This is a genomic window from Shewanella vesiculosa, from assembly GCF_009994065.1.
Classification (GTDB): domain Bacteria; phylum Pseudomonadota; class Gammaproteobacteria; order Enterobacterales; family Shewanellaceae; genus Shewanella; species Shewanella vesiculosa.
The window spans coordinates 1-57,671 of the sequence record NZ_JAACSD010000020.1 but is presented as its reverse complement, the minus strand read 5'-3'; the positions used below and the strand labels follow the sequence as shown (position 1 = coordinate 57,671).

The following is a 57,671-nucleotide window of genomic DNA, read 5'->3' as shown; positions in this document are numbered from 1 at the left end:
CGGCATTGTCACTGCACTGGTAAACGCCGAAAGCGCCGGTAAAATTGCCAGGTTTGATGTTAATGAAGGTAAGATTAATGCACAAATATCTGGTATTGGCTCCTTGAAAAGCGCTATGTCGGAGTTTAATACTAAATTAACCGCACTAACTGAATCTGCTACTTTTGGTAGCCAGAAAGTGGCAGTTTCTACGAAAGATTATTTATCTGCTACCGTTGATAAAACGGCTGTTTCTGGTAGCTACCAAGTAAAGGTTGAGCAACTAGCCCAAAGTCAAAAAGTCGGTTCTGCAATTGTGGCAGATAATGCCACTGCAATTGGTACTGGTTCTCTATCAATTGCCGTAGGCACAGGTGACAGCTTTAGTGTTGATGTTGAAGCGACCGATACGTTAACTGAAATCATGAATAAAATTAATGATTCAGATGATAACAGTGACGTTACCGCAACGATTATTAACGGTGAATTAGGGCCGCAGTTAGTCCTTAGTGCTAAAAATACAGGTTTAGATAATACCATTAGCGTTACCGCTATTGATACTGATGGTAATACTGGCTTGGCAGATACCTTTACCATGACAGAGGTGACGCCCGCTAAAAATGCCATTGCCTATATTGATGGCGTTAAAGTGGTGTCGCAAAAAAACAGTATTAGTGAAGCGATTACCGGTGTGTCGTTAACACTAACCGCGGCAGATGTTGATAAAACCACCACCTTAACCGTCAGCAAAGATACTGCAAAAACCAAAGCTGCGATTGAAGGGTTTGTTGAAGCCTACAATACTGTGATGACAACCATAAAAGATTTAACGAGTTATGATGCTGATACCGAAAAAGCGGGTATTTTACAAGGTGATGCTCTGCCTCGTAGCATTCAAAGCCAAATGCGCAATATGTTATCGAGTCAATTTGGCACATCTGATGGCGATAAAATGTTGGCTAACTTGGGGGTGACGACAACTCGCGAAGGGTTACTTGAGATTGACTCCACTAAATTAACTGACGTTATCAGTAACGATAAAGGTACTATTGCTGAGATGTTTAGCGCTGAAAATACTGGTCTAGCAAGTAAAATGTCATCTCTATTAGATAGTTACATTAAAACTGGCGGTGTAATGGATGGCCGTGACTCTTCTTTAGATGAACAACTCATTCGTATAGCTGATAGTCGTGAGCAACTTAATACCCGTATGGCTGCATACAGTGACCGTTTATATAAGCAATATAATGCGATGGATTTAGTTGTCGCTAATTTAAACAGTAGCGCTAGTGATTTACAGTCCCGCTTAGATTCCTTACCTGGTGTTGTTAGGAATAATAATTAATTATTAAGTAAGTTATAAATATAGAACAAGCAGTTTTTTTGACTCTCATGGTCTTGCTACAGATATGTTAAGTTTTACATAAGAGGTTTAGTTTGGATTACTCCCTGACTGAAATTAATGGTATCAATAGTAAGTTAATGTTTATTATTGATAAAATAGAAAAATCTAAACCTGAAGACGAAATTGTTTCAGATTTGGTATCAGAATTGCATTTACTTACTGAGACGCGTCAAAAGTTATTGCATGCCTTAGTGTCTGATACAAATTTTACTGATAGAGAAATACTGGAACAGCAGTTTGATTTGACTCAGACATTGATAAAGCAAAGTCGAAAAATAATGGATTCTAGACAATCGTTGTTACAGGCTGGCAATACCACAAAACGCCAAATTAATATGTATAAAGCAATTGATTCAAATAGGTAGGTGTAAATATGCGCAGTTCAATGCAATCATATCGTAAGGTGTCAGTAGACAGTAATATGGCAGTGGCGACACCACACCGTATTATCCAAATGTTATTAGCGGGTGCACTAGAACGCTTAGCTCAAGCTAAATTAGCTATAGGGAACGGTGACATAGCCAACAGAGGCGTATTAATTGGCAAAGCTATCGGGATTGTTAATGGTTTAAATGGCAGCTTGAATATGGATGCAGGTGCTGATGTTGCCGCTAATTTGACTCAGTTATACGACTACATGTTGCGTAGAATGTCTGAAGCCAATATTAATAACGACCCACAAGCGATTGACGACGTGGTGTCGATTTTAAAAACCATTAAAGAAGGCTGGGATGCTATTCCACAGGATATGCACGAGCTAACCTCTGAAGTGAGTTAATCCTTACAGTGTTCTGTATTTCAACTAAAAAGACGCTTCGCGTCTTTTTTTCTTTCTATTAGTCTTCAATTCATTACATGAAATTCATATATCTAATTCATCATTTTTCATCTATTTATTGCTGTGAGATGATGCTATGGCGAGTCTATATTTAACCTCTCAGTTCAAACGAAACTTGGTTCATTAGATTTTTCGAATAAAAAAACAGCATATTGCTATTAAAATGTGGCTCAATGTAGATAAAATGTAACTGGTGCTTGCTTATGGTGAGCTGATAATACAATATTTATCCCTAAGTTCGTTTTTCTACCCAGAATTTTGCGGATTTACGATCATGTTTTAGGAATAATGCTAGAATACTGTCAGTGTTGTCAGCTGTTATGGCTGCAATGTACTTTGGTTTTTGTTGCTGTGTGCGACGCAACCATTCCGAATAAATACCTATAACAAGAGCTTTTGGCCTTCTGAATGATGCAAATAGAACAACGAATTTTAATTGTCGGTACCCCATCAGAGCGCGTAACCCGTTTGTGCTGTATTTTAGAATTCTTAGGCGAGCAATGTGACATTGTTTCTAATGAATCTTTAGCAGCCTTAGTCGAGCTTTCTCGGTACCGAGCAGTTGTCATTGTGAATGAAAATATCGATGTCGATAGTATTAAAAATATTATCGCTGCAGCTCCTTGGCAACCCATACTCTTGCTGGGTGATATTGAGATTCATCTATCAAATGTGCTTGGGCTGATCGAAGAACCGATAAATTATCCGCAACTTACTGAGTTATTGCATTTTTGCCAAGTGTTTGGTCAAGCGAAACGCGAGCATACCTTAACAAACGGTAATCAGACCAAGTTGTTCAGAAGCCTAGTGGGGCGCAGTGAAGGTATTGCTAACGTTAGACACTTGATTAGTCAAGTATCTAGTTCTGATGCAACGGTATTAGTGTTGGGGCAATCTGGCACTGGTAAAGAAGTGGTTGCACGTAATATTCATTATTTGTCTGAACGACGTGATGGCCCATTTATTCCTGTTAACTGTGGTGCGATTCCTGCTGAGTTACTTGAAAGTGAGTTATTTGGCCATGAGAAGGGCTCTTTTACCGGGGCAATATCTGCACGTAAAGGTCGTTTTGAAATGGCTGAAGGCGGTACGCTATTTCTCGATGAGATTGGTGACATGCCATTGCAGATGCAAGTTAAGTTGTTGCGTGTATTGCAAGAAAAGGTTTTTGAGCGTGTTGGTGGCAGTAAAACGATTGCCACAGATGTACGTATTGTGGCGGCTACGCATCGCGACCTTGAAACCATGATTGTAGATAATGAATTTCGTGAAGATTTGTTTTATCGATTAAATGTGTTTCCAATCGAAATGCCGGCGTTGAGTGAGCGACGTGATGATGTGCCGTTACTGCTGCACGAACTCGTTAACCGAGTATTTAATGAAGGCCGTGGTAAGGTTCGCTTTACTCAACGAGCCATTGAATCATTAAAAGAGCATCCTTGGTCCGGTAATGTGCGTGAATTATCAAACTTAATTGAGCGCTTAACGATTTTGTACCCAGGCGGACTGGTTGATGTCAACGATTTACCGCATAAGTATCGTTATATTGATGTGCCAGAATATTGTATTGAAGTCAGTGAAGAACAGCTAGAACGTGATGCGTTAGCGTCGATATTCAGTGATGAAGAGCCTGTTGAAATACCCGAAACTCGCTTTCCAAGTGAATTACCACCGGAAGGGGTTAATTTAAAAGACTTACTGGCCGAATTAGAAATCGATATGATCCGTCAGGCGCTCGAACAGCAAGATAATGTTGTCGCAAGAGCGGCTGAAATGCTAGGTATTCGCCGTACCACATTAGTCGAAAAAATGCGTAAATATGGTTTAAGTAAAGAATAATTAAACTGTAATTAATTGATATTGTAATGAAAACACACTAAGAGTGTGTTTTTTCGTTTGCGTAGCTTGCTGAGGAACCGTGCACCGATGTTTCAGCTACGACAAAATAATTGCTTGGCACGGTAAATGCATTGGGTTAGTCAAATGTTATTCTTTTGACGGAGCGACCATGTATTCAGCACGAGCGTTAACCCAGACAGACGATTCATACTTTGAATTATCTGCGTCAGCTTCGTCTTTCGCTATCACTGATGCGGAAACACCAACGTCTGCAATTGACGTGAATTCAAATGTACAAAGCCATACCAATCAGGGACGTGTTCACTCAAGCTCATTCATTGCCACTGGCATAGCAACGTCTCTCGTCAGTTCATATTCCAGTAAGGCCGCCAATATGTCGAATCAAATGGCGCATATTCTTCAAGCTATGCCATCTGGCGTGGTGATCATTGATGGTGATGGTGTTGTGACGTTAGCTAATCCGGTTGCAACAGAGCTATTAGGCCGACCTCTACAAGGATTACGTTGGTTTGATATTATTCATCGTGCTTTTGCACCTCAAGATGATGATGGACACGAAGTGTCGCTAAAAAATGGCCGACGGGTAAAGTTGGCTATTACACCGTTAGCCCCTGAACCTGGGCAGTTAATTGTGTTAACTGATCTTACCGAAACCCGTTTACTGCAGAAAAACCTATCTCATTTACAACGATTATCGGCGTTAGGGAAGATGGTGGCCACGTTAGCACATCAGGTACGCACCCCATTATCTGCAGCACTTCTGTACGCTTCTAATCTTGCTAGTCCTAAATTAACCGATTCTGCACGGTCTAAGTTTCAATCTAAGTTGGTTGACCGACTCAATGAACTCGAGCGTCAAGTAAATGACATGTTACTTATGGCTAGAGGACGCCAAGATGGAATGGCTGAATCTGTTTCAATGGATGAGATAATCAGTCAAGTGATGGCCAGTTGCGAACCGATTGCAGATAAAAAACATTGTCAGCTGGTAGTTGAAGATACTTCACATTCATTGATGCTTGCCAATGCGAATGCGCTCAGTTCTGCGGTAAATAATTTAGTGATGAACAGTATTGAAGCTGGGGCCACAAAAATAAAAGTCAGCGCCAGTGAAACGCCTGATGGCCTATTATTGGATGTTATTGACAATGGCAAAGGGCTTGAACCGTCAATGCAGCAACAAATACTTGAGCCGTTTTTTACAACAAAGAGTCAAGGTACAGGTTTAGGCTTAGCGGTTGTGCAGTCGGTAGTACGAAACCATGGAGGACAGATACAGTTGTCGTGTAAACCCGGTATGGGTTGCCATATTCGTTTGAGCTTTCCGCACATTAACAAAATGAGTGTTCAGGAGGTGGCGCGTGGCTGAAGCAAATATTCTATTAGTTGAAGATGATGCTGATTTACGTGAAGCATTGCTTGATACACTGATGCTTGCCCATTACGACTGTGTTGATGTTGGCAGTGCTGAAGAGGCTATATTGGCCTTAAAAGTAAACCACTTTGATATGGTGATTAGCGATGTGCAGATGGATGGCATCGGTGGTATGGGCTTGCTGAGTTATTTACAACAACATCAACCTAAAGTGCCGGTGTTATTAATGACCGCATATGCCACGATTAACAGTGCTGTTAGTGCGATGAAATTAGGCGCAGTAGATTATCTTGCTAAGCCTTTTGCACCAGAAGTGTTATTAAATCAGGTATCACGCTATTTGCCTTTAAAACAAAATCACGACAATCCCGTGGTTGCCGATGAGAAAAGTTTAGCATTGTTGGCGCTGGCTCAGCGCGTTGCGGTGTCAGATGCTTCGGTCATGATCATGGGCCCGAGTGGTTCAGGTAAAGAAGTGTTGGCACGCTATATTCACCAGCATAGCCAACGTAATGAGCAGCCATTTATTGCGATTAATTGTGCGGCAATACCAGAAAACATGTTAGAAGCCACCTTATTTGGTTATGAAAAAGGTGCATTTACTGGTGCTTATCAAGCTTGTCCAGGCAAGTTCGAACAAGCTCAGGGCGGCACCATATTGCTTGACGAGATTTCTGAGATGGAACTTGGCTTACAAGCAAAGTTATTGCGGGTATTACAAGAGCGCGAAGTAGAGCGTTTAGGTGGCCGTAAAACCATAAAATTAGATGTGAGAGTTCTCGCAACGTCAAACCGCGATTTGAAATCGTTGGCGACGTCTGGCGAATTCAGAGAAGATTTATATTACCGCATTAACGTATTTCCACTGACGTGGCCAGCACTAAACCAACGTCCTGCGGATATTCTTCCGTTAGCACGTCATTTATTGGCGAAGCATGCTAAAGCATTGAATATGACGTCGGTGCCTAAACTTGATGATGCGGCAACTCGACGGTTACTGACTCATCGCTGGCCGGGTAATGTGCGAGAGTTAGACAATGTTATTCAACGCGCCTTGATATTACGAGTAAATGATGACATTGGTGTCAATGATATTATTATCGACTCTGCTGATGTGAAGTTAGTTGCCACAGAATATGCAGAGATAGATCAGTCTATTGAAGTAGATGGTTTAGGTGACGAATTAAAGGCCCAAGAACATGTGATTATTTTAGAAACCTTGAATCAGTGTCAGGGGAGTCGAAAAAAGGTCGCTGAAAAACTCGGTATAAGTGCTCGAACATTACGTTATAAGATGGCCAAAATGCGTGATATGGGCATTCAACTTCCTGCTTAGCGTTATCAGTAATTGCTTAATTAACCTTATGATTTATAGTCTAATTAACTTTGCTTATTTATTGCTAACATCTGTCAAGATGCAAAAAGTAACCTGTCCTATCTAATGGTACGGTTACTTTTGCTCTGTTTCCCGCCATTTTATCTACTCATATTATATTTCTTCTAATATTGGCATCTAAATTGCTTTAACTCTTTATTAGTTATTATTGTCGTCAAAAAGTCGACGAAAGGGAGTTACATCATGCAGATTAGCGCAAATCCATTAATGCAAGAAATGCAGTCACTTCGTGGCGAAATAGCCCCTTCGATTGGCTCATCTATTCGACCTAATCTTACTCAGCAAGTGAATAACACCACAGGCGTCGATTTCAGTCAGTTATTGTCTCAGGCTGTCGGCACTGTCAATGAGTTACAACAAAACTCGTCCAATTTAGCCACTCGTTTAGACATGGGCGATACGACGGTTACTCTTTCTGATACGGTTATTGCGCGTGAGAAAGCCGGTGTTGCCTTTGAAGCAACGGTGCAGGTACGTAATAAACTCGTTGAAGCATATAAAGAAATTATGAGTATGCCTGTTTAGCTGCAGATAGCGTTAAGCACTAAATAATATAACAACATTAGATATAGCAGGTACGTATTGTGAGCACAGACATGATGGTAGGTTCAGATTCAACAGTTGATGGCGGCGTCCAGCAAGAGAATAAATCTGGGCTGCTTGGCGGCATCGGTGGTGCAGATATGATGCGCCAAGTGATCATGATTTTGGCACTAGCGATATGCCTAGCGCTCGCTGTGTTTGTGATGATGTGGGCACAAGAGCCAGATTATCGACCACTTGGTAAAATGGAAACAGCTGAGATGATCCAAGTCTTAGATGTGCTTGATAAAAACCAAATCGAGTATCAAATCAACGTCGATGTGGTGAAAGTACCTGAAGATAAATATCAAGAAGTAAAATTACTGCTTAGCCGTGCGGGGATTCAAAGTAGCACTCAAGCTAACGATTATTTAAGCCAAGACAGTGGTTTTGGTGTTAGCCAACGTATGGAACAAGCGCGCTTAAAACAAAGCCAAGAACAAAACCTAGCCAGAGCTATTGAAGAACTAAAAAGTATTAGCCGTGCTAAAGTCATTTTAGCGTTACCCAAAGAAAATGTTTTTGCCCGCAATGCTTCTAAGCCAAGTGCTACAGTAGTGGTGAGTGTGCGCCGTGGTGGTTTAGGCCAAGAAGAGATTGATGCGATTGTTGATATTGTTGGTTCGGCTGTTCAAGGGTTAGAGCCTTCTCGTGTAACGGTAACTGATTCAAATGGGCGTTTGCTGAATTCAGGTAGCCAAGATGGTACCTCAGCAAGAGCACGTCGTGAGCAAGAGCTCGTGCAGCAACAAGAAGCTGAATACCGTAAAAAAATTGACTCAATCCTAATGCCAATCTTAGGCCCAGAGAACTTTACTTCTCAGGTTGATGTTAATATGAACTTTACTGCAGTAGAGCAAACCGCAAAACGTTTTTCACCAGATTTACCGGCTATTAGAAGTGAAATGACCATTGAACGTAACTCAACGGGTGGAAGTTCTGGTGGTATTCCTGGTGCGCTAAGTAACCAACCGCCGATGGAGTCGGATATTCCGCAAGTTGCAGGTGAAGCGACCGCTTCAACTGTATCAGGCGATTCCTCAAAAGAAGCGACTCGTAATTATGAATTAGATACAACTATCAGCCATACTCGTCAGCAAATTGGTGTGGTACGCCGTGTGAGTGTGTCAGTAGCGATTAACTTTAAACCAGGGCAAGTAGACGAAAATGGCCAGGTCACTCGTGTAGCGAGAACTGAGCAAGAGTTAACTAATATTCGTCGTTTACTCGAGGGTGCTGTTGGGTTTAGTACCCAGCGTGGTGATGCTCTTGAAGTGGTAACCGTTCCCTTTATGGATCAGCTAATTGAAGAGTTACCTGAACCTGATATGTGGGAACAACCATGGTTTTGGCGTGCAATTAAGCTAGCATTAGGTGCGATTGTTATTTTAGTGCTTATCTTGGCTGTGGTTCGTCCTATGCTTAAGAAGCTAACCAATCCTAATGGGATCAACATGCCAGATGATGTTCGTCCTGGACATGAGTTAGCAGAAATTGAAGATCAGTATGCAGCAGATACCTTAGGTATGCTCAATACTAAAGAGGCGGAATACAGTTATGCTGATGATGGCTCAATTCATATACCTAATTTGCATAAAGATGATGATATGATTAAAGCAATTAGAGCGTTAGTGGCTAACGAGCCTGAACTTTCCACTCAAGTAGTTAAAAACTGGTTACAAGACAATGGCTAAAGATAAAGTAGAAAAAACAGAGAAATCAACGGCATTTGACCCGGATTTAGTTACAGGTGTTGAGAAAACAGCCATTTTGTTGCTCAGTTTGAGTGAAGCGGATGCTGCGTCAATTTTGAAACACTTAGAGCCTAAGCAGGTACAAAAAGTGGGTATGGCGATGGCGGCGATGGATGACTTTGGTCAAGAAAAAGTCATTGGGGTTCACAAGCTATTTTTAGATGATATTCAAAAATTCTCTTCAATTGGTTTTAACAGTGAAGAATTCGTCCGTAAAGCGTTAACCGCGGCATTGGGTGCAGATAAAGCTGGTAACTTAATTGAACAAATTATTATGGGCAGCGGCGCTAAGGGGCTTGATTCATTAAAGTGGATGGATGCCCGCCAAGTGGCGACCATTATTCAAAATGAACATCCTCAAATTCAAACCATTGTGTTGTCTTACTTAGAACCGGATCAAGCGGCTGAAATTTTTAGTCAGTTCCCTGAAAATACTCGTTTAGATTTAATGATGCGTATTGCCAATCTTGAAGAAGTTCAGCCAGCAGCATTGCAAGAACTAAACGACATTATGGAAAAACAATTTGCGGGTCAAGGTGGTGCGCAAGCAGCCAAAATGGGCGGCTTAAAAGCTGCAGCCAATATTATGAACTACCTCGATACTGGTATTGAAAGCCAAATAATGGAAACTATGCGTGAGTCTGACGAAGAGATGGCGCAACAAATACAAGACATGATGTTTGTATTTGAAAACCTCATTGACGTTGATGACCGTGGTATTCAGGCATTGTTACGTGAAGTACAGCAAGATATCTTGATGAAGGCACTTAAAGGTGCTGATGAAGCTTTAAAAGAGAAAATTCTGGGGAACATGTCCAAGCGTGCTGCAGAATTACTGCGTGATGACTTAGAAGCCATGGGGCCTATTCGTATCAGTGAAGTTGAAGTCGCACAAAAAGAAATTCTGTCTATTGCACGTCGACTCAGTGACAGTGGTGAAATTATGCTAGGCGGCGGTGGCGGTGACGAGTTCTTGTAATCTTACGATGAGGTATGTCTGAAAGATATACCTAACTTACTTGCCTAATTCGTTTGTTGTCCGTAAAGCTAATACATTGTACTCCTGTTATTATTTTGCTTTGAGCCAATGTTTTCAATAACACAAGTGACCAATTATGTCTGAATCAAAAATGCCTAAAGATGTCACCAATGCCGATAATGAGCATGAGTTTAGCCATTGGCAATTACCTGATATTACCAAAGACAGCAGTCACGATCCTTCAAATTTATTTGGTCAATTTTCTGAAGCTCATCGGCCAAACCCCGTTTCTGGCCCCGAGAAGTCTATGGCGCCGCCTACGATGGCACAAATCGAAGATATTCGAGCCGCGGCAGAGCAAGAGGGGTTTGAGCAAGGTCAACAAGAAGGTCATCAACAAGGGCTGGAACAAGGGCGTTTAGAAGGATTAGAGCAAGGTCATCAGCAAGGTTTTGCTCAAGGCGAACAACAAGGTTATGAGGCTGGTCAAACTAAAGTTAATCAGTTAGTTGAGCAACTTAATCACATTATGACTCAATTTGAGTTGCCATTATCAATAGTTGATAACGAAATTGAAGCCGAGTTGCTCGCCATGACAATCAGCTTAGCAAAGTCGGTAATTGGTCACGAACTAAAAACGCATCCAGAGCATATATTATCAGCGTTACGCCAAGGTGTTGACGCCCTACCATTAAAAGAACAACTGGTTAAATTACGCTTAAATCAAGCCGATGCTGAAATCGTCAGCCAATGCTATAGTGCTGAACAATTACAAAAAAATAACTGGCAAATTGATATCGATCCTACTTTATCAAATGGCGACTGTATTATTGAAAGTGTACGCTCCTCCGTTGATTTACGCGTCGAGCAACGTATCAATCAAGTATTTAGTGAATTGGATGCGCAGTCGAATCAGATAGCTAAAAATGTACAACAACAAAAGTCTACTCATCCACAATATCAAACAACATCAGTCGAAAATTTGACAGAGTATCAACAAGCCTCTGAGTCTGCTAATGGGATTGAGGCAGTCAACGATCAAGCCGCTTCAGATACTGCTCCCGACCAAGATAATCAGCTCGAGACTGGACAAACAGATGTTGCTCAGAAGACCAATGCGACTGAATCTGTCGCTGAAAATGTTCTAGATGGCTCAGCTGCATCACTCAATGTTGAGCATGATAAAAATGCCACTGTCGATAACGATATAACGCTCAATACAAGTGCACCAGCGGGTAGTGGCGCAGGCGATGACGATCAGCAACAGAACAAAGGGCTATCTCAAGGAAATATCGATGACCACCCGTCAACATAAACTCCTCAATAAACTGTCGGTGCATCATAAACACGTGCTACCGCTTAGACCCGTCGCTAGCGGCCAGTTAGTTAGGGTTGTTGGTTTAACCTTAGAAGCGACAGGATGTCGTGCGCCTGTGGGCAGTTTATGCTCCATTGAAACCATGGTTGGTGAGTTAGTTGCTGAGGTGGTTGGCTTTGATGACAAACTGTTGTATTTAATGCCTATTGAAGAGCTGCGAGGTGTCTTGCCTGGCGCACGGGTTCAACCCTTGGGTGAGCAATCTGGATTAAATGTCGGATTAGCATTGTTAGGTAGAGTATTAGACGGTAGCGGCATGCCGTTAGATGGTTTGGGGCCACTGAATACGGATCAATACGCAGCCCGTCATGGTCCTTACATTAATCCATTGTCTCGACGTGCCATTACCGAACCATTAGATGTCGGTGTTCGTGCCATTAATTCGATGTTAACCGTAGGTAAAGGTCAGCGAATGGGGCTGTTTGCTGGCTCTGGGGTAGGTAAAAGTGTGCTCCTAGGCATGATGACTCGAGGTTCTAAAGCCGACATTATTGTGGTGGGATTAGTCGGCGAGCGTGGCCGCGAAGTTAAAGAATTTATTGAAGAAATTTTAGGTAAAGAAGGTCGTGCCCGCTCGGTTGTAGTGGCTGCACCGGCAGATACTTCGCCATTAATGCGTTTACGTGCCTGTGAAACATCGACTCGTATAGCCGAATATTTTCGTGATTTAGGCTACGATGTTTTATTGTTAATGGACAGCTTGACACGTTATGCCCAAGCGCAACGTGAAGTGGCGCTTGCGGTAGGAGAACCGCCAGCAACCAAAGGCTATCCACCTTCTGTGTTTGCTAAGTTACCCCGTTTAGTTGAGCGCGCCGGTAATGGCGGCGCTGGACAAGGTTCTATTACGGCTTTTTATACTGTGTTGACCGAAGGTGATGATCAACAAGATCCGATTGCAGATGCTTCTCGAGCGATTTTAGACGGCCATATTGTGCTATCTCGTCAACTTGCCGATTCGGGTCATTATCCCGCGATTGATGTGGAAGCATCAATTAGCCGCGTTGCGCCAATGGTGATAAGTGGAGAACACTTAGAGGCGATGCGTAAAGTCAAACAGATGTATTCTTTGTATCAGCAAAATCGTGACCTGATTTCAATTGGCGCGTACTCACAAGGCAGTGATCCTCGGATTGATAATGCGATACGTTTACAACCTGCAATGAATGCTTTTTTACGTCAAGGGTTTAAAGAACCTGTCTCATTTGAAGAAAGCCGAGTGATGTTGACTCAAATTGCCGCTCAATGTCAGGGATAACCTAGATGACTCGCACAGACCCATTATTAACGGTATTGAAGCTAGCGACTGCTGCCGAGGAACAAGCGGCATTACAGCTCAAGTCGGCTCAATTTGAAAAACAAAAACGCCAAGGGCAGCTCGATGCGCTAAACAATTACCGTTTAGATTACATGAAGCAGATGGAAGGGCACACGGGCACGACATTACGTGCTAATCAGTACCATCAGTTTCATCAGTTTATTCGTCAAGTTGATAGTGCTATTACCCAACAAGTTGCAGCGGTTAAAGATGCCGAAAAACAAGTGGGTTATCGTCAAGTTCACTGGCAAGAAAAACAACAAAAACGCAAAGCGGTAGAAATGTTACTCGCTCAGAAAGCCAAAAAGGCTATGGTCGTAGAAGCAAAACGTGAACAAAAAATGTCAGATGAGTTTGCTATGCAACAATATTACCGTCAAAAATCAATTAAGTCATAGCCTCCAAATCTAACATTCGTTTTACCGCAATCCCTTTTGATTGGTTCGTGTTCAAACTCTATTTATTATCTAAACTTTATCAACTAATATTTATTGGCACTTAAATTGCTTAATATAAATTTAAGTTTACATTGGAATAGAAATCGTCAGCGAAGCGACAGTGGAAACCTTATGATGAGGTTTGTAATGACTCTATTGATATTACCTAATATCGACATATGATTCATCGAGGTAATTTGATAGCTGTTTGTTAGACGATAATGACCTAACTTTGTTTGATTGAGTGGAGCTGATTATGCAGCAGATGAGCAATATCTTACTTGGAAATAGCAGTAAATCTGCTGATCTTAGTACAAAAGGAAACATGCAAGGTGTTGAAAATACATCATTCTTGTCTGCTTTTAATCAAGCGAGTGAATCCGAACTTGCTTCGCGGCCTAACGCCAATAGTGCACCTGTATCGTTAGACGCTGAAGTGGATCAAGTCGATGCTGCCAATGACCTTGATTTAGCTACTGAAGAAAATGCTGATATTGAATTGATTTTTGCTCAGCTTAATATGGCTGATGCATTAAATAAACGTCATTCCTCTGGCGGAAATGAATTGCCGCATGTGGATACATTAGATATTGGTTTTGACGCGATATCTTTGATCGACCCTGACAGCAGTATTATTGATGAGCTGAATAGCGATAGTCAGTCAGAGATGGGGGCGTTATTCACTGATGCTATTGATTTACCCGCTGACTCTCTTTCTACCAAAGAAGCTCTTTCTCAGCTTAGCCCTGAAGATATATCCAGCTTAATGGCATTTGCCAATTTATCTGAAAATGATTTACAAGCACTAGACATTAAGGGCTTAAGCGAGTTAATTAGTGACTTTAATTTACAAGCGCCTGTTGTTGATGAATCCATTTTAGCGATGGTGTCTGCAGATATGGACAGTAGTGACGATTCCCCAAAAAGTATCCTTAGCTCTGAAGAACAAAACCAAATTGATAAATCAATTGCCGCCAGTACCACCGTTCCAGGTCAAGCCGGCTCTCCGGGTCTTAATTCTGCGGTTGTTAAATTAGACCGCACCGATTTTTTGGAGGCTAGCGCCACTCTTGCATCTTCTTCAGCGATATCTGCCGACCCTAAGACGATTTTAGGTGATAGCACTCGTATTGATGGCAATATTCAATCAGATACTGATAATGCCAAAATGCTGGCGAAAGCTGATTTTTCTGTGGTCCTAGATTCCCTAGCGACCAAGCGTGCATCAGGAGAACTGTCAGCCAATATAAATTCAGCTAACTTGGGTTTAGACGCAGTGAATGATATCGGTGATACCGACACTAAGGCTTTACAAAATCAGAGTAGTTTTACTCCGATACATAAAAGTGATGTACCACAATTTCAGTTATCGTTGAAACCGCAAGGCGATCATGGTGCGCAAATGCAAGAGATGATCCAGCGCTTTTCTCCGGTCATGAAGCAGCAGTTAATTACTATGGTCAGTAATGGTATTCAGCAAGCTGAAATTCGTTTAGATCCGCCGGAACTTGGGCATTTAACCGTTAAAATTCAAATTCATGGTGATCAAACCCAAGTACAGTTTCATGTTGCTCAGTCGCAAACCCGTGATATTGTTGAGCAAGCAATGCCTCGATTACGCGATATGCTTGCCCAAGAAGGATTACAACTAACAGACAGTCAGGTTTCTCAAGGCGATGGCGGGCGTGATCAGCAAGGACAATCTGGTGATCATGCTGCTGGAGATACGCAATTGGATGAAATTTCAGCACAAGAGCCTAGCTTGATGACAAATCCATCAAGGAGTTTACATTCTGCTATAGATTATTATGCTTAAGCAGGTAACCTATAGCATTAATATATCTTTTCAAGAATAACGAGTTATTCAGTTAAGTTATAATGTTAATCACAATGTTGATTAGGAACCATAATGCCTGAACAAGAATTAGAGTTAAACGAAACCCCTAACGCCGGTAAAAAAAGCAAGAAACTATTCATCTTTGGTGGCATTGGTTTAGTATTAGTTTTGCTTATTGGCGGCGGATTGTGGTTTTTTATGGGCTCGGACGAGCCTGCCGCTACCGACGTCATTGGTGATGAATCTGCCGATCCCGCTGCGCCGATAGTCAGTTCTGAAGCAGAGTATGTCGGTATGCCAAGACCTTTTTTATTTAATTTACCAGGCGCTGACCGTGCTCGTTTAGTTGAAATAAAAGTCCAATTAATGGTGCGTGGTGAAAGTAATAGTGTATTGACCCAAAAACATATTCCTTTAATTGAAGATGCGTTATTAACGACCTTTAGTGCTGCTGATGTGCAAAAGCTTAGTACCCAAGCCGGTAAAGACGAGCTGCGCCAGTTAGCCTTACTCAATGTTCAGAATACGCTGCAACCAATAACAGGAAATAAAGTGGTAGAGAAAGTCCTGTTTACTGGTTTTGTCATGCAATAACTAAAAGCGTTAACTGCTAAGGCGATGATGTGAGTGATTTATTAAGCCAAGATGAGATTGATGCGCTATTACATGGTGTCGATGACGATGATGATGATGACATTGTAGAAGATAGTGCTGATGCACGATCGTATGATTTCTCATCTCAAGATCGTATTGTGCGCGGTCGTATGCCAACGCTTGAAATCGTCAATGAGCGATTTGCTCGGCATTTACGCATCAGTATGTTTAACATGATGCGTCGCGCTGCAGAAGTGTCAATTAATGGCGTACAAATGCTTAAGTTTGGTGAGTATGTACATACGCTATTTGTTCCAACGAGTTTAAATATGGTGCGTTTTAGTCCACTAAAAGGCACAGCGTTAATTACCATGGAAGCAAGACTAGTCTTTATTCTCGTCGACAACTTCTTTGGTGGTGATGGCCGTTTTCATGCCAAAATTGAAGGTCGTGAATTTACTCCAACAGAACGCCGAATAGTCCAGTTACTGCTTAAAATTATTTTTGAAGATTACAAAGAAGCATGGGCGCCGGTAATGGACGTGGAGTTTGAATACCTCGATTCTGAAGTGAACCCTGCCATGGCTAACATTGTCAGTCCAACAGAAGTGGTGGTGATTAACTCATTCCACATCGAAGTCGACGGTGGGGGGGGAGACTTCCACATCACTATGCCGTATTCAATGATTGAACCAATACGTGAATTACTCGATGCCGGTGTTCAAAGTGATAAACAAGATACCGATATGCGCTGGTCGCAAGCATTACGTGATGAGATCATGGACGTGCAAGTTGGTTTTGATGTCAATGTGGTTGAGCATGAAGTGACTTTACGTGATGTGATGGGATTTAAAGCGGGTGATATTATTCCGATTGATTTGCCTGAACATATTATGATGCGAATAGAGGGCTTACCAACTTACCGCTGTAAAATGGGTAAATCACGCGATAACTTAGCATTAAAAATCAGTGAGAAAATCCCGCGGCCAGAAACGGTTAAAACAGAGCTGCAATTAGTGACTCGCAAAGGCAAGTCGCGTGATATTTCAGACTTATAAGGTGAAGTAAATGAGTACAGAAGATACTGGCGATGACTGGGCTGCAGCAATGGCTGAACAGGCTTTAGAAGAAGCGGAACATGTCGAATTAGATGAGTTAGTCGACGAGTCCAAGCCTATTTCTAAAGAAGAAGCGGCAAAATTGGATGGTATCCTAGATATTCCTGTGACCATTTCTATGGAAGTTGGAAGAAGTTTTATTAGCATTCGAAATTTACTCCAGTTGAACCAAGGCTCTGTTGTTGAGCTTGATCGCGTCGCAGGTGAGCCTCTGGATGTTATGGTTAATGGCACCTTGATTGCCCATGGGGAAGTGGTGGTCGTTAATGACAAATTTGGTATTCGTTTAACTGATGTTATTAGCCAGACTGAACGTATTAAAAAGTTAAAATAACCATTTACACTAACGAAGCAGAGATCAGTATTCATTGAGTCTTTGCTTGGTGGGTTAACTATCACAAGGAATCACAGTGGCTAATATGATACCAATGCTCGGCATCATGAGTGAGGCATTAAGCGCCCCTGCAATGTCTAGCACTTTAGCTAGTAACACCTTAGTTCGGCCCGCCGAAACCTCTAATGTTGCAACCTTAGCGAATATGGTTGGGGGATTAATTGTCGTTTTAGCGTTGATTTTCTTGTTAGCGTACATTGTGAAACGTCTTAAGTTAGTCCCATCAAATGGTGGAATCATTAAAACGATTGCTGTGACGCCCATTGGACAGCGTGAAAAGGTGGTATTGGTGGAGGTCAATGGTCAGCAATATTTACTTGGCGTGACTTCGCAACAGATTAATCTTATCGATAAGTTATCTACCCCTGTCGACGTTCCACTTTCCTCGTTTGCCAGTCGCCTAAAACAAGCCAAGGAACAGCAATAATGAATAAGTACATAACAGTATTGGTGTTGGCGATACTGACGTTAGTGGCCGTTGTTCTATCACCCTCTGCACTGGCTCAAGACGGAGTGTTACCTGCGTTGACGGTTACAACTGGTGCTGATGGAACCACTGAATATTCGGTAACCATGCAGATTTTATTGCTGATGACGGCAATGAGCTTTATTCCTGCCATGGTGATTATGCTCACCTCTTTTACCCGTATTATTGTGGTGTTATCGATATTAAGACAAGCTTTGGGGTTACAACAAACACCGTCGAATCAGGTATTGATTGGGATTAGCTTGTTTATGACTTTTTTTATTATGGCGCCCGTGTTTGACAAGATTTATGCTGAAGCGGTAGAGCCTTATATCAATGAAACCATGACCTTAACCCAAGCTTATGACGTTGGCAAAGAGCCAATTAAAACATTCATGCTGTCGCAAGTTCGCACCACAGACTTACAAACTTTTATTGAAATATCAGGCTATAAAGACATTCAATCTCCTGAACAAACGCCAATGAGCGTTGTTATTCCTGCATTTATTACTAGTGAGCTTAAAACGGCATTCCAAATTGGCTTTATGCTGTTTGTGCCTTTTTTGGTCTTAGACTTAGTGGTTGCCAGTATTTTAATGGCGATGGGGATGATGATGTTGTCACCAATGATTGTGTCGTTACCCTTTAAAATCATGCTGTTTGTACTGGTTGATGGTTGGGGTCTTGTGATGGGCACATTAGCGAATAGTTTCGGAATATAAGGCCTCGTATTTATGTCTCCAGAATCGCTCATTGATATCTTTCGAGAAGCACTGTCAATTATTGTATTGATAGTGTCAGCGATTATTTTGCCTGGCTTATTTATTGGTTTAATTGTGGCGGTCTTTCAAGCTGCAACTTCAATTAACGAGCAAACCTTAAGTTTTTTACCACGTTTACTCGTGACCTTATTTGCATTGATGTTTTTAGGCCACTGGCTAGTGCAAACTATGATGGATTTCTTCTATGAGATGGTCAACCTCATCCCACAGGTTATAGGTTAAGTTGTGGATATTTTGTTTGATGAAATCAGTCAAACAATTGCGGCCTATCTTTTGCCTTTTTTTCGTATTTCATCCATGTTGATGGTAATGGCTGTGTTTGGCGCAAATACTACACCCGCTCGAGTTCGGCTGATGTTATCTGTTGCGATAACTATGGCCGTTGCGCCTATGCTGCCTCCTATTGAAAATATCGAGCTAATGGCATTAGGTTCCGTTTTTGTGATTGCTCAGCAAATTTTGATCGGGGTCACTATGGGTTTTGTCACCTTAATGGTGATGCAAACTTTTGTGTTAACGGGGCAAATTATTGGTATGCAAACCAGTTTAGGTTTTGCCTCTATGGTCGATCCAGGATCCGGTGAGCAAACACCCGTAGTCAGTAACTTTTTTTTATTACTCGCCACATTAATTTTTTTAGCCGTAGATGGACATTTATTGATGTTGCGGATGTTGGTAGCCAGTTTTGAAACGATTCCAATTTCAAATCAAGGCATATCAATTGCTAATTACCGTGCCCTTGCTGATTGGGGCAGTTTCATGTTCGGCTCAGCCTTAACTATGTCGATTTCTGCGATTATTGCCTTGTTGCTAATCAATTTATCCTTTGGTGTGATGACTCGTGCATCGCCGCAATTAAATATTTTTTCGATTGGTTTTCCGGTCACTATGGTTAGCGGTTTATTGATTTTATGGTTAACGTTAGCCCCGATCATGGCGCATTTTGATGAGGTGTGGTTAGCTGCACAGCTGCTCATGTGTGATCTACTGCTACTTCAATGTCAAATTGATGGCTCAGTGGTTTTTTAGGGGGCATAGATGGCAGAAAATGATAGCAGTCAAGAACGCACCGAGGAACCTACAGGTAGGCGACTTGATCAAGCGCGTGAAAAAGGTCAAGTCGCCCGCTCTAAAGAGTTAGGTACTGCAGCTGTATTGCTTGCTGCATCGATAGGGTTTTCGATGACAGGACCTGCTATCGCCAAAAGTCTCTATACCATTATGAAGCAAGTTTTTTCAATGGAACGCGATCAAATTTTTGATACTAATTCCATGTTTCGGGTTTGGGGCGTTGTTGGCAATGAGCTTGCTTGGCCGTTGATCAGCTTTATTGCTTTATTGGCATTCGTGTCTTTTCTGGGGAATATTGCCTTAGGCGGCATGTCTTTTTCAGTCAAAGCCTTTATGCCAAAAGGCAGTAAAATGAACCCAATGAGCGGCTTTAAACGCATGTTTGGTACTCAAGCCTTAGTTGAACTTACAAAGGGTATCGCTAAATTTTCTGTGGTAGCGTTATCTGCATATTTCCTTCTTAGTTTTTATTTCTATGATATTTTGACTCTGTCTAGCGATCATCTTCCTGGTAATGTTTATCACGCCTTAGATTTGTTGATTTGGATGTTTATTTTACTGTGTAGCTCTATGCTATTGATTGTTGTTATTGATGTGCCATTTCAAATTTGGAATCATAACAAACAGTTAAAAATGACCAAGCAAGAAGTTAAAGATGAATATAAAGACACTGAAGGTAAGCCTGAAGTTAAAGGCCGCATAAGACAAATGCAGCAAGAGCTGGCGCAACGACGCATGATGACCGAGGTACCTAATGCTGATGTTATCGTGGTCAACCCTGAACACTATGCTGTGGCGGTTAAATACGATGTAAGTCGTTCTTCTGCCCCCTTTTTAATCGCTAAAGGGGTCGACGATGTTGCTTTTAAAATACGTGAAATTGCTCGTGAACATAATGTTGCTATTGTTTCTGCCCCACCACTTGCCCGTGCTATTTACCACACAACTAAAATAGACCAGCAAGTTCCAGAAGGCCTATTTACTGCAGTAGCACAAATACTCGCGTATGTTTTTCAGCTAAGACAATATCAAAAAGGCAAAGGTCGTCGGCCTAAACCCATTCCTATTAATCAACCTATTCCTGATGATTTAAAACATTAATCAACCCTATATCAGTCAAATCGCGACGTTATGAATGATGCTATAACTAATAGTGGCTTAGTTTTTGCTTTGTAGATTTATTAGCGTCAAATAAAAACATAGTATTTCGCAATAGACTATACAAAGGGTTCCCCTCTATGGATGCAAAAGCAGCTTTCGGGCAGTTTAAACAAATAAGACCATCGACATTTAAAGGTATCGGTACACCTTTATTGGTACTTGCTGCGCTTGGGATGGTAGTTTTACCCATTCCTGCATTTTTACTCGATATCCTATTTTCATTCAATATCGCGTTAGCATTAGTTGTGTTACTTGTTGCTATTTATTCAGACAGACCCCTTGATTTTGCTGCATTTCCGACTGTCTTACTGGTTGCTACTTTATTAAGACTCGCGCTTAACGTTGCCTCCACCCGTATTGTATTGCTCGAAGGTCATAATGGTGGTGATGCTGCGGGTAAAGTGATTGAAGCCTTTGGTTCTGTGGTTATTGGCGGCAACTATGCGGTTGGTTTAGTGGTGTTCATTATTCTTATTATCATTAACTTTGCTGTGGTAACTAAAGGTGCGGGGCGTATTGCTGAGGTGAGTGCTCGATTTACCTTGGATGCTATGCCGGGTAAGCAAATGGCCATTGATGCTGATTTAAATGCTGGCACCTTAACCCAAGACCAGGCGCGTATTCGCCGTGCTGAAGTGACTCGTGAAGCCGACTTTTATGGTGCGATGGACGGTGCTTCAAAGTTCGTTAAAGGTGATGCTATCGCCGGTATTATGATTCTTGTCATCAATATACTCGGTGGCTTTGTGATTGGTATCGTTCAGCATGATCTGGATTTTTCTAGTGCAGTAGAAATTTATACTTTGCTGACCATCGGTGATGGCTTGGTTGCGCAAATTCCCGGTTTATTATTATCAATTGCAGCCGCGTTAATGGTAACGCGTCAAAATGAATCTGGTGATATGGGCCAAATGATGTTTAGTCAGATGTTTGACAGTCACAAATCATTAGCCATTGCTGCTGGGTTACTGTTTATCATGGGGGTTGTCCCTGGAATGCCTCATGTGGCATTTTTGACCTTCGCATTTATTACTGCTGGTGCAGCGTATTTTGTCTACAAGCGTAATGTTGACAAAAAACAAGCGGCACTGACACTGGCGACCAAAGGGCCAGTAGAAGCTAGAGATAAAGAACCTAAAGAGTTAAGTTGGGATGATGTGCGCCATGTTGATACTATCGGTCTGGAAGTGGGATATCGGTTAATTCCATTGGTTGATAAGTCTCAGGGTGGTGAGTTATTAGGCCGAATTAAAGGTGTGCGTAAAAAATTGTCACAAGAATTAGGTTTTTTAGTGCCAGCGGTGCATATTCGTGACAATCTAGACTTATCGCCAAATGCATATCGTATTTCCTTAATGGGTGTGGTGGTAGGTGAGGCTGAAGTTAGACATGATTGTGAGCTAGCGATCAATCCTGGTCAGGTTTACGGTAAGCTTGACGGTATTGACACCCGTGACCCCGCTTTTGGTTTAGAGGCGGTGTGGATCACACCAGAGCAACGTGAACATGCACAAACATTAGGTTATACCGTCGTTGATACCGCAACGGTTGTGGCAACGCATATTAGTCAGTTATTGAGTAATAATGCAGCCAAACTATTAGGTTATGAAGAAGTGCAGCAGTTAATGGATATGCTTAGCAAGAACTCGCCTAAATTAGTCGATGGTTTTGTACCCGATATTATGCCGTTGGGTTCGGTTGTTAAAGTCATGCAAAACTTACTTAACGAAGGTGTCTCGGTTCGTGATTTACGCACCATAGTGCAGACATTATTAGAGTACGGCACCAAGAGTAATGATACCGAAGTCTTAACTGCAGCAGTGCGTATAGCGCTAAAACGCATGATAGTACAAGAAATCTCTGGGCCTGAACTTGAAATACCTGTCATTACATTGGCGCCAGAGTTGGAACAGATGTTGCATAAGTCTATGCAGGCGACTGGCGGTGAAGGACCGAATATTGAACCCGGCCTTGCAGAACGCATGCAGCAGTCATTATTAGATGCTGCACAGAAGCAAGAAATGGTAGGGCAACCAGCCATTTTATTGACCTCTGGTATGTTGAGGTCAACGCTGTCCAGATTTGTTAAATACACTATTCCAAATTTACGAGTGATTTCTTATCAAGAAATACCCGATGAGAAACAAATTAGAATTGTTTCTGCTGTTGGCCAATAGTGATAACGTCAGTTTATTGAGGTGCATAAGTGAAAATTAAACGATTTTTTGCCAAAGATATGCGCGAAGCATTGGCTCAAGTAAAAGAGACCTTAGGCTCTGACGCTGTCATTATGTCAAACAAAAAAGTAGCAGGCGGAATCGAAATTGTCGCCGCAGTCGATTATGATGAACCTAAGGCCTCTATTGCATCGCAAGCGCCGACGACTAGCTTTATGGATGTCAGTGAGGATCGCGTCTCAATAGGCGCTAAGCCTGTAATGAAAGCTCAATCTAAGGTAAATCCGCCACCGGAAGCAGATTCTCTTCAAGCATTGCTTGAAAAACAGCATAATCGCATGAAACAACAAATGTCTGTTCGCCAAGATGAACCTGAATTACCTGAGTGGGCGCGTCAATTACAAGGGGCAAAGTCAGCTAAGCCTACATCAACGTTAAAAGCGCAAGCCGCGCCTGAACATGCTAAAAAAACCAATAGAAATCAATCTGATGATATGGACGCGTTACGTGAAGAAATGGCTTCATTACGTAACTTATTGACTCATCAAGTGTCATCGTTAATGAAAGACCAAAAAAAGCGTACCGATCCAGTTGGTGCTATGCTTGAAAGTAAATTGATTGCCGCAGAGTTTTCTCCTGCAGTTGCTGCTAAACTAGCAGGATTGAGTCAACATTATACGCCAGCCGACTTAGTAAGAGCGCTACCGCAAAGCTTAGCTAACTTACTCGACAACCAAGGTGATGATATTGTCAAACGTGGGGGGGTGGTCGCTTTTGTTGGCCCAACAGGTGTAGGTAAGACGACTTCTTTAGCTAAAATAGCAGCTCGATTTGCTGCCCATCATGGCCCCGAGCAGGTGGCATTGATTACCACAGATCATTATCGTATTGGTGCCTATGAGCAATTAGCAACTTATGGCAAAATAATGGGCTGTCCGGTGAAACAAGCACATGATTTAGCCGAATTAGAACAAATTCTTTATCAATTTAGGAATCGTAAGTTAGTATTAATCGATACCGCCGGTATGGGGCAGCGAGATATGCGCTTATATCAGCAACTTGATAATTTGACGGCAAATAGTAGGATCCCCATTCGGAGTTACTTAGTCTTGTCCGCGACAGGCCAGCGCCGTGTCTTACAAGATGCTGTAGAACATTTTAAACGTATTCCATTAGCGGGTGCGATTTTAACAAAATTAGATGAATCAATATCAATTGCAGGTGCATTGAGCGTATTGATTCAAAATGAGTTACCATTAAGCTATGTTACTGACGGTCAACGTGTTCCTGAGGACATGAAAGTCGCAGATACACTAGAGCTAGCCAAGAAAGCTCTCGCGGCGTTAAATGAAACTGAACAACAATTATCACAAGACACAGTGTGGTCTAATGACACAGCCTATGCATTTGAGTAAAGATATGACTCGGGATCAAGCAAGTGGTTTACGTATGATGAATCAACCAAATAACGATAAAGTTAAAGTAATTGCCGTATCCGGTGGTAAAGGCGGAGTTGGTAAAACAAGTGTGTCAATTAATACTGCGGTAGCATTAGCCGAAAAGGGCAAACGTGTATTAGTACTTGATGCCGATTTAGGTTTAGCCAATGTCGATGTGATGCTCGGGATACGTGCTGAGAAAAATTTATCTCATGTTTTGTCAGGTGATGCCGAATTAGATGACATCATTGTTCGCGGACCCAAAGGTATCGGCATTGTTCCTGCTACATCAGGTTCACAAGCGATGGTTGAATTGACACCAGCACAACATGCCGGCTTGATCCGTGCATTTAGTGAAATGCGGACTCAGTTTGATATTTTAATTGTTGATACTGCTGCCGGTATATCAGATATGGTGCTGAGTTTTTCTCGTGCATCACAAGATGTATTAATTGTGGTTTGTGACGAACCAACATCGATTACTGATGCTTATGCGTTAATTAAGATACTAAGTCGTGAACATGGTGTGTTCCACTTCAAAATTGTGGCAAATATGGTACGTAGTTTACGAGAAGGTATGGAATTATTTGCTAAACTCAGTAAAGTGACTGATAGATTTCTAGATGTTGCATTGGAGTTGGTGGCAACCATTCCCTTTGATGAGAATTTACGTAAAGCAGTTCGTAAACAAAAACTAGTCGTTGAAGCGTATCCTAAATCACCTTCAGCCATTGCTTACCACGGATTAGCCAATAAAATTATGACTTGGCCTGTGCCACAGCAACCCGGTGGTCATTTAGAATTTTTTGTTGAACGTCTTGTACAACGTAAGCCGATACAAGAAGGAAGAACGGGTGAATAAAGCCGCAGCGTATACTCAGTTCGATAACAAAACGTCTATCATTGAACAGTATGCACCGTTGGTAAAAAGAATTGCTCATCATATGCTGGCAAGATTACCAGCATCGGTGCAACTTGATGACCTGTTACAAGCTGGAATGATGGGGTTGCTTGAGGCCTCATCAAAATTTGATAACAGCAAAGGTGCTAAGTTTGAAACTTTTGCTGGCATTAGAATTCGTGGAGCGATGATCGATGAAATTCGTCGTGGTGACTGGGTTCCACGCTCAGTTCACCGTAATAATCGTCGAGTTGCACAAGTAATTGATGAATTAGAGCAACAGCTTGGTCGTGATGCTTATGATACTGAAATTGCTGAAAAGCTTGAAATGTCGCTCGATGAGTACCATCATATCTTAAATGATGTTTCTGTTGGTAAAATCATAGGCATAGAAGATCTTGGTGTTTCACAAGATGTGTTAATCACAGATAATGAATCGCCAGATGAGGCCTTTGACTCGCTTGCTGAAATTCAATTCCAATCTGCATTGGTTGAAGCAATTAAGACATTGCCAGAAAGAGATGCGTTAGTGTTGTCGTTATATTACAACGAAGCATTAAATTTAAAAGAAATCGGTGCCATCCTTGATGTTAGTGAATCGCGTGTAAGCCAGATATTAAGTCAGGCAATGCTCAGATTAAAAGCTAAACTCAAGCATTGGACACAAGAATAATAACTTATTTAGAGCAAACGAGTGTCAGCTCACCGGAGGAAACCTTGGACAAGAATATGAAGATTCTTATTGTTGACGATTTTTCAACAATGAGGCGTATCATTAAGAACTTGTTGCGAGATTTGGGATTTAATAATACCCAAGAAGCAGATGATGGCTCAACAGCCCTACCTATGTTACAAAAAGGCGATTTTGATTTTGTAGTAACAGACTGGAACATGCCTGGAATGCAAGGTATTGATTTACTTAGAGCAATCCGTGCAGATGATTCGTTAAAGCATTTACCCGTATTGATGGTAACCGCAGAAGCCAAGCGTGAACAAATTATTGCTGCAGCGCAAGCTGGGGTAAATGGTTATGTGGTAAAGCCTTTCACCGCCGCAACGTTAAAAGAAAAGTTAGATAAAATCTTTGAACGACTCGCATAAGCAAGGATAAGTCATGCAGGCATCAATATCGGGGTTAATCACTCTCGAACAGGCCCAAGAACTTGTTGAATTGCTTACCTTAGGTCAGCAAGATAAAGCTGATGACGTCATCAGGGAGCTTGCTACACCATTGCAGCGTGAGCTTTTTGAAGAAGTGGGTAAGTTAACTCGACAACTTCATAGTGCATTAAAAGATTTCCAAATTGATAACCGTTTATCTGAATTAGCCAATACCGAAATTCCGGACGCTAAAGAAAGATTAAACTACGTTATCGATATGACAGAGCAAGCTGCTAACAAAACCATGGATGCAGTTGAAGAATGTCTACCTTTGGCCGATACCATTATCAGTAATATTCAATCAGTAACGCCAATGTGGGATAAATTGATGCGTCGTGACATCGAGTTGGGTGAGTTTAAATCACTTTGCCATGATGTTCAGCAGTTTATGTTACACAGTGAAAATGATTGTAATCGTCTTCGTGAGCTATTAAATCAAATTTTAATGGCGCAAGACTTCCAAGACTTAACTGGCCAAATGATCCGTCGAGTGATTGATTTAGTTCGTGAAGTAGAAAGTAATTTAGTTTCAATGCTAACGGTGTTTGGTGATCATATTACTGAGTCATCGCCAACGATAAACGATAATAAAATAGAAGCAGAAGGCCCCATCATGAATGCAGAACTGCGTGAAGATGTGGTGACAGGTCAGGATGAAGTAGACGATCTGCTATCAAGTCTGGGTTTCTAATTAGGAGTCAATTTAATGTCCTTTGATGTTGATGAAGAGATACTCCAGGACTTTTTAATTGAAGCTGGTGAGATTTTAGAGCTTCTACAAGAGCAGCTAGTTGCTCTTGAAAATAATCCTGATGACAGTGATTTACTTAATGCTATTTTCCGTGGATTTCATACTGTCAAAGGCGGAGCTGGTTTTTTAAGCTTAAAGCCGATGGTTGACGTGTGTCATGAAGCTGAAAATACGTTCGATTTATTGCGCACCGGAAAACGTGGCGTAAATGCAGAATTAATGGATATTATTTTGCAAGCGGTCGACGCCATTAATACTATGTTTGCTCAAACTCAACAGGGACAAGAACAAGACCCTGCAGATCCTATGCTACTTGCGAAACTCAAATTATTAAGCTCAGGTGCGCCATTACCCTCAGAGATGTCGGCTGCAGAACTTGAACCTATCGAAAATGTTGTTGAGGTTAACGAGCCTGAAGTCATTGAGGATGTGAGTTCTTTTACGGCAGAAACGTCTGATTCTGGCAGCATCGATGAAATTGATGAGTTAGAATTTGAAGCCTTGCTTGATGCCTTACACGGTTCAGGTAACAGTCCTGTTGCATCTAAATCTTCTGCAGTAAAGCAAGACAATATTGACTCAAAACCAGCACCAGCAAAAAGCAGTGACGAAATTACCGATGACGAATTTGAAGCACTCTTAGACGAGTTACACGGCTCAGGTTCATTTAAAGCCAAAGACGAACCTGTGGTTGCCGCTAAGCCTGCAAGTACACCAGTTGCTCAACCCGCAGTAGACTCAGATGAAATCACCGACGATGAGTTTGAACGTCTTTTAGATGAATTACACGGTAAAGGCACTGCCCCAGTAGCGAAAGTGCAATCAACTCCGGTTGCTGCAGAATCTGCTAAAGCGGTTACTCCTCCACAGGCAGCAAAACCCGCTCCGACTCCAGTTGCTAAGCCAGTTATGCCATCGACTCCAGCCGTTGTGCCAAAAGTTGAACCCTTAGCAGATAAAGCCCCAGTCAAAGCGTCGTCTGTGCCACAAGGTGAAACCACAGTTCGCGTTGATACCGCTCGTTTAGATCAAATCATGAATATGGTTGGTGAATTGGTATTAGTCCGTAATCGACTGGTGAGCTTAGGCATTAATCGTGAAGACGAGGAAATGTCAAAAGCACTTACTAACCTTGATTTGGTGACAGCTGATTTACAAGGTGCGGTGATGAAGACGCGCATGCAACCTATCAAGAAAGTATTTGGTCGTTTCCCACGGGTTGTTCGAGATTTAGCGCGTACATTAAATAAAGAAATTGATTTAGTGATGATTGGTGAAGACACCGATCTTGATAAAAATTTAGTTGAAGCTTTAGCAGATCCTTTGGTCCACTTAGTGAGAAACTCAGTCGACCACGGTATTGAAATGCCGGTGACTCGTGAAGCAAATGGTAAATCCCGAACCGGTACTATTACCTTATCGGCTAGCCAAGAAGGTGATCACATCCTGCTGAAAATTGAGGATGATGGCGCTGGCATGGATCCTGAAAAGCTAAAACAAATTGCGATAAGTCGTGGTGTGCTCGATGAAGATGCCGCCTCGAGAATGACTGATAACGAAGCGTATAATCTGATTTTCGCTCCAGGGTTTTCAACTAAAGTTGAAATCTCAGACATTTCAGGCCGTGGTGTGGGTATGGATGTGGTGAAAACCCGCATAAATCAACTCAATGGTACTGTCTACATTGATTCGATGAAAGGTAAGGGCACCACACTTGAAATTAAAGTGCCGTTAACCTTGGCTATCATGCCAACCTTGATGGTTGATGTGTCTAATCAAGTTTTCGCTCTGCCATTATCGAGTGTTAATGAGATATTTAATTTAGATTTAACCAAAACCAATATTGTAGATGGTCAATTAACGGTTATTTTCCGTAATAAAGCCGTGCCATTATTTTATCTAGAACATTGGTTGCACAGTAAGAAATCGACATTTAAGCATGGTGATAAGAAGCATGGCCATGTTGTGATTGTTCAACTTGGTACGATGCAAATCGGTTTCGTTGTTGATGCATTAATTGGGCAAGAAGAAGTTGTCATCAAACCACTTGGCAGTATGTTACAAGGTACGCCAGGAATGGCGGGGGCAACAATTACATCAGATGGTGGTATTGCACTTATTTTAGATGTGCCAGGACTACTGAAACATTACGCCAAAAGCAAAAAATAAAAAAGTTCCATTATTTAAGGAATTCAATGGCCATAAAAGTATTAGTTGTAGATGATTCTAGCTTTTTTCGACGTCGAGTCAGTGAGATTGTTAATAAAGATCCTGATCTCGAAGTCGTTGCTGTTGCTGTTAACGGTAAAGAAGCTGTTGAAATGGCTGCAAAGTTAAAGCCTCAAGTCATTACCATGGACATTGAAATGCCAGTGATGGATGGTATTACTGCTGTGCGTGAAATCATGGCTACTAACCCCACTCCAATTTTAATGTTTTCATCATTAACTCATGATGGTGCCAAAGCGACACTTGATGCGTTAGAAGCCGGCGCATTAGATTTTTTACCAAAACGCTTTGAAGATATTGCGACCAATAAAGACGATGCAATACTGTTACTGCAGCAGCGAATTAAAGCTTTGGGGCGACGCAGAGTATATCGCCCAAGTTCAGCATCAAGTTCATTATCGACTTCATCATCACCTGAACCTCGTAAAACATCGGTTTCCGCTTCGGATACCTATTCATCTCGTCGTCCATTTAGCAGCGGTTTAACTCCAACGCCTGCGGCAACCTACTCTAGTGCATCTCCCGATCGCCATACTCCCAATAACACGAGTTCATCAATATCGTCTATTCGGGCTAGTGGTAAACAATACAAAGTATTACTTATCGGGACTTCAACTGGTGGACCAGTGGCTTTGCAGAAAGTATTAACCGCTTTTCCTGCGAATTATCCTCATCCAATTGTATTGATCCAGCACATGCCTGCAGCATTTACTCCTGCATTTGCAGCACGTTTAAATACATTGTGTCAAATTGATGTAAAAGAGGCTGAAAATGGGGATGTTATGCGCCCTGGATGCGCTTATTTAGCGCCCGGTGGTATGCAGCTTATGGTTGAGCGAAATGGTATTACAGGCAGACTTAAAGTTGTTCCTGGTACCCCTGAAATGAATTATAAGCCAAGTGTAGATATTACTTTTGCGTCTGCATCTAAAGCTTTTGGTGGAGATGTTTTGGCTGTAGTGTTGACTGGGATGGGGGCCGACGGTAGAGAAGGGGCTAGAATGTTAAAGTCTGTTGGTGCAACCATTTGGGCACAAGATGAAGCGAGTTGTGTTGTCTATGGTATGCCACAAGCTGTAGCATCTGCTGGTATCTCGACTCACTCTATTTCGTTGGATAATATTGCTGAAGCTATTTTAAAAGAGTCTAGTCGTGGCTAAGTCGAGTTATTCCTTACAGACTAAGCAAATGCTGGGTTTTTTTCTGTGTTTTATTGCCATCTTAGTACTAGCGGGTTTGTATGTTGATGCGAATAAAAAGATAACACTATTAAAGCAAGATGTAGCTCGTTTAACCGACTCTCAAGTACTTTTGATGGTTCCTGAGGAGCAAGCTGCTAATATTGCTAATTGGTTAACTCAGCATCCTGAACAAACTCAAGCAATTGTTGCGTCCGCAGGACAAGAGCAAGCTAAAAGTGTGTTGTTTGGACCTGGCGCTTTAGATGATGATCAGCCCACTAAACTTAAGCATCCCGAAGTTGTTAGTGAAGGCAATAATCAAGAAATCATAGTGTCAGAAGATGCTCAAGGGGTTAAGGTGATCCGTTTACCTAACGGCGGGATCCGTGTAACAACCCGTGATGATACACAACACAAGCAGTAGTCAATATTCCATAACAGCATCATTATAATGAGTTGAGAGGCTTTTTTTGAAAGTATGGACGGTAGCGAATCAAAAAGGTGGTGTCGGTAAAACAACCACAGTAGCCAGTTTAGCCGGAGCATTGGTTAAGCGTGGTCAACGAGTGCTGATGATTGATACTGATCCTCATGCTTCATTGGGTTATTACTTAGGTATTGATTCAGATGAAGTGCCATGTTCGCTTTATGATGTCTTTTTGAATCACCAGACACTGACTCAAGAGTTTATATTACAAAATGTCATCCCTACTCAAATAGAGGGACTGGATATTATTGCTGCTAATATGGCGTTAGCAACACTGGATAGATCTTTAGGTCATCAGGAAGGTATGGGCTTGGTGTTGCGCAATTTATTGGCGCTACTTGAAGATAAATATGATGTGGCTATCATTGATTGCCCACCTGTTTTAGGGGTGCTAATGGTCAATGCATTAGCTGCAAGTCATCACATTATTATACCGGTTCAGACTGAGTTTTTAGCCATAAAAGGCCTTGAACGTATGGTGAAAACCATGGAAATCATGGGGCGCTCCAAGAAAACACGATATAGCTTCACAGTATTACCGACTATGTATGACAAGCGAACTAAAGCCTCACCTATCGCACTACAATTTTTGCAGGATAAATATGGTTCATCACTTTGGCCAAGTGATGTGATTCCTGTGGACACTAAATTTAGAGATGCAAGCTTGGCTCATTTACCAGCATCACATTATTCAGCCAGTAGCCGAGGTGTAAAAGCTTACAATCGTCTGCTGGATTTTTTATTTTCTCAGGAGTTTAACCATGTCAAAATCGGTTGATGAAACTGTTTTTGATTATTTCAGTCTTTTACTACAGGAATCGTCAGAGTCGATTCCTGTGAATCCTGCTAATAATATTACTACTAAATCGCTAAATATTATCGAGGACAAGCTGGCTGATACCACCACAATAGCCGCATCTTCATCAGCTCATTATTCACCGCCAACTTTGTCTAAGATTTCATCTGTTGTTGCGAGCCAGTGGGATTATGCCCAGCCGACAACCAGTGTAGATAAACTGGCGCTTGAAAAATTATTATCAGCAGTATCTACACCTAGTGCTGAAACAGATTTATCGCAACAGATCAAAAACAGCGCAGAACGTGTTCGTCAGGCAATTAGTGATATTGAGCCTAAAGCAGTCGTTAATAATACAAAAACACAAGAAATAGAGCTAACGGATAAAGAAATCAAGCCGTTAGTCGATATAAATAATAACGAAAGTTCACATGCTGTTATAAAAGACGCTATTATTAAGCATGAAGAGTTGGTGATGAATTCGGCGGAGCAAGTGCAAACGCCACCACAAACTCAGGTTGGGCATCAACCACCGAGTATCACCCATGATTTACAAGAAGTACTTGATGATGAGTTTCAGGTGCTATTCTTTAATGTTGCAGGGTTAACGTTAGCGGTACCACTAGTGAGCTTGGGGGGGATTATTAAAATTGACAAGATAAACCATCTTATTGGTAGGCCCTCTTGGTTTAAAGGGGTGCAAACCCACCGAGATACTAAAATTAATGTGGTTGATACATGTGCATGGGTAATGCCTGAAAAATATTCTCCAGCATTAGCACAAACGGTAAATTATCAATATCTTGTTATGCTAGAAGATAGTCAGTGGGGACTAACGTGCGAATCGTTAGTTAACGCCGTTAAAATAGATAAATCCCACGTCAATTGGCGTGAAAAACCGGGTAAGCGTCCTTGGCTTGCTGGGGTAGTAAAACAACAAATGTGTGGCATTTTACATGTTCAAGCATTAATCAAAATGCTTGATGCAGGTTTAGGTTGTCAGGATTCGATTGACCGAGGTTAACTATGAGCGATTCTAGAAGTGTAGCAGCGGTTGCTGCAAGTAAAGACGATGCAGTATTACAATGGGTAACATTTAAATTAGATAATGAAACCTATGGTATTAACGTAATGCAAGTTCAGGAAGTATTACGTTATACCGAAATAGCTCCTGTGCCAGGTGCTCCTGATTATGTGTTAGGGATTATTAACCTTCGCGGAAACGTAGTTACCGTTATCGATACTCGTTCACGTTTTGGCTTACAATCAGCAGAATTAGACGACTCGACTCGTATCGTGATTATTGAAGCAGAAAAACAAGTTATTGGTATCTTAGTTGATAGCGTGGCTGAAGTCGTATACTTGCGCCGTTCTGAAATCGATAACGCTCCTAATGTCGGCACGGAAGAAAGTGCTAAATTTATTCAAGGGGTGAGTAATCGCGACAACGAGTTATTAATCTTGGTTGATTTAGATAAACTATTATCTGACGATGAGTGGGTTGAATTAACTCAAATCTAGTCGTGTTGTATCCGAAAAGCCAACCGAATCACTGTTGGCTTTTTTGTTTGGCTTAGTGCTTTTGAGTAATAGCAACATAGGTATGTTAATGGGTGATGAATTTCTAATTGCAGCTTTAGTGTGTGCGATTGCATGTCTTGTTTTAGTACTTTACTTGCAAAAACAGTCGAGTAAATTAAAAACTAAAGTGGATGCCCTGACTGTGTTGGTTAAAGAAAGCGACCGTCAGCGTGAAGCTGTTAAGCGTGAGTTACACGAATTACGCAGTGGTACTATTGGTGTCGGTAGGCGAGTTGTCGAACTAGAAAAAAAACTGTCTAAACAGTCTGATATGCTTGAAGAAGCTAGTCAGCAAGACCCACAAGCTAAATTATACTCGCGTGCGCTTAAAATGGTCGGCCTTGGGGCTGGTATTGAAGAGTTAATGCAAGAGTGTGAATTGCCAAAAGCAGAAGCGGAATTAATACTGCGGCTGCACAGAAAATAGCTCAATAGTGGTTGTCTGTGAACCATAATATAAAAGCCATCGAAAGATGGCTTTTTAGTGGAGCATTATTTGGCGTTAGTGTTTGAGTCAGCGTGCTATTTACGACGCATCTTAGCAACAAACATCCCATCACTATCGGCTTGTTGAGGCCAAATCGTTAACATATCAAATTGCTCACCAGTAAAAGGATGTATGACTGGTTCAAGTTCAAACTCAGACGTTACTGATAAAAAGTCTTTCACAATCTGTTCATTTTCACTTGGTGATAAAGAGCAGGTGGCATAAACCAACTTACCGCCCGATTTTACTGCAGCAGCGCTTCGACGTAAAATTGCTAATTGAAGCATAGGCTTGTCTGTAATCGCGCTAGCATCATCAAGCCAGCGCATATCAGGATTTCGACGCCAAGTGCCGGTGCAGCTGCAGGGTGCATCAACTAATACACCGTCAAAAGCATTAGCATCGACAGGCAATACCTCTCCTTTCCATGGCGCGACACTGATATGCTCAAAACCCGCACGTTTAGCTCTTTTACGCAGTTCTTCTAAAGGTTTATGGCGAATATCTGATGCCGTAATGCTACCGCTGAATTCCGTGCTTTGCTGTGACATTAATGAATGCAATTGCAGGGATTTACCGCCAGCACCACTGCACGCATCCCACCATTTCTCATGATTGTTCGGCTGGCAAATTTGGCCAATAACTTGTGAGGCTAAATCCTGAATTTCAAGATGACCTTGTTTATAAACCTCTATCTCATTTAGATTAATACTTTTATGCCCTAGACTAATGGCATCGGCAAAGTAGCCGCTGGTTTTAGCTTCAACACCCGCTTGTTTAAGTGACGCAATTAATTTGGCTGTTGATAATGTTTGTGCCCGAGCCCAAATGGGGGGGCGAGTCGTCATTGCGTTAACAAGCGCATATTGCTCTGTGCTATCTACTGGACAAAGTTGCCAAAACCATTGGGGTAATAACTGAGTGATTTGACAACTTTCTATCGCGCTTAAAGCAATATAAGCGGCTAATTTATCTTTTAATGTGGCTTGATTATCTAGGGTAGTTTGATCTGCGCGGGTTTGAGGCCAATCAGCAAAATCATTCCAAGCACCAGTGACATCATGCCATGGGTGTTGTTCTAACATTGCACAAGCACTTAATTGTTGGAACCATGTAGTGTGTTTTTGATTGGTCTCTAACTGGCTTAACCAACCCCACCAGCGAAATAAACCAAACAAACTTTCACGGATCACTCGTCTATCTTTAGAGCCATGTTTTTTATGCTCGCGAAAATATTGGCCAATGATTCTATCGGCTGGCATGCCGGTGTTCATCACTTGATTGAAGAGTGATTCAATCGTTGTCGAGTAACTTAAGGCACGTTTTTGTGCTGGCGTGATCGCAGCGATTTCGGACGCAGATGTCTCAATTGATGGTGTTGTGTTAGACATGGCGGAAATATTATGGCTCATGAATTGACCTGGTAATAGGTGCAGCAACTAACAGAGTGCTGCACCGGAAACTATTTTTTGCTAGTTTAACACGGCTTACCTAAATAATGAGCTAAAACTATAACAGCGTAAAAATGAGTTAATATTTTCAACAACACCATGATTAACTTGTCGTTATGGTGCTTAAAGACTAAAAATCTAGCTCTAGGGCAAAGCATAAGTAAGCCATTAATGCGCGAGTATGCTGATATTCTTGCGCACAAAACTCGACAAAATCAGCCTGGCATACTTGCTCAGGACTAATGGATTTTATGGCGATAAAGTCTTTACGCTTTAGCTCGTCAATCATGGGATGATGTTTATCAAATCCGCGTGGCGGTCTGGATAAGCTATCGCCTGTTAATTCAAATCCAGCCTGCCTCAATTGCGCTAATGCTTTTTGGTACGCGTTAGGGTTTTCATCAATACAATGGCGAATTGCATTGAGCGTTTTTGATTCAGGATGCCAAATTCCAGCCGCAATAAAGCATTCATCATTGGCAATATGGACATAAAATCCAGGCGCATGCACATCTTTTGCCTGAAAGTGTCTAAACTGGATACCCACATTGGTCTTATAAGGCGTTTTATTTTTACTAAAGCGACTGTCGCGTTGTGGGCGCATTAGGCTACCCCCGACTTTTTTAGCCACAGCAACAAATCGTGGTGATAAGCCTAAAATGGGTCCTTGCATGGCTTGTATAAATTGTAATGCAGGGCTTCTAACCTGATCTTCATATTGTTGCTGGTTGGCTTTAAACCATTCTCTATCATTATTGGCTGCTAGAGTGTTTAAAAAATCGAAACTAAGTTGACTGAACATGACGATACCTTTTTACAATAGCGATGCAGATTATAATGTTATAATTTTACTAGTATGTTAAACAATGTCTGTAGTAAGTGACATAGCTAGGATTTATTTAAACTATTAAGATTGAATACCTTATGTTGACATCTCTATATTAATGCGGTGTTTTTTGGTATTTTATCTAGAGTAAACATAATATTTTGATGCTTTTTAAATTTCCGTATATCCATTGTAACTTACTGACATAGAAATTTTTTTTCATTATTTTTTAAATGTTAATTTGATATAAATAAAGTGTTGGTGTTAAAATCGCTTCAAAGGCTAGTTTATTGATGTAAACCTTGTGGTTCATCTTTAATCAACAACATATATTGGTTGGCTAGTGCAAGACGTTAAACCGATTTTGCTATCTATTCAAACACTAATTCATTTAAAGATTACACTTTGGAATGAATAATTCCTCTACAAGAAAGGATTGACCATGACTGAACATTCCCTCGGTATTGTGGGTTGGCGTGAGTGGGGCACTTTTCCTGATATTGGCAACGAAAGAGTCAAAATCAAAGTGGATACTGGCGCAAAAACATCTTGTTTGCATGCGTTCAAAATAAAACCGTTTCAAAAAAATAACCAAAAATGGGTTCGAGTCTGGCTGCATCCTGACCAGGATTCTGACCGAGAAGTCGTGTGTGAGTTTCATGTGTTTGATCGCCGAGATGTCAGTGATTCCGGCGGCCATGTAACCAAACGTTACGTGATAAAAACCCCCATTCTTATCGGTACACAACTTTTTGACATCGAACTGACATTGACCAATAGAGATCACATGAAATTTAGGATGTTATTAGGTCGTCGCGCGTTAGAAGGGCGATTTTTGGTTAATTCAGCAGAATCATTTTTAGCAGGAGAATAACAAATGCATATTGCAATAATGTCGAGAAATAAGAATTTATACTCGACCAGTCGCTTAAGAGAAGCTGCTGAAGCTCGCGGTCATACCATCAAAATTGTCGATCCATTAAAGTGTTACATGAACATCAACATGAATGCACCTAGTATTCATGTCCGCGGTGAAGAGCTGCCAAAATTCGATGCCGTTATTCCGCGAATTGGTGCGTCAGTGACCTTTTATGGCACAGCGGTATTACGCCAGTTCGAAATGATGGGCACTCACCCATTAAACGAGTCTGTCGCCATTACACGTTCTCGGGACAAATTACGTTCATTGCAACTGTTATCTCGCAAGAATATTGGTTTGCCGGTGACCGGTTTTGCCAGTAAGCCTGCTGATATTCCCGATTTGTTGGACATGGTCGGTGGTGCTCCTTGTGTGATTAAGTTACTTGAAGGCACTCAAGGTATTGGTGTGGTATTAGCTGAAACCCGTAAAGCTGCTGAATCGGTTATTGAAGCCTTCATGGGGTTAAAAGCCAACATCATGGTGCAAGAGTATATTGCCGAAGCTGGTGGCGCTGATATTCGTTGTTTCGTGATTGGTGACAAAGTGATTGCGGCGATGAAACGCCAAGCATTACCAGGTGAGTTTCGTTCTAATTTACACCGCGGTGGTTCTGCTAGCATTGTTAAGCTCACTCCAGAAGAACGTTCAACGGCATTACGTGCTGCTAAAACGATGGGGCTAAACGTTGCGGGCGTAGATATTTTACGTTCTAAGCACGGTCCATTAGTGATGGAAGTTAACTCATCTCCGGGCCTTGAAGGCATCGAAAAAGCCACTGGTATTGATGTTGCGGAAAAGATCATTCAGTTTATTGAAAAAAATGTTAAATCTACTAGCTCGAAAACGAAAGGAGTTGGTTAATGGCAAGAAAGCACGAACCGTTTGTTATCGGTGATGTTAGCGTACCGGCAGGCACGCAGCAAAGTGTTAAATTGCCCGCAGCAAAACTGTATAACGATACACCGATGGATCTGCACGTTGAAGTGTTTCATGGCACTAAAGCGGGACCTGTTTTATTGGTTTGTGCAGCGATCCACGGTGATGAGTTAAATGGCATTGAAATATGTCGACGCTTGCTCGGTCGTGTGAATGCTAAAACCTTAACCGGGACCTTACTCATTGTCCCTATCGTTAACGTATTTGGTTTTATTCAACAATCTCGCTATTTACCCGATCGTCGTGACTTAAATCGTTGTTTTCCGGGCTCAGCTAAAGGTGCGCTTGCCAGCCGTTTAGCGCATTTATTTAGCAGTATTTTAGTTAAACGTGCAACCCATATTATTGATTTACATACTGGCGCAATTCATCGCGATAACTTACCGCAGATCCGCTGTGATACCGACGATACAATGATGCTCGATATGGCTAATGCTTTTGGAGCACCAGTCATAATGTCTTCTAAAGCACGTGAAGGTTCAATGCGCGGTTATGCTAACAGCCTTAATATTCCTTGTATTTTATATGAGGCTGGTGAAGCACTGCGCTTTAGCGATATGTCGATTAAGTCTGGTGTAAATGGCGTTATCAATGTGATGCGTTGTTTAGGTATGACCAAAGGTAAAATTAACACTAAAACCACCAGTGTTAATGCAAGTCGCAGTTACTGGGTACGCAGTGAATCTGATGGGCTGGTGAATATTAAATTTAAACTGGGTGAGCGAGTATCTAAAGGCCAAGTGTTAGCCAATATTGTTAACCCTCTGGGCGGCGAGCCGATACCATTAAAGGCCCCAACAGATGGGATTATTATTGGCAACAGCAATATTCCGGTCACCAATGAAGGTGAGGGCTTGTTTCACATTGCACAATTTAGTGGTGATGAAATAGAAGTTATTAACGATAATCTTGATGATTTTATGCAAGAGTACGCTGAATAACGTTCTTGAATAGAAACCCTTTGAGAGTTTAATTGGATTGTTAGTCAAGCTGTATAAAGCGATTATTAGCACTATGTTATTAGATAACTTAACCCTTGGTGATGACGAAGCTCGGGTTAAGTTTATAGATAGAGATGTGTTTTAAACTCGCAACAGGATGATTAACCTAATGTTGGATTTACTGTTTTAGGCTAAGTATCCTGAATTCAGCTCATTTTCAACTCGCTTCACGATAAGCCAATCAAGGTTAAGTTTAAAACGACGAGAGTAATGCTTGGTAATAAATCGACCAAAATTATTTTACAGATAGTTAATTAATTAATTGACAATTTTCAGATACATACCAAACTTATAATGACTTATCAAAATAAGTTTATATCTCGTTAAGTACAGTGATGTTATCAATCAACAAGCTCATTAAACGAAATTGTTATCTTTGCACCTTGGTGTCAAAGATAATCTTAATGGATGCTTATTTTCCATACATTTAAAAGGATTTAGTGTTCATGCGCAATAATCAACCCGTTACCCTAAAGCAATATTACTTCGACGATGAAGTTCGTTTAATTTCAGGAACTGATCTACGCGGCCACATCACTTATTGTAATGATGCTTTTGTTGAGGTCAGCGGCTTTGAAAAAAGCGAGTTAATCGGAAAACCCCATAATCTCGTTCGCCATCCCGATATGCCAAGTGAAGTGTTCAAAGAGATGTGGGCCTGTATTTCAGCTGGTAAAGTATGGATGGGGTTGGTTAAGAATCGTCGAAAAAATGGCGATTACTATTGGGTTAGCGCATTTGTCACCCCAGTGTTTGAAAATAATAAAGTAGCAGGATATGAGTCCGTCAGGATAACGGCATTACCTGCAGAAATTGCTCGAGCAGAGGCTGCTTATGCCAGGATCAAGGCCAATAAATCCCCAAGGCCACTGCACGCTAAAATAAAACATCAAGTACTTAAGTTGTTACCCGTTTGGTTACCTATGTTTGTTTTGTCAATGGTACTCTTTGAGTTCTGGGGGCTGTTCCCTGGCTTGATATGTTTAATCACACTCACTCTATCAGCTGCATGGTTAGGCTATAAACAACAGCAAGACTGGTTAGAAGTCGTCACACTCAATCCTAATTCGTTTACCGATCGCACTGTCGCAGAAACCTACTTTGCTGATTTTGGCGCCAAAGCACAGGCTAAATTAGCTCTTGGTTGTGAAATTGCTCGATGTCGTACCGCTATGACAAGGATCGAGGATGCAGCAGGATCTTTAGATGGTATTGTTGAGCATACCCAAGTTGAAGCAGAGTCAACCGCTAAAGCTGTCGGTCTTCAAAGCGCATCAATACAACAAATTGCTTCAGCCATTACAGAGATGTCTACAGCGATACAAGAGGTCTCTGCTAATGTCGAGCGTAATGCTGATAGTGCTAAAGATGCATTAGACAATGTGAGTGCAGGGGCTCTACTTGCAAATCAAGCCAAACAGTCTATTGATGAATTAAATCTCTCGGTTGCTGATATTGCGACTACCGTTCGCGAGTTATCGGAATCCACCAATGAGATTGGTCAAGCCGCCAGTATTATCTCCAGTATTGCCGATCAAACTAATCTACTAGCGTTAAATGCGGCCATTGAGGCAGCAAGGGCAGGTGAGCAAGGAAGAGGATTTAGTGTTGTTGCTGATGAGGTCCGCTCTCTGGCATTTAAAACTCGCGAATCAACCGATAAAATTCACAGTATTGTCAGTGTATTAACCAAACGTGCCAGTAACGCTGTCCAAGTGTCACTTAGGGGCGAGCAAGCGGCAAGTAAAGGTGTTCAAATTGTCGATGAAACTCGTAATGCATTAGCGTCGATTAATCAATCAGTCGAGCAAATTACCCAACTTACCCTAGATATGTCAGCCGCTGTAGAAGAGCAAGGCGCTGTCGCTGAACACATTAACCAACAAATTATTGATATTGCTGATTCAGCAGAGATAACTAAAATATCATCAGAAAAATCCTTACATAATAGTAGTGAGTTAGGTGAATCCGTAATGATGGTTAGATCAATTATCAGACGTTTTGCCGTTGGTGCCATAGGCAAGAAATAAATTAAACAGCAGATGTCAAAAAGGCCAGAAACTTGAATGTTTCTGGCCTTTTTATTCGCTTAATCATGATGGTATAAAACGTTCCATTGTACTGGAGCATGAAGTCAGTGGATCAGCTCATGGATCTAGCTGATAGTTTATTGAGTTATTGATACCGCCCCTCTGGCTTTTCCTCAGGTTTTTATTCGCTTCATTATAGTATAAAACGTTCCACTGCACTGATACATGAAGTCAGTGGATCAGCTCATGGATCTAGCTGATAGTTTATTGAGTTATTGATACTGTCCCTCTGGCTTTTCCTCAGGTTTTTATTCGCTTAATGGTTATAGTTTAAAGCGTTCTACTGAGGTCGTCAGTGAATGAGCTAATTGGTTTAGTTGCTGGCTTCTTTCTGTCATTGATGCCGATTCTTGGGCATTTTGTTGCGCTGAGTCTGCAGTCTGAGTCATTGTTTGTTCTATTTGTTGACTGTAATTAACCTGTTCATTGGCCGCGTGAGTAATATTTTGGCTCATGCCACTAATGGTATTTAATGCGGTTTCTATATTTTCAATCGCATCATGTAAAGATTGGCTTTGTTCTACACATTCACTGGCTTGGTTTTGTCCTTGGGTGATCGCCTTAACGGCGTTTGTGGTTTCTTGCTGCAATGCATCTATCATGGTTTGAATTTCGGCTGTTGATAATTGAGTTCTAGAGGCTAATGAACGTACCTCGTCAGCAACGACAGCAAAGCCGCGACCATGCTCACCCGCTCTGGCTGCTTCAATGGCTGCATTCAACGCAAGTAAATTGGTTTGGTCTGCAATAGCACTAATCGTTGTTAAAATCCCGCCAATATTGTTGCTATGCTGACTAAGCGTTGTCATGATCTTAACTGAGTCGTGCAAGCTACTTGATAAGGTCTCAATACGGATACGATTATCATCGGCAATGGTTTTTATTTGTCCTCCTTGGACAGAGGCGGATTTGATATATTGCTCTGATTCAGAAGCTTGTTGATTAACCTGAGTTGAACTGTGATGTATTTGTTCGGCAAGCTGTTTGGCTTGGCTAATATTATCAATCTGTTGTGAGGCTGAATGAGATATTTTTTCGCTTTGTACTTGTGAGCGAATAGCGGATTCATCTAATTGATGGGCATCACTATTAATCGCTTGTAATAACTGGGTCAAATCATCAGATAACTTATTAGTGTTGTCTATCAATTCGCCAAATTCATCATTATTTCGTTTGCTTAATCGTTGCGATAAATCGCCACCCGCAATTCGCGATAATGCGATGTTTATTGCTTGTAGAGGGCCTAACATGGCTTTTGAGGTAAAGTAATAAATAAAAATCGCCATCGATACAAATATCACTGCCATTAAAATGGCTAATGTTTGTGCTGTCGTCACTTCATCAACGGCCACCATCTGCAATAGGTGGAACCGTTCGTTAGCGAGTGTGACTAATTGATCTAACTGCTGATTAGTCGTATCAAAAAAGGTGTTAGCTTGCAGGTGACTTTGCTCTGCCAAGAGTTGCTTATTGATGACATTTTGTTGCGCGATGTACAAGTTACCAGGCTCATCTGTAAATTGTTTAATTGCTTGCAAGTGAGTGTTAAATTCTGCAAATAGCGCCGTAGCACCTAAGGGTTCAGCTTGTTGAGTTAAGTAGCTGCCATTGACGCTAATATTACCTAATAACATGGCAACATCTTGTTTGTGGATGTCCACGGCATCGGTAGAGGTTAATCGACCGAGTTCTGTCATGGTATTACCCAGAGTAAATAGCATGTCATCGATACGTACTCCACCACCAACCACTTCTTCTAATAATGAGGCCTCATTTTCTGGCGCTTCGATAAGCTCTAAATCAATCATGTTATTACTGGCGCTGATGCGCGCATCGTCGAACTGTTGTTTTAAAGTGGTGAAAGTGGCGCGGGTTTGCTCTATTTCGAGTTTTGCGTTGAACATAGTGCGAGATTGCTTAATGTACTGCTCATAAGCATTTTGGGCTTTGGTTAACGCCTGTTGCATCGTCGGCTGGTCGGCGACTTTGACTAATAGTGTGCTTAATACGTTATCGAATTCTTGCTGTAATTGATTAAATTGTGTAAAGCTGAGATTAATATTGTCATTACCTGTTTGTGAATAAGCTAGGCTATCTGTTTTTGCCATTTTTAATAAGGTAATTTGCAACCCGTTCGATTGATTTTGTACCGGGACGGCTAAGGTTTCAATATTATTATTTGCTGTTTGAATTTGATTTAGGGAACCATAGAAAAAACTACTTCCAACAAGCAGTAATAAGCCTATTGAGGAAAAACCTAGCGCTATTTTTTGTTTAATAGTGAATTCGAACATGGCCATTTGGTCTCTCTTATTGTTATTTACCTGACGTCATTCATACTATATTTATATGTGCTATTGCTTGTTTATTGTCTGTTCAAGACTGACTCTAGACTAGAACGTTGTAAAAAAAATGTAAATGCACTTATGCAAAAAATAGAAATATATCTTTGTTTTTATAGTAGTATTTCATTGTTTATAAGTAAGCAATACCTAGCTTGTAATCAAGATGTGTATATTCTTGTTAAGTTTATATGGCTACTGTTCAACATCTATATCGTCAGTTAGCAGCAAGATTGATAGGCTATCTTTATGTTCACTAGATACCCAATAGTATTTTGCTTTAAGTCTAAAAAGTGTAGTTGTTTATATCGCTAAATCGATATTTTTTATCATTATTTTGAAACCATTCGAGGTTAATGTGAGTCAACAATCGGTAACGCTAATACAAGCCAGTGGCCAACAGAAAAATATTACGCCGTCGAAAGTGATATGTATTGGGCGAAATTATGCTGAGCATATTGATGAATTAGGCAATGAAGTACCCGATGATATGGTGGTATTTCTTAAGCCTAATTCAGCGATTACTGAGATCTTATTAAGCTATAAGGACGAAGTGTTGCATTATGAAGCGGAGTTATGTTTTATGGTGGCAGATGGTCAGTTTGGTGCAGTTGGCCTTGGGTTAGATATGACTAAACGCGAGCTCCAAGGTAAATTAAAAAAACAAGGCTTACCGTGGGAGAGAGCAAAAGCCTTTGATAGCTCAGCCCTGTTTAGTCAATTTATTCCAATCACTCCGGGCATGGATAATTGGTGTTTTCAGTTAACCATTGATAACGTCGTGACCCAACTTGGGCATCAGCAATTAATGATGTATCAGCCTCGAGCCATTTTTAATGCGCTTAGTGAGTTTATGACTTTAAATGATGGTGATATTGTTATGACGGGAACCCCAAAAGGTGTGGGAGCTGTCACTGCTGATACGCAATTTACGATCAGTTTATGGCCTAATGTGCCATTTAGTCAGTTTGAGACTGCACTCTCGGGTGCTCATTCGCTTGAACAGCTTTGTGGTAAGCCAATGATCCTCAAGCAGTGGCTTGCTCAATAATCTTAGTACTGGACATGGCGATAGTGCTGCATGTAAATAGATAAAGCGCGAAAAAAAATGACCATCTTGTTAAAGGTGGTCATTTTTTATTGGTCATTGCTGGCGAGTACTTACGCATTTATCTTTTCAATGAGTACTGCTTTTCTGCGTACTATTTCATTAACGCTACCGCTTCCATGTCTAGCTCGATATCGGTGCAACCTTTAGCACAATAAATCCCAGGGGCTTTAGCTGCAGGTTTGGCCTGTTTAGTGTTAGGCGGCAATTGCAGTGTTAGCGGTTTATTGCAATCACTGCAAGTGGCATTATTACCTTTAAGCATGCGCTTAATCAGATTCTTTTGTTGATTAAATGACGCCAATGTAGGGGCATTAATCGCTGAGAAATCGAGTTTCTGGGTATCGCTCATCTTAGTTCCTATCTTTGTAGCTGATCTCGCGATGAACCGAGATCCACTTGAACAACTATTTTATTTGATCAATTGGGCGCCAACGCTGTAATGCTACTGGAAGGCTAACGCCTTGCGCCGTCAATAAATTCACTCGGGCCAAATAAGCTGCCCCATGCATTAAATGTTTCGCTAAGTCTACTGCATGACGTTGGCTGTAGTCATCTAAATAACTATTTTTAGCCCAAGCGTTAAATGCGCCTAATGCTGGGCCTGCCCAAATTTGATAATCCATTTCACGGCCGACTTCACCAGAGTTTGACCAGCGGCTTGATAAGCCAAGATACCAACGGAAAATCAAGGCCATTTTACGTTTTGGATTGTCTTTAGCACGTTCAATTTGCTTTGGGTCGCGCTCATTAAAATGCGCGACAGTACCAGCCCAAATATCATCTAGGCTTGAGCGGAATACTTGTTTTTCAAGTTTTTCGCGTTCGTCACTTGGAATAGCTTCTATTGAGTCATAACGGCTGTAAATTTCATACAACTTGTTGGCTCGCATCGGGAATAATGTGCCACGCTTGACCACTTGTAATTTGACCCCCATTTCGAACATATCAGCAGCGGGTGCCATAGTCACATCGGCCATTTCGGTCGTTGCCAGTAATTTGCGCGTATGCTCGCTAGCCCCCGCCTCCACGCAGGCTTGGTTAATTGATCCGGTAACAATATAGGCTGCGCCCATATGAAACGTAGCCAGCGCGGCATCGGGTGTACCCACACCGCCACCCGCGCCAACACGGATAGGTGTTTTGTATTTGTATTGCGCTTGCACTTCATCTTTTAACGCCAAAATAGTGGGCAGTAACGTCACTAATGGACGGTTGTCGGTATGACCACCAGAGTCGGCTTCAGCGGTAATATCATCCGCCATTGGTACAAGTTGTGCCAGTTCCATTTGCTCTGCGCTAATGAGGCCATCATCAACAAGTTGTTGCAGCATTTTAACGGGTGCTGGTTGCATAAACTTAATCGCGACTTCGGTGCGGCTAATTTTAGCAATCACTTTATTGTCGATTTGAATATCACCATGAGCATCGCGGCTTAAGCCTGCTGCGCGGTAATAGACTATTTGCGGGGTTAAGCCTAAAAAGGCTGAGGCCTCAACCGTGCGCACTTTATATTTTAAAAATAGCTCAACACTGCCACGCTCAAGCGCTGGCTCACTTGGGCTGTGGATTAAGTTAAACGCATATGGCCCATTGGGCAGCGCGGCTTGGATGCAGTTTATCGCTTGTTCAACTCGGGATGGAATTAACCCAGCTGCGCCAAACGAACATAAAATACCCGCTTGGCCTAAGGCGATAACCAATTCTTCCGAGGAAATGCCATTAGCCATCGCGCCAGCATAATAGGCATATTTTACCCCATGCACGCGGCGAAAATTACTGTCGCCTAAACTTTGGGTACCCAGTGCAGGTCCAAAAGCGCTTACAGGTAAAGTGTTAGGTGCATTAACTGCGTCGGTCACCACTTGAGCTTGTTGCGCCACGCCTAAGCCTTGTTGCGTGTCGTTAACCAAATAACACGCTTGTGATAAATCTTTGAGCTTTTTGTTCATCCCAGTTTGATCAAAGCTAACGTGTTGCTGGCTAACTTGCCATGGCCAAGGAGAAAGCTTTTCGTTGTGCACTTGTGTTGTCATTATTATTATTCCTTTTGGGCCTAAGCTTCTTCAATACAGATTGCGATGTCTTTGACTTCATAAATGCGTAGACCATCTTTACTGAGGTTTGCATCGCCTATTATGATGCGCTTACCGCCTTCATCTTTTACTGCACTGATATGCACATCAAGTGACATTTGTTTGTTAAGCGGATTAATTTGACCGCGATATTTCCACTTAATATCCGACAATATTTGACCAAATTTCGGATTAGTGAAACCTTTACCTAAGTCTGTAGAGATGGCGTAAGTTTGCATCAACTCGATCACGGCTTCAACACCTAATGAACCCGGCATAACCGGATCTTGATGGAAGTGAAATTGGAAGAACCAATCACTTGGGTCAATCGTGCGTGACGCAGCAAGATAGCCCTTAGCGTATTTGCCACCAGTGTTAACAATTTCGGCTTTATCGATAAAGTTAAGCTGGCCGCCCGCAAGGCGATAATGCGGTTGGCTCGCTGGTGCATTAAATACTCGCGACTGTTTATCCAGTAAGTTGACGCTAATGTCTGCCTCGACATTATTATCGATATGCCAAGGCTGGGTGATCCTGCCATTATCAATACCAAGCTGGTTCTTTAGCGCATCACCTTTGAAGTAACCAAATACCGCACTACCAGTGTAAAATGGCTCGTTATCAACACTTAATTCAAAGGTGAAGCTTTGAATAATGTTACTGCCAGCGATGACGGTTGATAATAGCTTTGAGTCATTGACTATGGTTTTACCGCGTAAATCCACATGGCGCAATAATTTACCGCTACCATCTAAATTACGGAAAAACAGCTCTTGCCCGGGGAAGCCAAGAGTGGTGCCCATATAGCCTGAGATAAAACCGTTAGGTTGTAGTGAAATTTCCATTAGCACTGAGTAAGGCATTACCGCTTGATGACTGTTTTTTGCAAAGTACCAAGCATCTGCCGGCACTTCGTACTCTGCGATACACGATGATGGCTTTTTCAGTTCGCCGCGCTTACCGTTAATTTCAACCACGCGCGTGGTTAACTGTAAATCGCCACAGGGTGTACGCGGCGGGATCAATCCGCGGTAAATACTAAAGTCTGGGCCAAAGCACTTTTCGATATCGCCTGTGGCAAATTCGAACATGTGGTATGGCGTAAATGGTACGGTATCAGGCACGCGATTAGCATACTTTGAATCGGCACTTACGATGGGCGCTTCAAGGTGTTTTAGCGGAATAACGCCCTTGTTACTCGGGGCATGTAAATCTGGAACTAGCGCCATTAATGGCGCTTTGCTGGCAATCACTTTACTGCTAGCGTCTGAATCAACGGCAGTGCTAGTGTTTGCTGCGTTTAACGAGATAAGTGGGTAACGCGAACATTCAGCCTCTTCCTTAATCATCACGCCTAAGTTTTGGAAATCGACCACAACTTTGCCATTAAGTAAAATATCAATATTAGCTTTGGCGTAAGGGCGAGGATGAATGCCTATTTCAGTCACTTCCATGCGATAAGTCAGTTCGGCGGTTTGTGGTAACACTTGGCCACGACAGCGGACTTTTTGTGAGGCGTTTTCCAGAGGCTGGAATCGGCCATTCTCGACGAGAGTATGCATGCCAATGTGGATCATATAGAACTGTAATAGTTGACCACAACCTTCTGCCATTAGCGAGCCGGCCATCACTTGATCGCCTTGGAAATGACAAGGGAAATACCAATGATCTGGCGCAATATGCTTATGACCTTCGAGTAAGCCTAAGCCCCAAGCACCACCTTGAGTTTGTAATTGACTAACACGCTCAATCATTAAGAACTTTTCGGAGGCAAAACAAAGCGATTTTTGCATACCATTTTGTAGCTGGTGGGCGACGTGTTCGCCGCCAAAACAGCTGCCAATATCGCCGGTCAGTAAATGATGAATTTGGCCATAATCAAATGCCGTTTGGCTACAGTGTAGTAATGGCGTGAAGGTCGGTTTGTTTGGATTGTTGAGCACTTGTTGACGACGTTTTATTTCATCTTCAGTTTGAATAACCCCTTTACCATCGGCCAGTTCTTGGTCGGTAAAGAAGCCTGCGCAGCCGCCATCCATTTTGAGGATCATCTTGTCGCCTACGAAGCATTCGTAAGAGAAAAAGAATAATAACGTATCGCCATTGCTAGCAAAGTTATTGATTTTTATATCGTAACGCAGCGTGTCACCGCCACGAGGTAAATCTTCTAAGAAAGTCAAAGTACAATCTAATAAACGATAAACCCGTTCGCCTTTGTTTTCAAAATCGATGCCTAAGTAACTGATCAACATTAAATCACATTGACCCGATTCTACTGCTACAGCCCAAGGGATTTGACCATCGACTAAATACGGTGCATCGACTGGGATGTCGTATTCTGTGGTCATTGAACAAGGTTTGTATTGATTCATGGTCGCATCAAGTTTAGTGACGCGCGACACCAACAAGTAATCTGTGGTGGGCAGTCTTACTCGACGAGAATAGCTGTCGATGATGGCATAATCTGGGCCAAATACCTTAGCGATATTGCCTTCGGCATACTCGACTAAATCAGCATAATTCCAAATACACGGTTTATCCGCTGGGATCGGCGCGGTGTAAGCTGGCACACAAGCATGATTAGGTTGAATTAATTCCACAGGTACAGCAGCTGATGCGATAGGATCTACATTTACAGCAGGCTGTGAAGCCTGCGACACATAAGAGATTTGCTGGCTGGTGAAACCGGCTAATTGTGAGCGTAATAAACTGTCGGCGACTTTTAACCCCGCATCTCGGCTGGATAAGTAGGCTAAGTGCGCTTGCTGCGCTAACCATTGATTTTGCTGAAATGCACTTAAATGTGCTGGCGGTATGGTTGGGCTTGTCACACTGGCAACCTTAGGTTGCTCTGCTGTTGAAACGGTGTTTTCTGACATAAGAGACTCGGCGATATGCTCGCTATGATTGACACTAAAGTGGCTGCTGTCACAGGTGGTTTTTGGCTTAGTCATGTCAATGGTTTTAGCTGTTGCTGAAGTGGTATCAGCACAGTGATCTAGATTGCTGTCGGCCATTGTTGTGATATTGGCGCATTGAGCCACAATGCTGTCGAGACCTTCAAGTGAGCTATCAATAATATGTTGATAGATATCTCGGCCACCTAAACTAACTTGCTTAATTAAGCTTAACTTATTGCCTGTGGCTAATTGTTGCGTCAAATTGTTGCTCAGACGAGTACGCAATGCGTGTTGCTGCGGCGCCGAAACAGACAGATTAACCTGTGAGTATTGGGTTTCGCTGCTGGTGAATACACAGGCGTTGATGGCCGATTTATCAATATGGCGGCTTTGTACTAAAGCGTGCAGTAAACTGGCCATGCCAGAAGCGGCAAAGGTGTGACCGAGAATATCTTGTGCTTTACTCAATAACGGCGCTGAGTTGACCGATGCAGCATCAGTTAATCCTTGGACAAACTGTTGGCCTTGAGTTGTTAATATGCATTCAGGCGATTGGTTTAATTCGATAAGATCTGCTGCAATGTTGGCCGGGCGTTGTGATAAGGAGTCAAAATCAATACTGTTTATGCTGGCATAGCTGTCAAGCTCTGGATGCGCAGCATTAGTTTGTTGCAACACTATTGCGCCAGCGCCTTCACCTACTTTCCAGTCGGTTGAGCTTAATCCTTTAGCATTAAGCTTGGCAGTATTGAATAACATATTTTCAATGCTGCCACAGAGATCTACCGCGGCGATGATGATGGCATCCAAAGGCTCTTGTAACGAACCAAGAGCAAATAAGTTTTGCGCCACATCGATACAACGATTAGCTGACTGTGCACCAGCTGAAATGGTAAATGCCGGGCCATTGAAATCCCATAATGAGGAGATCCGTGACGCCATAATGTTACCAATAAAGCTGGTATATTGATTTAGCTTGGCGGCATCTAAAACACTGTCCATCGCAATTGCTTCAAGGCCGGCATATTCAGTACTGGATAACTGGATCCCTTGGGCATTAAGGCTTTGCGCTATTTGGCTATGTAAGTTAACTCGACCGCGAAATTGGTGTAATTCAAGTTCGGTTTCCATGGCTACCAACACGGCTACTTTACTGCCAGGCGTTAGCTGTGCATTGGCAATGGCTTCATCTGCTATTTTGATTAATAACAGTTGTTGCGATATGAGGCGATCATCTTCATTAGGCGGCACTTTGAAACGTAAAAAATCAAAATCGAACTGATCAATATACGCCCCTTGTGGCACCTGATGTATGCCATATTGAGCCAATAACTCAGGGTGCTTGTCTAAGCCTTTCCAGCGTTGATTGGGCAATGGGCTAAACAGTGGTTGCTTATTGATGATTTTATCAGCCAATGCATTGATGCTGCTGCACTGACCAAAGTGGGCTGCCATGCCGGTAATGTGCATTGGCGTTTCTGTACTGACTATTTTGCTGCGACTAAGCTGAGAGCGTTTACTGTCAGCATGGTTTATGCCTGCCTGATCTTGATAGGACTCGATCAGTAAATGGGCGTTACAACCGCCAAAACCAAATACCGAAACACCTGCATGGCGGGCTTTATTACCGACTTTATCGGGCCAAGGCAAGACCACATTGGGTAAGGTCGCTTGACCAAATAATCCATTAGGTGATGAGATTGGGGCACTGATATTAATACTCGGTGGCAACACGCCTTGGCGCATGGCAAAAATCATTTTCATGATCCCAGGCATGCCTGCCGCGGTGAGTAAATGGCCTAGATTAGATTTGGCTGAACCAATCAGTGGCGTCGCGCTGCCTTGAAGTTTATCTTCAAAAAAGCGTTCCATTGAGGTTAATTCTACTTTATCGCCTAATGGCGTTCCCGTGGCATGGCATTCAATCACTTCAATACTGGCAGGGGTAATACTTGGGTCTATTGCTGCCGCATCGCGATAAGCGCGCTCGAATGCTAGTACTTGGCCCTTGCTATTCGGGCTTAACACAAATTGACCTTTACCGTCGTTTGATAAACCGATACCACTGACTAAAGCATAGATATGGTCGCCATCACGTTCAGCGTCTTCAAGGCGTTTAAGCACTAATACCCCCGCACCTTCGCCGGCGAATAAGCCTTTACTGTTACGATCAAAGGGCGCTGAAATTCCATGGTCTGGATAAGCATGAAATATTGAAAACCCCATATTGATGAAGAATGGATCTGCGCCAGACACAGCGCCAGCTAACATCATATCTGCCTTACCAGTATGCAAGTAATCACAGGCGAGTTTTAAGGCGTAAACAGAGCTAGCACAGGCTGCATCTAAACTCAGCTGCGTACCGCCCAAACCTAAAGCATCGGCAACAATTTTCGAGGCATTATGGGCAATGGCACCATTACCTAAGTTAACCGTTTGAGCAGTGGCAGCGTGATTAGCTTGTGGCTGATCACAACTCTTGTTAAGGCTATTATTGAAACAGTGTAGGCTAAAGTTTGGCTGTTGCAGCTTGGTCTGTAAGGCTTTTTCGACCGCGCTGTGATACAGAGGTACAAACAGTTCATTAGATTTAGCCGTAGGGAATGATAAGGTTCCCATCACAATACCGGTGCGTTTAAGCAAGCTATCGTCAAGGCTAATACCGGCATCTGTTAACGCATTACGTGCAGTGTCGGTTGCCCACAAGAAGCTATCGTCTAAGCCATTAAATGCGCTGGGCTCAATGCGATAACCTTGAGGATTAAATTGAAAGTCTTGAATGTAGCCGCCTTTATCGCAATAAAAACGGTCCGATTCGCCTTGTACACCCAAGTAGTCACTCGGTGAAGCATTGAGTTTGCTGGCACTGATTTGGCTGCGCGAATCTTTTTTGTCTAATAAGTTTTGCCAAAATTTAGCGGGAGTATCCGCGTCTGGATACTGATTGGCTAAACCGACAATGGCTATTTTAGGGGTAGCTTGAGAACTCAATGAGGTTCTCCTTCTAATGATGTTTCACTATAACAAATGAGGGATGAGCCGTCGGCTAATGCCGCCTGCTGGGATAATGTATTAATGCTAGCGTCAAGGCTGCGAATAAAAGGGCTTAATGACATGGGCACTCGATGAGCAATTAGTTGCCCTAGGCATTTAAGTAAACTGGTGACGTCATCGCCACCTTTAGCATTGACGGCCATTGCCATCGCTGAGACGCTATTGCTACTCTGCGCATTGATTTTGTCAATTAGGGTGGTAGTTTGCCGATCGGCACCTACTTCAACAAATAGTCGACAGCCTTGCTCTCGCGCATTAAGAATTAACTGAGTAAAATTGAGCTGATGACAAAAAGTATCGGCAATCGATTTTGCAATGGCTTGTGAGGTTAATACAACAGGCTGAGTCTCTGCTGCGGAGATAAACTGCAATTGGCTTGGTAAGTTTTCTACTAATGGTTGTTGATAAAATTGCCTTACTGATTCGCTGATGTTCAATGCCGCAGGCGTGTGCATTGCGGTGACGCGATTAGCGGCAATGCCGCGTTTACCAGCTTGCTTTAGTAAGGCTTTACAACTGTTTTCACAGCCGGCAACAACACAGGTATCACCCTGAATAATAGCAATATAAGCCCGTGGGTAATTGGCTAAATGGGGCGCGAGTTCGTCAATGCTGGCTCGAGTAACGAAGCTATTCCATACAATGTTTTCGTCATCGGCTAATTGCCATTGTTGGCGAACACAGCGGAGCTCACCAGAAATATCTCGGGTAAAAATACTGCTGTTTTGCGTGGCTGCAATCATGCTGTGTGGTGTTTGCCATACGTTTAAACTCGCCCACATGGCCGCTTCACCCATGGAATAACCCAAAGCAAAACGAGGCTCAATGGCAAATTCTTGCTGCAACAGCTTGGTTAAAATATAACTGGCGCCAACACCGGCAATGGCTAATTGGCTCAGGCTCATCTGTGCGGCACGATTTTTATCTGCCGCATAGATAAAGTCCGTTTGTAACATCGATTGCATGTCACCTTGGTTTTCAAGTTCAGCATACAAATCTGGGAAAACCAGGCCTATTTGACTAAGCATGTTTGGGTACACAGTGCCAACGCCAGGATAAACAAAGCTCAAGCCATTATGACCCAGCGGCGCTGAATATAAGCAACTGCCCGCAGGCGTTTTATATTCTATCGGCGTATGACTATTCGCATCATGCTGCTGATGAGTGGCGATTATGGTCATCATCGCGCTGACTTCTTGTACTAATGCGCGGCGATCGGCTGCCATTAAGACTAGGGCTAGCGGTGCATCTGTTTGATAATCTAATAAACTGGTTTTGATAAGCTCGAGTAAGCTTATGTCGTCAATGGCTGAGTGTAACTGCGAAGAAAGGCCCATCAGCTTAGTGTGCAATTGCGCCAATGAAGCGGCGCTAAGCGGCAGCCATAAACGTTGAGCACTGATTAACGGCTTGGCGGCGATAAGTGCACGACCTTGGGTAAGGATGATTGCCTGAACACCTGATGCGGTTGGATAACATAAAGCTGCGACTCGGCTTTGGTGAAATGCGCTAAACCAATATTGACCGTTAGCCTTGTCTTGGGCTGGTATACAGCGACTCGCGATAGACTCGACTAGGTTGACCATTGCCGTCAGTGCTGTTTGTGCCGTCTCATTCGTATGGGGCGCACTTGCATGAGGAGCTGACTCAGATCTAGAATCATTAGCTGGATCCGTCACTGCATCATTAGTGGCATTGCCATCAGAACTTGCACTAAAATTATAACAGCCATCTAGCGCGACTATCTGTGGCTGAGCATGCAGACGTTTTGCATGCTTAAGGGCAAGTGTTACCGCTTCAGTTTGGTTGTTACTCAGTGCAATACCATTGATATAAGCATGCGCATGAATACCGTTTTTAGCCGCAATTAACCCAGACATTATCCACAATCGATCGCCAATGTTGACCATATCATTGCTGGTGGACGATAGGTGTTCGCAAGCGTGCAATAACGCCAACGCAAAGCCGTCGACACTATGAGTGTCGACAGTGATCAGGTGTTCATTAATCGAGGCAATATTAGGCTTGCAAAGCAACAAAGCTAAACGCATAGGCTTAGTTTGTTGCTTTGCAATACGCTCACTCATCGTGTTTAGCACCATGTTGCTTAATACCGTCACACTGTTTCCTTGCTGTGGTGAGACACACCAGTAGCCGCTTGATGTGGAATAAAGGCCCCATTCAAACTTTTACTGATAGTCACTTTAGCGTTGAGCATTTGGCAACTCAAGCGACCATCTTGATGGTATAAACTCACGTTAGCGATTAACATTCTGCCGCTGTGTTTAACAACATCCAGTTGAATATAGCCTTTATCACCACTGGCAAATGGCCAAGCGGTAATACATTCAGCCGTTGATGACGGTAAGCTTGCTGCACCGTATTTAAGTCTGGCCCATACCAGCATGGCTTGTAGCAGCAAATCTTCCGCGAAAACTTGGCTGCCACCTAATGCCGATGACGGGATAAAACGTTCACAGTCAGCGGTATTAATCTGCGGTAATTGCACTTGGCACAAGAGCTGAGCATCATCAAATGCCAACACTTGCTTAATGCCTTGCAAACGTGGGCCATGAAACAAGGTTCCGTTTTGATACAGTTCAACCCCTGAGCTCAACGGTGCTATATGCGACCACTTTGTCAGGCTCGCTGTATCAATCACGGGCTTGGCAATATCATCAGTCAAGACGGCGCTATTGATCACTAATGTTGCTTGATATTGCGGTTTCATCGCTGCACTTGGCTCATTTAACAAACGAGATGAGATCAGCGCGTTGATCCCAGCGTCAGTTTGCGTTAGTTCCAGTTGCAACAAATGTGGCTCATTGGTGTCAAAAATAACCCCTTTAAGCAATTTATATTCAGCAATACTGACAGGCACATGACATAAGGTTTCTGCCGCATCACGCATCCATTGCATGGCACATACTGTCGGCAATACCGGATTACCAGCAATACAATGATCGCTAACAAAAGGCATTTCAGCCGGGGTTAAGACTCGAGTCACCGTCATACTGATAAGATCAGAGGACTGTGTCTTGGCTGCAAACGTCAGCGAACCCTTGGCGATAAGCAAAGCGTCCGCATTAAGCTTTTTTACAGCATTATCCTGATCTGATGAACCTTGCATATCTGAGCCAATAAGCAATTGTGCGCCTTGCTGACTTAATAAACTGTGGGCAAATAACTCGGCACCTGCTTGTAATGGAATCACGTAAACACCGCGATCAACAAACATTTTCTTTAATGCCGAACTGACCATTCCGCCATCCCAAGGGCCCCAGTTAAAACTCATTACTTTAGCATGCGCTAAGGTGTGTGCCAGTTTAAGGGCGGTTTTATTGAGGATTTCATTCGACATAGCATAATCGCTTTGTCCGGTATTTCCGTAGAAACCGGCAGCCGATGAAAACAAGGCAATCAGCTTGATCTGTTGTGGGTCGAGTGCATTAATTATGCTTGCAAGCCCGGTCACTTTAGTGTGATAAACGCGGTTAAGTTCATCCAAGGTTTTGTCTTGAATATGCTTGTCGGCTAACACCCCTGCGCCGTGAATAACGCCATTAATGGTTAACGGGTCGCCCTTAGCATTCGTCAGGCTGTTAAGGCAGGCGGCTACCGCTGTGGCGTCGCTGACATCCATTGAGACATATTGCGCGCTGGCGCCGACCTTACTGAAAGCGGCTAATGCAGCATCGATTTCTAGGCTGCTGCTAATTGGCCACACTAATGCATCAATTTGTTTTGGCGTGGGTTTATTGCCTTGCGATTGAATATAAGCAATGGCCGCGGCTTTTAACTCAGAGGCTTGCTTGCCTTGTGCCCAAGCCGGTAAGTCGCTGCCAAAATGTTGGCTACGACCTGCTAACACAAAATGTGATTGGCATTGTTTGGCTAAGGTGAGGGCGCATTCAAACGTTACCCCTTTTGCGCCGCCGGTGACCAAAATAGTGTCATTACCATCAAGCGTTGCTGGCGCAAACTGCTCACTGGCATTGGCGGCGACTAAGGTTACTCTACCTTGCTGACTAATCCCCACTTCATTAATGCGATCTACGCTTGCATTGGCACCATCGATATCAAACAACTCAGCAACGATGGCGTCGGCAAAGCTTGTAGCATCAATATTATTGCTAATGTCTAAGGCGCGGCAAAATACTTGTGGCCACTCATGGCTTAAGGTTTTGCTCAGCCCAGACAAGGCCGCTTGATTCAGTTCCGCTGTGGCTAATTGGTCATTATCTAAGTAGCCAAATCCACCGTCTAAACGACTCACGGTAAAGTAGCACAGACGCGAAGACGTTGGTTTAGCAAATTCTGGGTGAAGATGCTTAGCCCATAAGAACGCGTTGTCGACAGCGGCTTTTGCAGCAAGAGTACACGACATTAATGGGTGATTATTTACTAGCGTTTGCGGCTGTAAATGAACAAAACCTGCAATGGCATGTTCAGCGCCCAAGTCGGCTTTAATATCGGCAATCACCTGAGCAATGTTCGCATCATCAATGCTGCTCAAGGTGTAGCTTTTAATATCACTGCTTAATGGTGAATGCGCTACGCTGATGGTTTGTGGGTTACGAATAACGGCGACGGTTAATCCCTTTGCAGTGAGTTTTTCAGCGAGTAAACCGGCGTTATGGCCATCATCTGTGATGACAATACAGTTTTTCGCTGAATAACAATCTACGAGTTTATCCGCCGCGGGTAACTTTTTTAGCGCTACCTCGCTGTGTGGCGGTAATGCTGCGGTGTTAACCTCAACCTTATTTGCCGTTGATGCTGGGGCGACAGCCGCAATCGCGGTTGAGGTCGCTGCAGGCAATTTGGTTTGCATGTAGCTGACGATTTCACCTAAGGTGCGACATTCGGCTAAATCTTCTGGGTTAAGCTCAGGTAAGCCAGGCAACTCATCTTGTACTGTGCCTAAAATCTCGACCCGTTTGATTGAGTCGATACCTAAATCCGCTTCCATGTCCATGCTCAGTTCAAGCATTTCAGCTGGGTAACCGGTTTTGTCGGCGACAACTGACATCATGGTGCTTAATACTGTAT

The 57,671-nt window shown here is 42.5% G+C and carries 47 protein-coding genes (1 of these 47 running past the window's edge); 39 read left to right on the top strand and 8 right to left on the bottom strand.

From position 1 onward, the window contains the following. From fliD to GW828_RS17295, 34 genes are all read left to right on the top strand, one after another. On the top strand, positions 1 to 1,324 hold the 3' portion of the coding sequence (gene fliD / locus GW828_RS17460; RefSeq protein WP_273059481.1) for a flagellar filament capping protein FliD. Its footprint begins 44 nt before the window's first position; the window shows 1,324 of its 1,368 coding nt (coding positions 45-1,368); the start codon falls outside the window, past its left edge; the stop codon is at positions 1,322 to 1,324. A 92-nt stretch (positions 1,325 to 1,416) separates the two neighbouring features. Then, positions 1,417 to 1,749 carry a flagella biosynthesis chaperone for FliD, FliT gene (locus tag GW828_RS17455; RefSeq protein ID WP_273059480.1) on the top strand — a complete coding sequence of 111 codons (333 nt, stop codon included), beginning with the start codon at positions 1,417 to 1,419 and terminating at the stop codon, positions 1,747 to 1,749. A gap of 8 nt (positions 1,750 to 1,757) precedes the next feature. Further along, complete coding sequence (gene fliS, locus GW828_RS17450) at positions 1,758 to 2,162, top strand: flagellar export chaperone FliS (RefSeq protein WP_273059479.1); 405 nt, start codon at positions 1,758 to 1,760, stop codon at positions 2,160 to 2,162. Between the two features lie 468 nt (positions 2,163 to 2,630). Then, positions 2,631 to 4,061, top strand: a complete 1,431-nt coding sequence (locus GW828_RS17445; RefSeq protein WP_124016922.1) for a sigma-54 interaction domain-containing protein — start codon at positions 2,631 to 2,633, stop codon at positions 4,059 to 4,061. A 169-nt stretch (positions 4,062 to 4,230) separates the two neighbouring features. Continuing rightward, a complete protein-coding gene (locus GW828_RS17440; RefSeq protein ID WP_273059476.1) occupies positions 4,231 to 5,451 on the top strand; it encodes a sensor histidine kinase in 1,221 nt (406 codons plus the stop codon). After that, complete coding sequence (locus GW828_RS17435; RefSeq protein ID WP_273059474.1) at positions 5,444 to 6,793, top strand: sigma-54-dependent transcriptional regulator; 1,350 nt, start codon at positions 5,444 to 5,446, stop codon at positions 6,791 to 6,793. The genes GW828_RS17440 and GW828_RS17435 overlap by 8 nt, the downstream gene beginning before the upstream one ends. Positions 6,794 to 7,036: 243 nt before the next feature. Continuing rightward, complete coding sequence (gene fliE / locus GW828_RS17430) at positions 7,037 to 7,378, top strand: flagellar hook-basal body complex protein FliE (RefSeq protein WP_124016924.1); 342 nt, start codon at positions 7,037 to 7,039, stop codon at positions 7,376 to 7,378. A gap of 71 nt (positions 7,379 to 7,449) precedes the next feature. Further along, positions 7,450 to 9,129 carry a flagellar basal-body MS-ring/collar protein FliF gene (fliF, locus tag GW828_RS17425; protein WP_165870119.1) on the top strand — a complete coding sequence of 560 codons (1,680 nt, stop codon included), beginning with the start codon at positions 7,450 to 7,452 and terminating at the stop codon, positions 9,127 to 9,129. Beyond that, positions 9,122 to 10,168, top strand: a complete 1,047-nt coding sequence (gene fliG, locus GW828_RS17420) for a flagellar motor switch protein FliG (protein WP_273059472.1) — start codon at positions 9,122 to 9,124, stop codon at positions 10,166 to 10,168. The genes fliF and fliG overlap by 8 nt, the downstream gene beginning before the upstream one ends. 136 nt (positions 10,169 to 10,304) lie before the next feature. Then, positions 10,305 to 11,483 carry a flagellar assembly protein FliH gene (fliH, locus tag GW828_RS17415; RefSeq protein WP_273059469.1) on the top strand — a complete coding sequence of 393 codons (1,179 nt, stop codon included), beginning with the start codon at positions 10,305 to 10,307 and terminating at the stop codon, positions 11,481 to 11,483. Next, positions 11,464 to 12,804: a flagellar protein export ATPase FliI gene (fliI, locus tag GW828_RS17410; protein WP_273059467.1), complete on the top strand. Its 1,341-nt coding sequence runs from the start codon at positions 11,464 to 11,466 to the stop codon at positions 12,802 to 12,804. The genes fliH and fliI overlap by 20 nt, the downstream gene beginning before the upstream one ends. Positions 12,805 to 12,809: 5 nt before the next feature. After that, complete coding sequence (fliJ, locus tag GW828_RS17405) at positions 12,810 to 13,262, top strand: flagellar export protein FliJ (RefSeq protein WP_124016929.1); 453 nt, start codon at positions 12,810 to 12,812, stop codon at positions 13,260 to 13,262. A gap of 295 nt (positions 13,263 to 13,557) precedes the next feature. Further along, positions 13,558 to 15,117: a flagellar hook-length control protein FliK gene (locus GW828_RS17400; RefSeq protein ID WP_273059465.1), complete on the top strand. Its 1,560-nt coding sequence runs from the start codon at positions 13,558 to 13,560 to the stop codon at positions 15,115 to 15,117. 90 nt (positions 15,118 to 15,207) lie between these two features. After that, positions 15,208 to 15,732: a flagellar basal body-associated protein FliL gene (gene fliL / locus GW828_RS17395; RefSeq protein ID WP_420542447.1), complete on the top strand. Its 525-nt coding sequence runs from the start codon at positions 15,208 to 15,210 to the stop codon at positions 15,730 to 15,732. Positions 15,733 to 15,761: 29 nt separating this feature from the next. Beyond that, positions 15,762 to 16,790 (top strand): flagellar motor switch protein FliM, encoded by a 1,029-nt coding sequence (fliM, locus tag GW828_RS17390; RefSeq protein WP_182698016.1) that lies wholly within the window; start codon positions 15,762 to 15,764, stop codon positions 16,788 to 16,790. Between the two features lie 10 nt (positions 16,791 to 16,800). Beyond that, the gene (gene fliN, locus GW828_RS17385; protein WP_124016933.1) at positions 16,801 to 17,184 is read left to right on the top strand and encodes a flagellar motor switch protein FliN; all 384 of its coding nucleotides are present in this window, start codon (positions 16,801 to 16,803) and stop codon (positions 17,182 to 17,184) included. Positions 17,185 to 17,269: 85 nt separating this feature from the next. Continuing rightward, complete coding sequence (fliO, locus tag GW828_RS17380) at positions 17,270 to 17,671, top strand: flagellar biosynthetic protein FliO (protein ID WP_371697198.1); 402 nt, start codon at positions 17,270 to 17,272, stop codon at positions 17,669 to 17,671. Next, complete coding sequence (gene fliP, locus GW828_RS17375; RefSeq protein WP_273059459.1) at positions 17,671 to 18,432, top strand: flagellar type III secretion system pore protein FliP; 762 nt, start codon at positions 17,671 to 17,673, stop codon at positions 18,430 to 18,432. Before fliO ends, fliP begins: the two co-directional genes overlap by 1 nt. 12 nt (positions 18,433 to 18,444) lie before the next feature. After that, positions 18,445 to 18,714 (top strand): flagellar biosynthesis protein FliQ, encoded by a 270-nt coding sequence (gene fliQ, locus GW828_RS17370; protein WP_182698018.1) that lies wholly within the window; start codon positions 18,445 to 18,447, stop codon positions 18,712 to 18,714. A gap of 3 nt (positions 18,715 to 18,717) precedes the next feature. Further along, on the top strand, positions 18,718 to 19,521 hold the full coding sequence (gene fliR, locus GW828_RS17365; protein WP_182698019.1) for a flagellar biosynthetic protein FliR: 804 nt from the start codon (positions 18,718 to 18,720) through the stop codon (positions 19,519 to 19,521). Between the two features lie 9 nt (positions 19,522 to 19,530). Further along, positions 19,531 to 20,664, top strand: coding sequence for a flagellar biosynthesis protein FlhB (flhB, locus tag GW828_RS17360; RefSeq protein WP_182698020.1), 1,134 nt, complete (start codon positions 19,531 to 19,533; stop codon positions 20,662 to 20,664). Positions 20,665 to 20,801: 137 nt separating this feature from the next. Next, positions 20,802 to 22,901 (top strand): flagellar biosynthesis protein FlhA, encoded by a 2,100-nt coding sequence (flhA, locus tag GW828_RS17355; RefSeq protein ID WP_273059456.1) that lies wholly within the window; start codon positions 20,802 to 20,804, stop codon positions 22,899 to 22,901. Positions 22,902 to 22,930: 29 nt separating this feature from the next. After that, on the top strand, positions 22,931 to 24,316 hold the full coding sequence (gene flhF, locus GW828_RS17350; RefSeq protein ID WP_182757210.1) for a flagellar biosynthesis GTPase FlhF: 1,386 nt from the start codon (positions 22,931 to 22,933) through the stop codon (positions 24,314 to 24,316). Between the two features lie 4 nt (positions 24,317 to 24,320). Further along, positions 24,321 to 25,202, top strand: a complete 882-nt coding sequence (locus tag GW828_RS17345) for a MinD/ParA family protein (RefSeq protein ID WP_124017021.1) — start codon at positions 24,321 to 24,323, stop codon at positions 25,200 to 25,202. After that, positions 25,195 to 25,914, top strand: coding sequence for an RNA polymerase sigma factor FliA (locus GW828_RS17340; RefSeq protein WP_182698022.1), 720 nt, complete (start codon positions 25,195 to 25,197; stop codon positions 25,912 to 25,914). The genes GW828_RS17345 and GW828_RS17340 overlap by 8 nt, the downstream gene beginning before the upstream one ends. A 44-nt stretch (positions 25,915 to 25,958) precedes the next feature. Further along, entirely contained in the window at positions 25,959 to 26,342 is a 384-nt protein-coding gene (gene cheY / locus GW828_RS17335) for a chemotaxis response regulator CheY (protein ID WP_011919599.1), read from the top strand. A gap of 13 nt (positions 26,343 to 26,355) precedes the next feature. Continuing rightward, positions 26,356 to 27,093: a protein phosphatase CheZ gene (locus GW828_RS17330; RefSeq protein ID WP_124016941.1), complete on the top strand. Its 738-nt coding sequence runs from the start codon at positions 26,356 to 26,358 to the stop codon at positions 27,091 to 27,093. A 15-nt stretch (positions 27,094 to 27,108) separates the two neighbouring features. Next, positions 27,109 to 29,322: a chemotaxis protein CheA gene (locus GW828_RS17325; RefSeq protein ID WP_273059445.1), complete on the top strand. Its 2,214-nt coding sequence runs from the start codon at positions 27,109 to 27,111 to the stop codon at positions 29,320 to 29,322. Between the two features lie 26 nt (positions 29,323 to 29,348). Continuing rightward, a complete protein-coding gene (locus GW828_RS17320) occupies positions 29,349 to 30,542 on the top strand; it encodes a protein-glutamate methylesterase/protein-glutamine glutaminase (RefSeq protein WP_273059443.1) in 1,194 nt (397 codons plus the stop codon). After that, a complete protein-coding gene (locus GW828_RS17315; protein ID WP_273059441.1) occupies positions 30,535 to 30,987 on the top strand; it encodes a membrane anchored protein in chemotaxis locus in 453 nt (150 codons plus the stop codon). Before GW828_RS17320 ends, GW828_RS17315 begins: the two co-directional genes overlap by 8 nt. 46 nt (positions 30,988 to 31,033) lie before the next feature. Further along, the gene (locus GW828_RS17310; RefSeq protein WP_124016944.1) at positions 31,034 to 31,828 is read left to right on the top strand and encodes a ParA family protein; all 795 of its coding nucleotides are present in this window, start codon (positions 31,034 to 31,036) and stop codon (positions 31,826 to 31,828) included. Beyond that, the gene (locus GW828_RS17305; protein WP_124016945.1) at positions 31,812 to 32,870 is read left to right on the top strand and encodes a chemotaxis protein CheW; all 1,059 of its coding nucleotides are present in this window, start codon (positions 31,812 to 31,814) and stop codon (positions 32,868 to 32,870) included. Before GW828_RS17310 ends, GW828_RS17305 begins: the two co-directional genes overlap by 17 nt. A gap of 2 nt (positions 32,871 to 32,872) precedes the next feature. Then, positions 32,873 to 33,367 carry a chemotaxis protein CheW gene (locus GW828_RS17300; RefSeq protein WP_124016946.1) on the top strand — a complete coding sequence of 165 codons (495 nt, stop codon included), beginning with the start codon at positions 32,873 to 32,875 and terminating at the stop codon, positions 33,365 to 33,367. 88 nt (positions 33,368 to 33,455) lie between these two features. Further along, positions 33,456 to 33,854 (top strand): DUF2802 domain-containing protein, encoded by a 399-nt coding sequence (locus GW828_RS17295; protein WP_124016947.1) that lies wholly within the window; start codon positions 33,456 to 33,458, stop codon positions 33,852 to 33,854. Between the two features lie 95 nt (positions 33,855 to 33,949). On the opposite strand, the gene GW828_RS17290 is transcribed toward GW828_RS17295, so the two are convergent. Together GW828_RS17290 and GW828_RS17285 are read right to left on the bottom strand one after the other, a co-directional pair. Further along, positions 33,950 to 35,326, bottom strand: a complete 1,377-nt coding sequence (locus GW828_RS17290) for an RsmB/NOP family class I SAM-dependent RNA methyltransferase (RefSeq protein ID WP_273059438.1) — start codon at positions 35,324 to 35,326, stop codon at positions 33,950 to 33,952. 169 nt (positions 35,327 to 35,495) lie between these two features. Next, entirely contained in the window at positions 35,496 to 36,167 is a 672-nt protein-coding gene (locus GW828_RS17285) for a DUF2461 domain-containing protein (RefSeq protein ID WP_124016949.1), read from the bottom strand. Positions 36,168 to 36,633: 466 nt separating this feature from the next. Here GW828_RS17285 and GW828_RS17280 point away from each other — a divergent pair, with 466 nt between their 5' ends. The 4 genes from GW828_RS17280 to GW828_RS17265 all read left to right on the top strand — a co-directional run bounded on the left by GW828_RS17280 (position 36,634) and on the right by GW828_RS17265 (position 41,080). Continuing rightward, positions 36,634 to 37,065, top strand: coding sequence for an ATP-dependent zinc protease family protein (locus GW828_RS17280; RefSeq protein WP_273059435.1), 432 nt, complete (start codon positions 36,634 to 36,636; stop codon positions 37,063 to 37,065). Positions 37,066 to 37,068: 3 nt separating this feature from the next. Beyond that, positions 37,069 to 37,974, top strand: coding sequence for a 30S ribosomal protein S6--L-glutamate ligase (gene rimK / locus GW828_RS17275; RefSeq protein ID WP_124016951.1), 906 nt, complete (start codon positions 37,069 to 37,071; stop codon positions 37,972 to 37,974). Further along, complete coding sequence (locus tag GW828_RS17270) at positions 37,974 to 38,990, top strand: succinylglutamate desuccinylase/aspartoacylase family protein (RefSeq protein WP_124016952.1); 1,017 nt, start codon at positions 37,974 to 37,976, stop codon at positions 38,988 to 38,990. Before rimK ends, GW828_RS17270 begins: the two co-directional genes overlap by 1 nt. A gap of 506 nt (positions 38,991 to 39,496) precedes the next feature. Continuing rightward, positions 39,497 to 41,080 (top strand): methyl-accepting chemotaxis protein, encoded by a 1,584-nt coding sequence (locus GW828_RS17265; protein WP_182757206.1) that lies wholly within the window; start codon positions 39,497 to 39,499, stop codon positions 41,078 to 41,080. Between the two features lie 323 nt (positions 41,081 to 41,403). Here the strand turns inward: GW828_RS17265 and GW828_RS17260 are convergent, their stop codons facing one another. Then, positions 41,404 to 43,440 (bottom strand): methyl-accepting chemotaxis protein, encoded by a 2,037-nt coding sequence (locus GW828_RS17260; RefSeq protein WP_259396858.1) that lies wholly within the window; start codon positions 43,438 to 43,440, stop codon positions 41,404 to 41,406. Between the two features lie 400 nt (positions 43,441 to 43,840). On the opposite strand from GW828_RS17260, the gene GW828_RS17255 reads away from it, so the two are divergent. Further along, positions 43,841 to 44,533 carry a fumarylacetoacetate hydrolase family protein gene (locus tag GW828_RS17255; protein ID WP_182757205.1) on the top strand — a complete coding sequence of 231 codons (693 nt, stop codon included), beginning with the start codon at positions 43,841 to 43,843 and terminating at the stop codon, positions 44,531 to 44,533. A gap of 151 nt (positions 44,534 to 44,684) precedes the next feature. On the opposite strand, the gene GW828_RS17250 is transcribed toward GW828_RS17255, so the two are convergent. The 5 genes from GW828_RS17250 to GW828_RS17230 all read right to left on the bottom strand — a co-directional run. Continuing rightward, positions 44,685 to 44,942: a hypothetical protein gene (locus GW828_RS17250; RefSeq protein WP_124016955.1), complete on the bottom strand. Its 258-nt coding sequence runs from the start codon at positions 44,940 to 44,942 to the stop codon at positions 44,685 to 44,687. A gap of 55 nt (positions 44,943 to 44,997) precedes the next feature. Next, positions 44,998 to 46,626, bottom strand: coding sequence for an eicosapentaenoate synthase subunit PfaD (pfaD, locus tag GW828_RS17245; protein ID WP_273059431.1), 1,629 nt, complete (start codon positions 46,624 to 46,626; stop codon positions 44,998 to 45,000). A 20-nt stretch (positions 46,627 to 46,646) separates the two neighbouring features. Next, entirely contained in the window at positions 46,647 to 52,556 is a 5,910-nt protein-coding gene (locus GW828_RS17240) for a hotdog fold thioesterase (RefSeq protein ID WP_273059429.1), read from the bottom strand. Further along, a complete protein-coding gene (locus GW828_RS17235) occupies positions 52,553 to 54,739 on the bottom strand; it encodes a PfaB family protein (protein ID WP_273059427.1) in 2,187 nt (728 codons plus the stop codon). The genes GW828_RS17240 and GW828_RS17235 overlap by 4 nt, the downstream gene beginning before the upstream one ends. Further along, positions 54,736 to 57,671, bottom strand: a 2,936-nt coding sequence (locus tag GW828_RS17230) for an SDR family NAD(P)-dependent oxidoreductase (protein WP_273693543.1), incomplete at its 5' end; no start/stop codon positions are given. The genes GW828_RS17230 and GW828_RS17235, both read right to left, overlap by 4 nt.

Bases quoted from the DNA above. Each gene is read 5' to 3' on its own strand.
- fliS (WP_273059479.1), top strand. From the start codon at position 1,758: ATGCGCAGTTCAATGCAATCATATCGTAAGGTGTCAGTAGACAGTAAT.
- GW828_RS17445 (WP_124016922.1), top strand. From the start codon at position 2,631: ATGATGCAAATAGAACAACGAATTTTAATTGTCGGTACCCCATCAGAG.
- GW828_RS17440 (WP_273059476.1), top strand. From the start codon at position 4,231: ATGTATTCAGCACGAGCGTTAACCCAGACAGACGATTCATACTTTGAA.
- fliE (WP_124016924.1), top strand. From the start codon at position 7,037: ATGCAGATTAGCGCAAATCCATTAATGCAAGAAATGCAGTCACTTCGT.
- fliF (WP_165870119.1), top strand. From the start codon at position 7,450: ATGATGGTAGGTTCAGATTCAACAGTTGATGGCGGCGTCCAGCAAGAG.
- fliG (WP_273059472.1), top strand. From the start codon at position 9,122: ATGGCTAAAGATAAAGTAGAAAAAACAGAGAAATCAACGGCATTTGAC.
- fliH (WP_273059469.1), top strand. From the start codon at position 10,305: ATGTCTGAATCAAAAATGCCTAAAGATGTCACCAATGCCGATAATGAG.
- fliI (WP_273059467.1), top strand. From the start codon at position 11,464: ATGACCACCCGTCAACATAAACTCCTCAATAAACTGTCGGTGCATCAT.
- fliJ (WP_124016929.1), top strand. From the start codon at position 12,810: ATGACTCGCACAGACCCATTATTAACGGTATTGAAGCTAGCGACTGCT.
- GW828_RS17400 (WP_273059465.1), top strand. From the start codon at position 13,558: ATGCAGCAGATGAGCAATATCTTACTTGGAAATAGCAGTAAATCTGCT.
- fliN (WP_124016933.1), top strand. From the start codon at position 16,801: ATGAGTACAGAAGATACTGGCGATGACTGGGCTGCAGCAATGGCTGAA.
- fliO (WP_371697198.1), top strand. From the start codon at position 17,270: ATGATACCAATGCTCGGCATCATGAGTGAGGCATTAAGCGCCCCTGCA.
- fliP (WP_273059459.1), top strand. From the start codon at position 17,671: ATGAATAAGTACATAACAGTATTGGTGTTGGCGATACTGACGTTAGTG.
- fliQ (WP_182698018.1), top strand. From the start codon at position 18,445: ATGTCTCCAGAATCGCTCATTGATATCTTTCGAGAAGCACTGTCAATT.
- flhB (WP_182698020.1), top strand. From the start codon at position 19,531: ATGGCAGAAAATGATAGCAGTCAAGAACGCACCGAGGAACCTACAGGT.
- flhA (WP_273059456.1), top strand. From the start codon at position 20,802: ATGGATGCAAAAGCAGCTTTCGGGCAGTTTAAACAAATAAGACCATCG.
- GW828_RS17345 (WP_124017021.1), top strand. From the start codon at position 24,321: ATGACTCGGGATCAAGCAAGTGGTTTACGTATGATGAATCAACCAAAT.
- GW828_RS17330 (WP_124016941.1), top strand. From the start codon at position 26,356: ATGCAGGCATCAATATCGGGGTTAATCACTCTCGAACAGGCCCAAGAA.
- GW828_RS17325 (WP_273059445.1), top strand. From the start codon at position 27,109: ATGTCCTTTGATGTTGATGAAGAGATACTCCAGGACTTTTTAATTGAA.
- GW828_RS17320 (WP_273059443.1), top strand. From the start codon at position 29,349: ATGGCCATAAAAGTATTAGTTGTAGATGATTCTAGCTTTTTTCGACGT.
- GW828_RS17305 (WP_124016945.1), top strand. From the start codon at position 31,812: ATGTCAAAATCGGTTGATGAAACTGTTTTTGATTATTTCAGTCTTTTA.
- GW828_RS17300 (WP_124016946.1), top strand. From the start codon at position 32,873: ATGAGCGATTCTAGAAGTGTAGCAGCGGTTGCTGCAAGTAAAGACGAT.
- GW828_RS17295 (WP_124016947.1), top strand. From the start codon at position 33,456: ATGGGTGATGAATTTCTAATTGCAGCTTTAGTGTGTGCGATTGCATGT.
- GW828_RS17290 (WP_273059438.1), bottom strand. From the start codon at position 35,326: ATGAGCCATAATATTTCCGCCATGTCTAACACAACACCATCAATTGAG.
- GW828_RS17285 (WP_124016949.1), bottom strand. From the start codon at position 36,167: ATGTTCAGTCAACTTAGTTTCGATTTTTTAAACACTCTAGCAGCCAAT.
- GW828_RS17280 (WP_273059435.1), top strand. From the start codon at position 36,634: ATGACTGAACATTCCCTCGGTATTGTGGGTTGGCGTGAGTGGGGCACT.
- rimK (WP_124016951.1), top strand. From the start codon at position 37,069: ATGCATATTGCAATAATGTCGAGAAATAAGAATTTATACTCGACCAGT.
- GW828_RS17270 (WP_124016952.1), top strand. From the start codon at position 37,974: ATGGCAAGAAAGCACGAACCGTTTGTTATCGGTGATGTTAGCGTACCG.
- GW828_RS17265 (WP_182757206.1), top strand. From the start codon at position 39,497: ATGCGCAATAATCAACCCGTTACCCTAAAGCAATATTACTTCGACGAT.
- GW828_RS17260 (WP_259396858.1), bottom strand. From the start codon at position 43,440: ATGGCCATGTTCGAATTCACTATTAAACAAAAAATAGCGCTAGGTTTT.
- GW828_RS17250 (WP_124016955.1), bottom strand. From the start codon at position 44,942: ATGAGCGATACCCAGAAACTCGATTTCTCAGCGATTAATGCCCCTACA.
- pfaD (WP_273059431.1), bottom strand. From the start codon at position 46,626: ATGACAACACAAGTGCACAACGAAAAGCTTTCTCCTTGGCCATGGCAA.